This window comes from Halomonas sp. YLGW01 (assembly GCF_014840935.1).
Classification (GTDB): Bacteria; Pseudomonadota; Gammaproteobacteria; order Pseudomonadales; family Halomonadaceae; genus Onishia.
Map to the genome: position 1 here is coordinate 2,662,278 of NZ_CP062005.1, position 56,712 is coordinate 2,718,989.

51 protein-coding genes and 1 tRNA gene (2 of these 52 running past the window's edge) are annotated in these 56,712 nt (G+C 65.3%); 29 read left to right on the forward strand and 23 right to left on the reverse strand.

All coding sequences use genetic code 11. The features are described from left to right. From IEJ03_RS12215 to IEJ03_RS12240, 6 genes are all read right to left on the reverse strand, one after another. Positions 1–163: the 5' portion of a hypothetical protein gene (locus tag IEJ03_RS12215; protein WP_192035124.1), read on the reverse strand. It extends 59 nt beyond the left edge of the window; 163 of the gene's 222 nt are visible here — the first part of the coding sequence; the start codon lies at positions 161–163; the stop codon falls past the left edge of the window. Between the two features lie 140 nt (positions 164–303). Then, entirely contained in the window at positions 304–957 is a 654-nt protein-coding gene (locus IEJ03_RS12220; RefSeq protein ID WP_202884372.1) for a DUF938 domain-containing protein, read from the reverse strand. 10 nt (positions 958–967) lie between these two features. Further along, entirely contained in the window at positions 968–1,660 is a 693-nt protein-coding gene (locus IEJ03_RS12225) for an alpha/beta fold hydrolase (RefSeq protein ID WP_192035126.1), read from the reverse strand. A 136-nt stretch (positions 1,661–1,796) separates the two neighbouring features. Then, positions 1,797–3,566, reverse strand: coding sequence for an SLC13 family permease (locus IEJ03_RS12230; RefSeq protein ID WP_192035127.1), 1,770 nt, complete (start codon positions 3,564–3,566; stop codon positions 1,797–1,799). Positions 3,567–3,903: 337 nt separating this feature from the next. Then, on the reverse strand, positions 3,904–4,110 hold the full coding sequence (locus IEJ03_RS12235) for a cold-shock protein (protein WP_092527699.1): 207 nt from the start codon (positions 4,108–4,110) through the stop codon (positions 3,904–3,906). Positions 4,111–4,270: 160 nt separating this feature from the next. Further along, entirely contained in the window at positions 4,271–6,142 is a 1,872-nt protein-coding gene (locus tag IEJ03_RS12240; RefSeq protein WP_242457958.1) for a L,D-transpeptidase family protein, read from the reverse strand. A gap of 275 nt (positions 6,143–6,417) precedes the next feature. On the opposite strand from IEJ03_RS12240, the gene IEJ03_RS12245 reads away from it, so the two are divergent. After that, positions 6,418–7,191, forward strand: coding sequence for a murein L,D-transpeptidase catalytic domain family protein (locus tag IEJ03_RS12245; RefSeq protein ID WP_192035128.1), 774 nt, complete (start codon positions 6,418–6,420; stop codon positions 7,189–7,191). Further along, a complete protein-coding gene (locus tag IEJ03_RS12250; RefSeq protein ID WP_192035129.1) occupies positions 7,191–7,550 on the forward strand; it encodes a DUF6164 family protein in 360 nt (119 codons plus the stop codon). The genes IEJ03_RS12245 and IEJ03_RS12250 overlap by 1 nt, the downstream gene beginning before the upstream one ends. A 36-nt stretch (positions 7,551–7,586) precedes the next feature. Here IEJ03_RS12250 and IEJ03_RS12255 read toward each other — a convergent pair whose 3' ends face one another. Next, positions 7,587–9,263, reverse strand: a complete 1,677-nt coding sequence (locus IEJ03_RS12255; protein ID WP_192035130.1) for a GMC oxidoreductase — start codon at positions 9,261–9,263, stop codon at positions 7,587–7,589. Between the two features lie 109 nt (positions 9,264–9,372). Further along, on the reverse strand, positions 9,373–10,884 hold the full coding sequence (locus tag IEJ03_RS12260) for a CoA-acylating methylmalonate-semialdehyde dehydrogenase (RefSeq protein ID WP_192035131.1): 1,512 nt from the start codon (positions 10,882–10,884) through the stop codon (positions 9,373–9,375). Between the two features lie 184 nt (positions 10,885–11,068). On the opposite strand from IEJ03_RS12260, the gene IEJ03_RS12265 reads away from it, so the two are divergent. The 7 genes from IEJ03_RS12265 to sstT all read left to right on the forward strand — a co-directional run bounded on the left by IEJ03_RS12265 (position 11,069) and on the right by sstT (position 17,570). Continuing rightward, positions 11,069–11,974: a LysR family transcriptional regulator gene (locus IEJ03_RS12265; RefSeq protein WP_192035132.1), complete on the forward strand. Its 906-nt coding sequence runs from the start codon at positions 11,069–11,071 to the stop codon at positions 11,972–11,974. Positions 11,975–12,129: 155 nt separating this feature from the next. Further along, positions 12,130–13,800: an FMN-binding glutamate synthase family protein gene (locus tag IEJ03_RS12270; protein WP_192035133.1), complete on the forward strand. Its 1,671-nt coding sequence runs from the start codon at positions 12,130–12,132 to the stop codon at positions 13,798–13,800. An 81-nt stretch (positions 13,801–13,881) separates the two neighbouring features. Further along, positions 13,882–14,208, forward strand: a complete 327-nt coding sequence (locus IEJ03_RS12275) for a YnfA family protein (RefSeq protein WP_192035134.1) — start codon at positions 13,882–13,884, stop codon at positions 14,206–14,208. A gap of 296 nt (positions 14,209–14,504) precedes the next feature. Then, entirely contained in the window at positions 14,505–14,708 is a 204-nt protein-coding gene (locus tag IEJ03_RS12280; protein WP_092527654.1) for a cold-shock protein, read from the forward strand. A gap of 306 nt (positions 14,709–15,014) precedes the next feature. Then, positions 15,015–15,617 carry a gamma-glutamylcyclotransferase gene (locus IEJ03_RS12285; protein ID WP_192035135.1) on the forward strand — a complete coding sequence of 201 codons (603 nt, stop codon included), beginning with the start codon at positions 15,015–15,017 and terminating at the stop codon, positions 15,615–15,617. Between the two features lie 90 nt (positions 15,618–15,707). After that, complete coding sequence (locus IEJ03_RS12290) at positions 15,708–16,118, forward strand: gamma-glutamylcyclotransferase (protein ID WP_192035136.1); 411 nt, start codon at positions 15,708–15,710, stop codon at positions 16,116–16,118. Positions 16,119–16,343: 225 nt separating this feature from the next. Further along, positions 16,344–17,570 carry a serine/threonine transporter SstT gene (gene sstT / locus IEJ03_RS12295; RefSeq protein WP_192035137.1) on the forward strand — a complete coding sequence of 409 codons (1,227 nt, stop codon included), beginning with the start codon at positions 16,344–16,346 and terminating at the stop codon, positions 17,568–17,570. An 89-nt stretch (positions 17,571–17,659) separates the two neighbouring features. On the opposite strand, the gene IEJ03_RS12300 is transcribed toward sstT, so the two are convergent. Together IEJ03_RS12300 and IEJ03_RS12305 are read right to left on the reverse strand one after the other, a co-directional pair. After that, on the reverse strand, positions 17,660–18,880 hold the full coding sequence (locus tag IEJ03_RS12300) for a pyridoxal phosphate-dependent aminotransferase (protein WP_192035138.1): 1,221 nt from the start codon (positions 18,878–18,880) through the stop codon (positions 17,660–17,662). Between the two features lie 10 nt (positions 18,881–18,890). Continuing rightward, on the reverse strand, positions 18,891–19,517 hold the full coding sequence (locus IEJ03_RS12305; protein WP_242457959.1) for a TetR family transcriptional regulator C-terminal domain-containing protein: 627 nt from the start codon (positions 19,515–19,517) through the stop codon (positions 18,891–18,893). 389 nt (positions 19,518–19,906) lie between these two features. On the opposite strand from IEJ03_RS12305, the gene IEJ03_RS12310 reads away from it, so the two are divergent. The 4 genes from IEJ03_RS12310 to IEJ03_RS12325 all read left to right on the forward strand — a co-directional run bounded on the left by IEJ03_RS12310 (position 19,907) and on the right by IEJ03_RS12325 (position 23,240). Beyond that, a complete protein-coding gene (locus IEJ03_RS12310) occupies positions 19,907–20,677 on the forward strand; it encodes an ATP-binding cassette domain-containing protein (protein ID WP_192035140.1) in 771 nt (256 codons plus the stop codon). Positions 20,678–20,816: 139 nt separating this feature from the next. Next, positions 20,817–21,593: a transporter substrate-binding domain-containing protein gene (locus IEJ03_RS12315; RefSeq protein WP_192035141.1), complete on the forward strand. Its 777-nt coding sequence runs from the start codon at positions 20,817–20,819 to the stop codon at positions 21,591–21,593. 87 nt (positions 21,594–21,680) lie between these two features. Next, the gene (locus IEJ03_RS12320; protein ID WP_192035142.1) at positions 21,681–22,400 is read left to right on the forward strand and encodes an ABC transporter permease; all 720 of its coding nucleotides are present in this window, start codon (positions 21,681–21,683) and stop codon (positions 22,398–22,400) included. Positions 22,401–22,469: 69 nt separating this feature from the next. Next, positions 22,470–23,240 (forward strand): ABC transporter permease, encoded by a 771-nt coding sequence (locus IEJ03_RS12325; protein ID WP_242457960.1) that lies wholly within the window; start codon positions 22,470–22,472, stop codon positions 23,238–23,240. 189 nt (positions 23,241–23,429) lie between these two features. Here IEJ03_RS12325 and IEJ03_RS12330 read toward each other — a convergent pair whose 3' ends face one another. Next, on the reverse strand, positions 23,430–24,176 hold the full coding sequence (locus IEJ03_RS12330) for a class II aldolase/adducin family protein (protein ID WP_277950327.1): 747 nt from the start codon (positions 24,174–24,176) through the stop codon (positions 23,430–23,432). Between the two features lie 62 nt (positions 24,177–24,238). Continuing rightward, entirely contained in the window at positions 24,239–25,195 is a 957-nt protein-coding gene (locus tag IEJ03_RS12335; RefSeq protein ID WP_192035144.1) for an NAD(P)-dependent oxidoreductase, read from the reverse strand. Positions 25,196–25,877: 682 nt separating this feature from the next. On the opposite strand from IEJ03_RS12335, the gene IEJ03_RS12340 reads away from it, so the two are divergent. Together IEJ03_RS12340 and IEJ03_RS15935 are read left to right on the forward strand one after the other, a co-directional pair. Continuing rightward, positions 25,878–27,575 (forward strand): sodium:solute symporter family protein, encoded by a 1,698-nt coding sequence (locus IEJ03_RS12340; RefSeq protein WP_192035145.1) that lies wholly within the window; start codon positions 25,878–25,880, stop codon positions 27,573–27,575. Positions 27,576–27,652: 77 nt separating this feature from the next. After that, the gene (locus tag IEJ03_RS15935) at positions 27,653–27,781 is read left to right on the forward strand and encodes a putative transporter small subunit (protein WP_220086238.1); all 129 of its coding nucleotides are present in this window, start codon (positions 27,653–27,655) and stop codon (positions 27,779–27,781) included. A gap of 110 nt (positions 27,782–27,891) precedes the next feature. Here the strand turns inward: IEJ03_RS15935 and IEJ03_RS12345 are convergent, their stop codons facing one another. Beyond that, complete coding sequence (locus IEJ03_RS12345; RefSeq protein ID WP_192035146.1) at positions 27,892–28,473, reverse strand: XRE family transcriptional regulator; 582 nt, start codon at positions 28,471–28,473, stop codon at positions 27,892–27,894. A gap of 97 nt (positions 28,474–28,570) precedes the next feature. Between IEJ03_RS12345 and rhtA the strand changes: the two genes are divergently transcribed. Next, entirely contained in the window at positions 28,571–29,449 is an 879-nt protein-coding gene (rhtA, locus tag IEJ03_RS12350) for a threonine/homoserine exporter RhtA (RefSeq protein WP_192035147.1), read from the forward strand. 92 nt (positions 29,450–29,541) lie between these two features. Here the strand turns inward: rhtA and IEJ03_RS12355 are convergent, their stop codons facing one another. After that, positions 29,542–30,831, reverse strand: a complete 1,290-nt coding sequence (locus IEJ03_RS12355) for an AGE family epimerase/isomerase (RefSeq protein ID WP_347400982.1) — start codon at positions 30,829–30,831, stop codon at positions 29,542–29,544. Between the two features lie 204 nt (positions 30,832–31,035). On the opposite strand from IEJ03_RS12355, the gene IEJ03_RS12360 reads away from it, so the two are divergent. Then, positions 31,036–32,169, forward strand: a complete 1,134-nt coding sequence (locus IEJ03_RS12360; protein ID WP_192035148.1) for a glycerate kinase — start codon at positions 31,036–31,038, stop codon at positions 32,167–32,169. A gap of 138 nt (positions 32,170–32,307) precedes the next feature. Continuing rightward, entirely contained in the window at positions 32,308–32,979 is a 672-nt protein-coding gene (locus tag IEJ03_RS12365) for an SOS response-associated peptidase (RefSeq protein ID WP_192035149.1), read from the forward strand. A 107-nt stretch (positions 32,980–33,086) separates the two neighbouring features. On the opposite strand, the gene IEJ03_RS12370 is transcribed toward IEJ03_RS12365, so the two are convergent. After that, entirely contained in the window at positions 33,087–33,986 is a 900-nt protein-coding gene (locus IEJ03_RS12370; protein ID WP_192035150.1) for a LysR substrate-binding domain-containing protein, read from the reverse strand. Positions 33,987–34,102: 116 nt separating this feature from the next. Between IEJ03_RS12370 and IEJ03_RS12375 the strand changes: the two genes are divergently transcribed. Together IEJ03_RS12375 and IEJ03_RS12380 are read left to right on the forward strand one after the other, a co-directional pair. After that, positions 34,103–35,347, forward strand: a complete 1,245-nt coding sequence (locus IEJ03_RS12375; RefSeq protein WP_242457961.1) for a M20 aminoacylase family protein — start codon at positions 34,103–34,105, stop codon at positions 35,345–35,347. 53 nt (positions 35,348–35,400) lie between these two features. Next, on the forward strand, positions 35,401–36,813 hold the full coding sequence (locus tag IEJ03_RS12380) for a TIGR00366 family protein (protein WP_242457962.1): 1,413 nt from the start codon (positions 35,401–35,403) through the stop codon (positions 36,811–36,813). A gap of 617 nt (positions 36,814–37,430) precedes the next feature. On the opposite strand, the gene IEJ03_RS12385 is transcribed toward IEJ03_RS12380, so the two are convergent. Both IEJ03_RS12385 and IEJ03_RS12390 read right to left on the reverse strand, forming a co-directional pair. Next, positions 37,431–37,507 (reverse strand) — tRNA-Ile (locus IEJ03_RS12385). Positions 37,508–37,569: 62 nt separating this feature from the next. Then, a complete protein-coding gene (locus IEJ03_RS12390) occupies positions 37,570–38,607 on the reverse strand; it encodes a hypothetical protein (RefSeq protein ID WP_192035151.1) in 1,038 nt (345 codons plus the stop codon). A gap of 69 nt (positions 38,608–38,676) precedes the next feature. Between IEJ03_RS12390 and IEJ03_RS12395 the strand changes: the two genes are divergently transcribed. Then, positions 38,677–39,312 carry a hypothetical protein gene (locus IEJ03_RS12395; protein WP_242457963.1) on the forward strand — a complete coding sequence of 212 codons (636 nt, stop codon included), beginning with the start codon at positions 38,677–38,679 and terminating at the stop codon, positions 39,310–39,312. An 88-nt stretch (positions 39,313–39,400) separates the two neighbouring features. On the opposite strand, the gene IEJ03_RS12400 is transcribed toward IEJ03_RS12395, so the two are convergent. Next, complete coding sequence (locus tag IEJ03_RS12400; protein WP_192035152.1) at positions 39,401–40,048, reverse strand: hypothetical protein; 648 nt, start codon at positions 40,046–40,048, stop codon at positions 39,401–39,403. A gap of 230 nt (positions 40,049–40,278) precedes the next feature. Between IEJ03_RS12400 and fhuF the strand changes: the two genes are divergently transcribed. From fhuF to IEJ03_RS12435, 7 genes are all read left to right on the forward strand, one after another. After that, positions 40,279–41,046: a siderophore-iron reductase FhuF gene (gene fhuF / locus IEJ03_RS12405; RefSeq protein WP_192035153.1), complete on the forward strand. Its 768-nt coding sequence runs from the start codon at positions 40,279–40,281 to the stop codon at positions 41,044–41,046. Positions 41,047–41,048: 2 nt separating this feature from the next. Then, complete coding sequence (locus IEJ03_RS12410) at positions 41,049–42,062, forward strand: helix-turn-helix transcriptional regulator (RefSeq protein ID WP_192035154.1); 1,014 nt, start codon at positions 41,049–41,051, stop codon at positions 42,060–42,062. A gap of 288 nt (positions 42,063–42,350) precedes the next feature. Then, complete coding sequence (locus IEJ03_RS12415; RefSeq protein WP_192035155.1) at positions 42,351–44,462, forward strand: TonB-dependent siderophore receptor; 2,112 nt, start codon at positions 42,351–42,353, stop codon at positions 44,460–44,462. A 166-nt stretch (positions 44,463–44,628) separates the two neighbouring features. Further along, positions 44,629–45,396, forward strand: a complete 768-nt coding sequence (locus IEJ03_RS12420; RefSeq protein WP_192035156.1) for an ATP-binding cassette domain-containing protein — start codon at positions 44,629–44,631, stop codon at positions 45,394–45,396. 60 nt (positions 45,397–45,456) lie between these two features. Beyond that, positions 45,457–46,428, forward strand: coding sequence for an ABC transporter substrate-binding protein (locus tag IEJ03_RS12425; protein WP_242457964.1), 972 nt, complete (start codon positions 45,457–45,459; stop codon positions 46,426–46,428). After that, the gene (fhuB, locus tag IEJ03_RS12430; RefSeq protein ID WP_192035157.1) at positions 46,418–48,448 is read left to right on the forward strand and encodes a Fe(3+)-hydroxamate ABC transporter permease FhuB; all 2,031 of its coding nucleotides are present in this window, start codon (positions 46,418–46,420) and stop codon (positions 48,446–48,448) included. Before IEJ03_RS12425 ends, fhuB begins: the two co-directional genes overlap by 11 nt. 60 nt (positions 48,449–48,508) lie before the next feature. Further along, the gene (locus IEJ03_RS12435; RefSeq protein ID WP_242457965.1) at positions 48,509–49,156 is read left to right on the forward strand and encodes a PRC-barrel domain containing protein; all 648 of its coding nucleotides are present in this window, start codon (positions 48,509–48,511) and stop codon (positions 49,154–49,156) included. Positions 49,157–49,253: 97 nt separating this feature from the next. Here the strand turns inward: IEJ03_RS12435 and purU are convergent, their stop codons facing one another. The 5 genes from purU to IEJ03_RS12460 all read right to left on the reverse strand — a co-directional run bounded on the left by purU (position 49,254) and on the right by IEJ03_RS12460 (position 55,668). Further along, positions 49,254–50,120: a formyltetrahydrofolate deformylase gene (purU, locus tag IEJ03_RS12440; protein WP_192035158.1), complete on the reverse strand. Its 867-nt coding sequence runs from the start codon at positions 50,118–50,120 to the stop codon at positions 49,254–49,256. Continuing rightward, the gene (locus tag IEJ03_RS12445) at positions 50,117–50,782 is read right to left on the reverse strand and encodes a sarcosine oxidase subunit gamma family protein (RefSeq protein WP_192035159.1); all 666 of its coding nucleotides are present in this window, start codon (positions 50,780–50,782) and stop codon (positions 50,117–50,119) included. Before IEJ03_RS12445 ends, purU begins: the two co-directional genes overlap by 4 nt. Beyond that, positions 50,775–53,891, reverse strand: a complete 3,117-nt coding sequence (locus IEJ03_RS12450; protein WP_192035160.1) for a sarcosine oxidase subunit alpha family protein — start codon at positions 53,889–53,891, stop codon at positions 50,775–50,777. Before IEJ03_RS12450 ends, IEJ03_RS12445 begins: the two co-directional genes overlap by 8 nt. Next, positions 53,888–54,250: a sarcosine oxidase subunit delta gene (locus tag IEJ03_RS12455; protein WP_192035161.1), complete on the reverse strand. Its 363-nt coding sequence runs from the start codon at positions 54,248–54,250 to the stop codon at positions 53,888–53,890. The genes IEJ03_RS12450 and IEJ03_RS12455 overlap by 4 nt, the downstream gene beginning before the upstream one ends. Positions 54,251–54,417: 167 nt before the next feature. Continuing rightward, positions 54,418–55,668: a sarcosine oxidase subunit beta family protein gene (locus tag IEJ03_RS12460; protein ID WP_192035162.1), complete on the reverse strand. Its 1,251-nt coding sequence runs from the start codon at positions 55,666–55,668 to the stop codon at positions 54,418–54,420. A 300-nt stretch (positions 55,669–55,968) separates the two neighbouring features. Between IEJ03_RS12460 and IEJ03_RS12465 the strand changes: the two genes are divergently transcribed. Continuing rightward, positions 55,969–56,712 carry the 5' portion of an FCD domain-containing protein gene (locus IEJ03_RS12465; RefSeq protein WP_242457966.1) on the forward strand. It continues 60 nt past the right edge of the window, so the window shows 744 of its 804 coding nt (coding positions 1–744); its start codon is at positions 55,969–55,971; the stop codon falls past the right edge of the window.

The following is a 56,712-nucleotide window of genomic DNA, read 5'->3' on the forward strand; positions in this document are numbered from 1 at the left end:
GACGAATGATCTCCTCTGCCTCGTGATAGAGGCACACCGCCGTGTTGCAGGAGGCACAGAACACCTTGTCATCGGGGTTGTGCACCTGGGATACCCGCATGCGGTGGCTAGCGCAGTTGGGGCAGCCTACCGGCAGGCGAAAGTCTTCGGATAGATCGGTCATGCGCGTCTCCTGTGCAGAACTCGGGTCGTCCTCCACCGATAGTCTGGGCAATCCGCCGAGAGTTCAAGCCGGCCGAGGCTTGTATCAGAGCCGATACAAGCCTCGGCAAGAGAACGAGCAACAGGAGTGTGTGAACTTCGCTAGGGCTTTCGCAGAACCACGCTCAGGTTGTTGGCCGGCATCTCGACGACCCTCACCGGTGACAGCCCCCGAGCCTCGGCGCAGGCCATCACCGCCTCCAGGTCGCGGATGCCCCAGCGCGGATCACGCGACCTGAGCGAGGCATCGAAGGCCGCATTGCTGGGCGCCGTGTGCTCGCCACCGCGCCGGAAGGGACCGTAGAGAAACAGCACACCCCCCACCGGTAGCCGCGCTGCCGCCTCCACCATCAGCGCCTCGGTCACCGCCCAGGGGGAGATGTGCAGAAGATTGATGGCCACCAGGGCACCGATGTCACCCACCGGCCAAGGGCTTCGCGTCACATCCAGCGCCACCGGCTCGGCCAGGTTCGCTGGGCCCTCGACGGCCCGCCAGGCACGGATCGAAGCCAGTGCGTCCACGCTCGGGTCGCTCGGCTGCCAATCAAGCCAGGGCAGCGCCCGAGAGAAGTACAGCGCATGCTCGCCGCTTCCGCTGGCCAGCTCCAGCACCCGCAGGCGAGCATCGCTGCTCACGCTCAGAGCCTCGCTCAGGGCCTCGCTCAGGGCCTCGCGCAGCGCCGGCTCGAGCACCTCGAGGAGCGGGGCACGGTTGCGTGCCACCGCCGGGCTCGACAGACGAGGATCAACGCTCATGTCGCTTCCCTCAGGCCTTGCCCGCTGTGTCCGCATCCTCGCCCAGACGCTCACCCAGCCAGGTGCCGATCCGGGCGATCTGCTGCGGGCAGATTGCATGCTGCATCGGATAGCTGCGATAGGTCAGCGGGTGGCCCATGGCCTCGGCGCGTTCGGCGCCTTCCCGGCCCAGGGCCTCCGGCACCACCGGATCGAAGGTGCCGTGATGGACCTCGATAGGTAGATCCCGGTTGGCGTCGCCGGGCACGATCGAGTCCGCGGTGGCAAAGTAGGTCGACAGGGCCAGCAGGCCTCCGAGTGGCTTCGGGTAGGTCAATGCCGCTTCATAGGCCACGGCGCCACCCTGGGAGAAGCCGGCGAGGATGATGCGGCGGCTGTCGATGCCGCGGGCGATCTCGGCATCGATCAATTCATGCACGCGCTTCGCGGAAGCACGCAGCTGCGTCTCGTCGACCCGGCGGCCGAGGTTCATCTCGAGGATGTCGTACCAGGCCGGCATCTGCATGCCACCGTTGATGGTGACCGGCAGACGGGGGGCATGGGGCAGCACCGTGCGCAGGGCGACGCTGTCGGGCAGGACAAAGGCCGGCACCAGGGGCGCCAGGTCATGACCGTCGGCGCCCAGGCCATGCAGGAGGATGAGGCTGGCATTGGCCGGGCGACCGCCGGCGGGATCGATCACGTGCTCGGAGGGGGTACTCATCGGGGCGGGTCCTTGCAGGGAAAAACGTTGCCGCTACCCTACCGCAGCCGCCCCGCCACGGCGAGCGCAGACACTTGTCAGACAGGGCTTAGAAATACCAGGGCCTAGAAGGACCAGCACTTTTAAGGACCAGCGCCTAGAAGGACCAGATTTGCGGAATCAGCCCCAGCGCCACCGCGGCGGTAATCAGGTTGAGTGGCCCGCCGACCCGCAGGTAATCCCGAAAGGAGTAGCCGCCGGGCCCATAGACCATCAGATTGGTCTGATAGCCGATCGGCGTGATGAAGCTCGCCGAAGCAGCGAACATCACCGCGATCACGTAGGGCATGGGGCTCACCCCCAGGTTCTCGGCCGCCGCGGTAACAATGGGAAAGGTGATCACCGCCGCGGCATTGTTGGTGACCAGTGCGGTGAGCAGGGCCACCAGTCCATAGACACCGACCAGCAGCAGCCAGGGACTGGCATCCGCCAGCCCCAGGGCGGCGCCGGCCAGCGCCGTGGCGGCCCCCGAGCTCTCCAGGGCCGCGCCGAGGCCGAAGGAGGCCGCAATGGTCAGCAGTACCTGGGTATCCATGCCCCGCTTGGCGGCGCCCACCGAGCAGCAGCCGGTGATCACGGCCAGCGCAGCCCCCAGCATGGCGGCGTTGAGCATGCTCAGCACGCCGAAGGTCGCCAGTGCCACCACGCCCCCGAGAATGCTCCAGGCGAGCCAGGCCTTCTCGTGCACCGGCCGTGCCTGACCGTTGACCTGGCTGATCAGCAGGAAGTCCCGCGACTGGCGGTGGCGCTCGATGAACGGCGGGCGGGCCTCGAGCAGCAGCACATCGGCAGGCTGCAGGCGGATCTGACCGAGGTTGCCGGCAACCCGCTCCCCGCGCCGGCAGACCGCCAGCACGGCCGCCCCATAGAGGGTGCGAAAGTGCCCCTCGCGGATCCGCTGGCCGACGAACTGACACTGGTCGGAAACCACCACCTCGACCAGCCGGCGCTCCTTGTAGTCCTTCTCGAGGCTCAGCTCGCCCTGACGGGATGGCATCAGGCCACGGATCTGCTGCAGTTCCACCGCGCCCGCCGAGGTGCCGGCGAACACCAGGCGGTCGCTGCCCTTGAGGATCTCCCCCGGCCCCACCACGCTGACCACGTTGCCACCGCGTTCGATCTCGACCAGGAACAGGTCCTCGAGATGACGCAGGCCGGCCTGCTCGACGCTCATGTCGACCAGCGGCCCTGCGGGATCGACTTCCATCTCGATGGTGAACTCCCGCGGGTTCTCGAAGGCCTGGGCGGTGCCGCTGCCCCGCGGCAGCAGATGACGTCCCACCAGTACCAGATAGACCACCCCGACCACTGCCATCGGCACCCCGACCCAGGCGATGTCGAAGAGCCCCAGGGTCAGCTCGGGGTAACGCTCACCGAGCAGGCCGTTGACCACCAGGTTGGTGCTGGTGCCGAGCAGCGACACGGTGCCGCCGAGGATCGAGGCGAAGCTCAGCGGCATCAGGAAGCGCGAAGCCGGCAGGCGGATGCGTCGGCTCCAGCCCAGCACGGCGGGGATGTAGGTCGCGACCACCGGGGTGTTGTTGAGGAAGCCGCTCATCGCCGCCACCGGCACCAGCAACCGCCACTGAGCGGCGCCTTCGCTTGCCGGCCGACCCAGGCCATGGCGGATGATCAGGTCGATGCCACCGGTCTCGCGGATGCTGGCCACCAGCACGTACATGAAAGCCACCGTGAACAGGCCACTGCTGGAGAAGCCCGCCAGCGCCTGCTCGGGGCCGATGACCCCAAAGGTCATCAGCACCACCACCGCACCCATAAGAATCATGTCGGTGCCGATCCGGGTCAGCGCCATCAGCGGAAAGACGGCAACCACCACGGCCACGGCAAGCCAGGCATCCAGAGACATCGACCACCCACCAGGAAAACCGAAAAAGTGGTCTATTGTGACGTCTCACGAATATAGCGAAAAGTTATTTGTAGAAATTTCGTTATTCCCATATGAACCATCGGCATCAGGGATGCCTGGGGCGATAAGACGAGATGAGCGGAAGGCCGAAGCATAGGGAGTAGACATGGGGGAGGAGACAGGAAACGGCGATGCCCGAGAGTCGGCAGGGAGGCCCTGGAGGGGCGCGGGACGAGCGGCGACACCGGGGCTCAGAAACGCACAAGGCCCGCCGGGGGCGGGCCTTGTGGTGACTACACGACTAGCAGGCTAGCGGTAGCGCATCAGGGTCGACGGTTCAGTCGATGACCTTGATGTTGGAAGCCTGGAGGCCTTTCTTGCCCTGGGTGACGTCGAAGGAAACCTTCTGGCCGTCCTGCAGGGTCTTGAAGCCGTCAGCCTGAATCTCGGAGAAGTGCGCGAACAGGTCGTCGCCGTTGTCTTCCGGAGAGATGAAGCCGTAGCCCTTGGTGTCGTTGAACCACTTAACTGTGCCAGTTGCCATTGTCGAAGTCCTCGAATAGCTGATGATGAACCGGGAGTTACCCGAAGCGAGTGGGCAAAACAAGTACGAATCACCAGACTACCGAAGCACTTGCAAAGGTTTCGGGTGCTACTGACCAACTGCATCTTGCCAACCACTAATTTGAACTATGCATGCGCCGCTAGGGCGCGTCAAACAAATTATCGGCCCCTTTTTTCTCCAGCGCGGCGCGCACCATGGCGTCCCGCCGATAGACGTCGGGACGGAAGGAAAGGCCCCCGCCGGCGGCGGGATGAACCGTCGAATAAAACAGGAACACGGGCACCGGAGTTCTAAGGCTTACGTTGTGAGTGCCCGCTCTCGCGAGGGCATATTGCAGTCGTTCGGCGCCGAACGGCTCACCCTCGGTGACGCGATCGTCCTCGAACAAAAGTCGTACCAGCTCCCGCACCCCCTCGACGCGAATGCAGCCCGAACTGAAGGAGCGCTGAGCACGCGCGAATAGCGAACGCGACGGCGTGTCATGCAGATAGACCAGGTGGCGGTTGGGAAAGCGGATCACCACCTCGCCGAGAGGGTTCGACGGTCCGGCACGCTGCTGAATCATGATCGGCCCCGGCCGCCACCAGTCCACCTGCCAGGGGGCGAGAGAACGGCCCTGGCGGTCCAGCACACGCATGTCGTGGCGGACCAGATAGAAGGGATCACGCCGGATGGCGGGCAGCACATCCTCGCGCAGGATGGTCGGCGGCACCGTCCAGGTGGGATGAAAGGTCATATGGGTAATCGCCGAACGCAGGGTCGGGGTGCTGCGGTAGGGCCTTCCGACCACCACCCGGGAGATCCAGGCCGGTCGATCGGGCCGCACGTAGCGCACCTCATAGCCGGCGATATCCACCAGCACATAGCGCTCGGGGAGGGCATGGGACAGCCAGCGCAGCCGCTCGAGGTTGAGGCGAATCTGCGCGATGCGCTCGCTCACGCCGACACTCAACGCCGCCCGGGTCAGGGGGCCCACCACGCCGTCCACCTCCAGCAGGTGCCGGCGCTGGAAGCGCTTCACGGCCGCCACCAGCCGCTCGTCATAGACCTGGTCGGCGCGCGGTTCTTCGCCCTGCCCTGCCCCCTTAACCACGTCCTGCCACCGGACGCCCGACGCCTGGGTAAGATCCGGCGTCCCGGCCGTGGCAACGGACGCCTGCATCAGCAATTCCAGCTCGCCGAGCGCCGCCAGGCGACGGCGCAATGCGACCACCTCCGGCCCGCGATCCCCCGGGCGCAGCACTCCCGAGTCCGCCACCAGCGGCGCCCAGCCACCGGCCGTCTGCAGCATCCGATAGCGCGCCAGGCCCTCGCGGAGCTGCCGGTAGGCCAGCTGGTCCGGGCGCACGCGCTCGAGCGCCGCGGCGGGATCCCCAGCCGCCACGGCGCTGGCGATCGCCGCCCAGTCCGGTTGGAAGCCCGGACGCGGAATCTCCCAGTCCGCATCGATGCGAGCGGGGTCGACCTTGCCGTGGTACAGGTGTCGGAGCGCCAACAGCAGTCGCTGGGTGGCGGCGAGCTCGACCTGCCAGTGTGACGCCGGGGTGGTGGCCTCCTCATGGGCCTCGCGGTACTCGGACAACAGGGCCACCGGCCGGTAGTCGTCGGCGACCAGGCCATCGGCCTCGAGCCCCTCAAGGGCCGATGCCAGCGCCTCGACCCGCGCCGCCTCCGACCAGGCCTCGCGAAAACCGAAGGCCACATAGAAGCGCAACAGGTCGGCGCCGAGAGGCAGCGTCTCGCTGGCGGCTCGCACGTAAGCCTCGAAAGGCGACAGGGACGGTGCCGCCGGCAGCGAGGGATCGACCGCCGCGGTGGACGATACTGTGCCCCCGGCCGCAAGGGACTCGGCGTTAGCGGCCTCGGCCTCGGCCTGTGCCCAGGAGCCCGAGGCGGCGCAGAGTAGCCAGAGCCCCAGCACTAGCCACACCCCCCGCATGCTCCATCCCCCCGGCAGGGCGCGGGAAAACCGGCGAGCCTGTCGGCCGGGCCTGTCGATGACATCTCGCATGAACCGCCCTCCCCTTCTATCGGTGCATTCGCCGCTGCCATGGTGACGGTGGCCCCGTCCGCGGCGATCCCCCTGATGGGGCGTCGCCCCTTCTCGTGCATGAACGAGACGACAAGGGCGCCGAACCGCCACCGCTTGTTCAGCGTTTGGCGATCACGTTTCCTCTCGTCATAATAGCCGCTGTCTTCGTGGAGGCCGCATCACAGGGCCTTTTCCGCTAATTTAAGGATTCATCACCCACCGGCGCTATCGCCTGTGGAAGGAGCCTTTTTGCCATGCCGACGAGCCCGTCTCGCCAGTCTCATGGACGTCATCCGTTTTTCCCCGCTTCACCGCTCTCTGTTGCCCTTGGCCTCGCCACCCTGACGCTGGCGACACCTGCCCTGGCAGCGCCACTCCCCGAAACCCTAGAACAGCTGGCCCCCGAGGCCTCGCCCAAGGTACTGGAACTGGCGGCTCAGGCGCTGGCCTGTGCCGATCCCGACGCCGAGCGCCTGGCGGTCATCGACTTCTCGCGTTCCGCCAACGAGAAACGCCTATGGGTCTTCGATCTGGAGGCCGAGCGACTGCTGTTCGAGGAGCTGGTCTCCCATGGCCAGGGCACCGGCGAGGAATATGCCCGCAGCTTCTCCAACACCCCGGACAGCCACCAGTCGAGCCTGGGGCTCTTTCGCACCAAGAACAGTTACCACGGCAGCAACGGCTATTCGCTGCGCCTGGAGGGACTGGAGCCCGGCATCAACGACCTGGCCTATGAGCGTGCCATCGTCATGCACGGGGCCGACTACGTGAGTGAGGACTTCATCGAGGCCAATGGCCGCCTGGGCCGCAGCTGGGGCTGCCCGGCCGTGCCTGCCGACGTGGCCAAGCCGCTGATCGACAGCCTGGAAGACGAGCAGTACCTGTTCGCCTACTACCCGGATCAGGAATGGCTCGAGAGCTCCAACTACCTGGCCTGCCAGGCCGCCCAGGCCATTCGCGAGGCGAGCGACAGCGACGAGCGGGCGGTGGCCATGCAGAGTGATGGCGGGCACGAGGGCGACAGCTGATGGCCGCCCTGCTCTTCCACCTGCGTGACGTGCCCGACGAGGAAGCCGAGGCTGTGCGTGAACTGCTCGCCGAGCACGACCTGGAGGTCTACGAGACCGAGGCGGGCCGCTGGAGACTCGCCGTGCCGGCGCTGTGGCTGGTCGACGAGTCACGCTTCAAGGAGGCCCGCTCACTGATCGACACCTACCAGCAAGAGCTTCACGCGCGCATGCATCGGGAACATGCCGAGGCCCGCGCCCGGGGCGAGGCCCCGGGCCTGTGGGATCAGCTGCGCCAGCACCCCATGGCGGTGCTGGTCACCCTGATCGCGCTTGGCCTGATGCTAGGCCTCAGCCTGCTGCCCTTCCTGACTCTCTAGGCGGGCGCAAGGCCCCTTCCTCTAACGCCGAGACACTCAGGGCCGCGGATGGTGTTCGGTGAGGATCCAGCCCGCTGCCTTCTCGGCGATCATCAGGGTCGGCGAGTTGGTATTGCCGCTGGTGATGGTCGGCATGATGCTGGCATCGACGACGCGCAGGCCCTGGACGCCTCTCACACGAAGATGCGAGTCCACCACCGCCATGGGATCATCGTCGCGCCCCATCTTGGCGGTGCCCACCGGATGGAAGATGGTGGTGCCGATATCGCCGGCCAGCCGTGCCAGATCGTCATCGCTCTGGTACTGCGCCCCCGGCTTGACTTCCTCCGGGGCGTACTTGGCGAAAGCCGGCTGAGCGGCGATGTGTCGCGTGACCCGCAGTGAATCCGCAGCGACCTGGCGATCCTCCGGCGTGCTCAGGTAATTGGGGGAGATGGCCGGCGCCTTCCTGGGGTCGCGACTCTTGATGCGCACCGTGCCCCGGCTGGTCGGGTTGAGGTTGCACACGCTCGCCGTGATCGCCGGAAAGTCATGCAGCGGCTGGCCGAAGGCCTCGAGGCTCAGCGGCTGAACGTGATACTCGAGATTGGGATGCTCGTAGTCTCTCGAGCTGCGCGTGAAGACACACAGCTGGGACGGCGCCATGCTCATGGGTCCGGTCCGCTTCAGGGCATATTCCAGGCCGATCTTGGCCTTGCCCACCAGAGAGTTGGCCATGGTGTTGAGGGTCTTGGCGCCCTTGACCCTGTAGACCGAACGAATCTGCAGGTGATCCTGCAGGTTCTCGCCCACGCCGGGCAGATCGGCCACCACGGGGATCTCGTGCTCGGAAAGCAGCGCCGCCGGGCCCACGCCCGAGACCTGCAGCAGCTGCGGCGAGCCGATGGCGCCGGCGGAGAGCACCACCTCGCGGCGGGCCGTCGCCACGACCTCCTCTCCCGCGCGCTCGGCCTTCACCCCACAACAGCGGGGCTCACCACCCTCGTCTGTCGAGAAGTCGAGTCCCAGCACCTGGGTGGAATGCCAGACCGTCAGGTTGCCGCGCTGCTCGACGCCCCGCAGGAAGGCCTTGGAGGTGTTCCAGCGCCAGCCCGAGCGCTGGTTGACCTCGAAATAGTCCACCCCCTCGTTGTCGCCGCGGTTGAAGTCGCGGGTCCGGGGGATGCCGGCCTCCACGGCCGCGGTGGCGAAATCATCCAGCACCTGCCACTTCAGGCGCTGCTTCTCGATGCGCCACTCGCCGCCATGGCCGTGGAAGTCCCGGTGAGCGGCATCGGCATCGCCCCCTTCATCCAGGCGATGATGATCCTCATGCTTCATGAAGTCGGGCAGGCAGTTCTCCCAGCGCCAGGCATCGTCACCGGTCAACTCGGCCCAGCCGTCGTAATCGCGGGACTGGCCACGCAGATAGAGCATGCCGTTGATGCTGGAGCAGCCGCCGAGGGTCTTGCCCCGCGGATAGATCAGCGAGCGACCGTTCAAGCCGGGATCGGGCTCGGTACGGAAACGCCAGTCGGTGCGCGGATTGTTGATGCAGTAGAGGTAGCCCACCGGAATGTGGATCCAGTGATAGTTATCACGACCACCGGCCTCGATCAGCAGCACCCGGTTGGCCGGGTCCGCACTGAGGCGGTTGGCGAGCAGGCAACCGGCGGTGCCGGCGCCCACCACGATATAGTCGAAGGCATGGGTGTTGTTGGTATGATCAGCCATGGCGTGCTCTCGCTGGGCATGCCGGCTCGCCCGCCAGCCAGCGGGCGGTCTTCGATCGGGGGAGTTCCCCCGATCGGCCGGCATACCGGTCGGTCAGTGGAGGGAGGGGTTATTTGGCCGTCGGCATGGCGAACTCGGCGCCCGCGTCGATGGAATCCGACCAGCGCTGCATGATCGACTTCTGCTTGGTGTAGAAGCGCACCCCCTCCTCGCCATAGGCGTGGGTGTCGCCGAACATCGAACGCTTCCAGCCGCCGAAGCCGTGCCAGGCCATGGGCACCGGGATCGGCACGTTGATGCCCACCATTCCGACCTGAATGCGCCGACCGAACTCGCGGGCCACGCTGCCGCTCTCGGTGAAGCAGCTGACGCCGTTGCCGAACTCGTGATCGTTGATCAGCTGGATGGCGGTGGCGACGTCCGGCACTCGCACACAGGCCAGTACCGGCCCGAAGATCTCCTCGCGGTAGATGGTCATCTCCGGCGTGACGTGGTCGAACAGGGTGCCGCCCATCCAGAAGCCGTCGGCGCAGCCCTCGCCGGTGGTAGCCGGGTCGAAGTCACGACCATCGACCACCATCTCGGCGCCCTCGGCCACGCCCTTCTCGATGTAGCCATTGATCCGCTGATGCGCCTGAGCGGTGACGATGGGCCCCATCTCGGCATCGAGCTCCAGGCCATTCTTGATCTTCAGCTCGCGGGCCCGCTCGGCCAGGCGCGGCACGATCTCGTCGGCCACATCTCCGACCAGCACCGCCACGCTGATCGCCATGCAGCGCTCGCCGGCGGAGCCATAGGCCGCGCCGATCAGGGCGTCGACGGCCTTGTCCAGGTTGGCATCGGGCATCACCACCATGTGGTTCTTGGCGCCACCCAGCGCCTGGATGCGCTTGCCGTTTCGCGCCCCCCGCTCGTAGATCAGGTTGGCGATCGGGGTGGAGCCGACGAAGGACAGCGCCTTGACGTCGGGGTGGTCGATCAGCGCCTCCACCGAGTCCTTGTCGCCCTGCACCACGTTGAAGACGCCATCCGGCAGCCCGGCCTGCTTGAGCAGGTCGGCGATCATCAGCGAGGCGCTGGGATCCAGCGGGCTGGGCTTGAGCACGAAGCTGTTCCCGGCAGCGATCGCCAGCGGGAACATCCACATCGGCACCATCACCGGGAAGTTGAACGGGGTGATGCCGGCGACCACACCCAGCGGCTGACGGGTCGTCCAGTTGTCGATACCGGTGCTGACCTGCTCGGTGTAGTCGCCCTTGAGCAGTTGCGGAATGCCGCAGGCAAACTCGACGATATCGATGCCGCGCGCCACCTCGCCCTGAGCATCGGTGAACACCTTGCCGTGCTCCCGAGTGATGGCTTCGGCCAGCTCGTCCTTGTGAACATTCAGCAGCTCGAGGAACTTGAACATCACCCGCGCACGGCGAATCGCCGGCGTATCGGCCCAGGCGGGGAAGGCGGCCTGAGCGGCGGCCACGGCGCTGTCCACGTCCGCCTGGGAGGCCAACGCGACCCGGGCGGTCACCTGGCCGGTGGCCGGGTTGGTGACGTCCTGGTGGCGATCGGCTCCGCCATTCGTCTTATGGCCATTGATATAATGCTCGATGCGCTGAATGGTCATGTCTGCCTCTCGTCTCATGTTGCACTGCACACTGGAGAGCCCATGCTGCTGGGCCAAGTGGCTTCCAAACTAGCGCACGGCAGCGGGGAATCAATTGAGAAAGCCAAAAGCGAGGTATAAGATTTTCATATATCTCGTCGCTCACTTCAGCGCCCATCGCGGCGACCATTCGAGGGGAGGCCTCATGCATGACCTCAAGGCGTTGCGTGCCTTCGTGGCCGTGGCCCATCAGGGCAGCGTGTCACGCGCCGCCGAGGCGCTGCACCTGACCCAGCCCGCCGTCAGTCTCAAGCTCAAGCAGCTGCAGGAGACCCTCGGCCTCACGCTGTTCCAGCGCCATGCTCAGGGACTCGCGCTGACCGCCGATGGCCACGCCCTGTTGCCGGCCGCCGAGTCGGCGCTGGCCGCGCTGCAGGCCTTCGATGTCAGCGCCCAGTCGATGCATGACACCCTGCGCGGACGCCTGCGCATCGGCACCATCGTCGACCCGGAATTCATCCGTCTCGGCGCCGTCCTGCATCAGCTGGTGCAGCGGGTGCCCCAGGTCGAGACCGAGCTGCATCACGGCACCAGCGGATTCGTGCTCGATTCTTTGCTGCGCCGCGAGCTGGATGTCGGTTTCTACCTCGAGTCACCCGGCCAGCCGCCGCCCCTCGATGACGGAGCGCCGGCGGTGGAGCTGCTCGAGCTGACGCACTTCCACTATCACGTCATCGCCCCGGCGGGCTGGTCCTCGCGACTGAACCGCACCGACTGGCCGAGCCTCGCCACCCTGCCCTGGATCGTCACCCCGCCGCGCTCCGTCCATCACCGTCTGCTGGCCCAGCAGCTCGCACCCCGTGGTCTCACGCCGCACCGCGTCGCCCAGGTCGATCAGGAGGCCTGCATGCTCGACCTGGTGCGAGCAGGCGTCGGCTTGGCGCTGGCTCGCGACACCACCGCCCTCCAGGAGCGCCAGGAGCGCGGCCTGGTGATCGCCGACGGCATCCGCCTGCCCTGCGCACTGAGCATCATCTGGCTCGAGGAGCGGCGCGACGAGCCGGTAATCGCCGCCGTGCGCGCCGTGATCGACGATATCTGGGCGCCCTAGCCCAAAACCCGAAGCCCGAAGCCGGGCCGCCCGGGCGGCCGCTATCACGGCACCGGAAAAGGGGCATAGGGCGCGGGGCGACATTGACAGCGCGAAGGCCGCCGCGTGCAATGCCACACGCCCGTTCTTCGCACCACCGCTCAGGAGCCTCGCCCATGCCCGCCCTCTCGACCCGCCTGACCGCCTGGCGCCGCGGCCTGCGCAGCGTGTCCCGCTACACCGCCTACGGTGTGAGCCTCGCCGGCCTGATCGCAAGCCTCATCCTGATGACCGTCAGCCCTGCCTGGGGCTGGGCAGCGCTGGGCTTCGCCGCCCTGGTGGCGCTGGGTACCCATGACCTTCGCCAGCGCCGGCGCACGGTGAGCCGCAACTACCCGATCCTCGCCCACCTGCGCTACGGCCTGGAGGCGATCGGCCCGGAGATCCGCCAGTACTTCATCCAGGCGGATACCGAGCCGCGGCCCTTTTCCCGGGAGCAGCGCGAGGCGGTCTACCAGCGCGCCAAGAACGTCTCCGACAAGAAACCCTTCGGTACGCTGCACGATGTCTATGCACCGGGCTATGAATGGGTCAATCCGTCGCTGGCCCCCGCGCCACTGGCCGGCCACGACTTTCGGGTGACCATCGGCGCCGGACGCGCCAAGCCCTATGCCGCCAGCGTGTTCAACATCTCGGCGATGAGCTTCGGCTCGCTGTCGGGCCATGCCATCGAGGCCCTGAACCGCGGCGCGGCCCGCGGCGGCTTCTATCACGACACCGGCGAGGGGGCGATCTCGCCCTACCACCGACACGGCGGCGATCTGGTATGGGAGATCGGTTCGGGCTACTTCGGCTGTCGCACCCCCGAGGGGCAGTTCAGCGAGGAGCGCTTCATCGAGGGTGCCACCCTCGAACAGGTCAAGATGATCGAGATCAAGCTCAGCCAGGGCGCCAAGCCCGGCCATGGCGGTATCCTGCCCGGCGCCAAGGTCACCGCCGAGATCGCCTCGACCCGCGGCGTGCCGGCGGGCGAGGACGTAATCTCCCCCGCCGCCCACTCCGCCTTCACCACGCCCCGCGAGCTGATCGCCTTCATCGTGCGCCTGCGCGAGCTGTCCGGCGGCAAGCCGGTCGGCATCAAGCTCGCCATCGGCCACCCCTGGGAATGGTTCGGCCTGGTCAAGGCGATGCTCGCCACCGGCGAGCACCCGGACTTCATCGTCGTCGACGGCGGCGAGGGCGGCACCGGGGCGGCACCGCTCGAGTTCATCAACCGCCTGGGCATGCCGCTCACCGAGGCGCTGCTGCTGGTCCACAACACCCTGGTCGGTGTGAACCTGCGCGAGTCGATCAAACTCGGCGCCGCCGGCAAGTTGATTTCAGCCTTCGATATCGCCCGCACCATCGCGCTGGGCGCCGACTGGTGCAACGCCGCCCGCGGCTACATGTTCGCGCTGGGCTGCATCCAGGCCCGCACCTGTCACACCGACCGCTGCCCCAGTGGCGTGGCCACCCAGGATCCGCGGCGCAGCGCCCACCTGGACGTGGCCGACAAGAGCACGCGGGTCTATCACTTCCACGACAACACCCTGAAGGCGCTCGCCGAGATGCTCGCCGCGTCCGGCCTCCACGACCCCACTGAACTCGGCCCCGAGCACATCCTGCACCGCTGCTCGGCCCACGAGATCCGCGCCTTCGACCGCCTCCATCACTACCTGGCGCCGGGTGCCCTGCTCGACGGCCCACCCGAGCACGAGGTGTTCGCACACTACTGGGCACAGGCCAGCGCCGACGCCTTCCAGCCCCCGGCCGCCGAAGCCGCCAGGCGCACTACCAAGCTGCGCTAACGACGGCGCCCGCACCACCGCCTAATCGTTCACCGGCGCTGACGGCATCACGACTGACCTCATCCGCACAGGAGCCCTTGCATGCCGACCCCGCTGCTCTACGTGGCCGCCGCCCTGGCCGAGATCGCCGGCTGCTTCGCCTTCTGGGCATGGTGGCGTCTGGACAAGCCGCTCGGCTGGCTGCTGCCGGGCATCTTGAGCCTGGCGCTGTTCGCTTGGCTGCTGAGCCTCACCGACGCCGACTACGCCGGGCGTGCCTACGCCGCCTATGGGGGCGTCTATATCGCCACCTCGCTGGCCTGGCTGTGGCTGGTCGAGCAACGCGCCCCGGACCGCTGGGACCTGATCGGCGCCAGCCTGTGCCTCATCGGCGCGGGAGTAATCCTGCTGGGGCCCAGAGGCACCTGACCCAGAGGCAAATGATCACGCCATACCAGCGCGTGCCTCCTGATGGCCGTCACAAGCGGCCCTGGCGCCGGTTCCAGAGGATCCGAGCCCCCTCGAACGAAATGACATGCGAAAATAGTGTTGACCCGAAGGCCGCAACATGGAAAGATGCATCTCAGTTGGTTAGCAAGTTGAATATAGTCAGTTGTAATCGAAGTCCTTCGGTAGCCCTGGTGTATATCTCCTTTGTTTTACCCACTATTCATCGGGTATCACCCGGCAATCGCAAGAGCGCTTTTAGCGCAAGGATATTGAAAATGGCAACTGGCACAGTTAAGTGGTTCAACGACACTAAAGGTTTCGGCTTCATTTCTCCGGCAGACGGTGGCGACGACCTGTTCGCACACTTCTCCGAGATCCAGGCAGAAGGCTTCAAGTCTCTGCAGGACGGCCAGGAAGTTTCCTTTGACGTCACCCAGGGCAAGAAAGGCCTGCAGGCGTCAAACATCAAGGCCATCTAATCTCCGACTAACCGTCGAGATTTGAAAGCCTCTCGAACCGCAAGGTTTGAGACTCAAGGCCCGCTTCGGCGGGCCTTGTTGCGTTTGGGCATTATGCCCAGCCGCTCCCCCCCGGCCGGTGACACCTGGCTCTTCTTGAGCCCCCTCGTTACAGCTCTTCAATACAGCAGTCCTTCCTCGTTGCAACCTCTCGCCTTCCCCCCTGGCGAAGTTCCCTAGCGTTGAGTCCGACCTGCGCATCGCGTTCAGCCACCACCAGAGCGAATGCTAGAATCGAGTCCTCGGCGTGACGACACCAGGATGCCCATGACGATCGATACCACCCACCTCAACCAGCAGATGACCCACTTCGACGATCACCAGGAGATCTGGCTGTTCGGCTATGGCTCACTGATCTGGAAGGCCGACTTTCCCTACCTGGAGCGTCGCCCGGCGCATATCCGCGGCTGGGTACGCCGCTTCTGGCAGGGCTCACACGACCACCGCGGCACCCCCGAGGCCCCCGGCCGCGTGGCCACCCTGGTGCGCGAGCCAGGCGCCGTCTGCCACGGCATGGCCTACCGCATCACCCCGGAGACGCTGGGCCCGCTGGATGTGCGCGAGAAGAATGGCTACCTGCGCGTGGTCACCGAGCTGCACTTCGATGATGGCCCTGACGATGCAGATTCCCGTGACGGTACAGCCAGTGCGTCCGCCGAGGGCCTGGTGTATCTCGCCACCGAGGATAACGCCGCCTTCCTGGGCGATGCGCCCCATGACGCCATCGCCCAGCAGATCGCCAAGGCCCACGGTGAAAGTGGCCCCAACCGGGACTATCTGCTCAACCTCGCCACAGCGCTCGAACGCCTCGGCCACCACGACGAGCATGTGATCTCGCTGGCCAGCCACTTAAGCGGCGAGGCCTCCTAAGCGCTGACTGGAACTTAGCGCCGTCCTGCCGAGTGAGACCGCCTCGCAGTGACGCGTGCGCTCCATGCAAACCCGACCCTCAGGTGAGCCATGCATGCTCCTGCTCTCGCGATCCAATACACGCCGCTGGTCGCCGTCTATGGCACCCTGAAACGTGGCCTGCGCAATCATCACTGGCTGCACGGTGCCGAGTTCGTCGGCGAAGACACCCTCACTACCGCCACCCTCTACGACCTGGGCCCCTATCCCGGCGCCCGGCTCGAGCCCTCCCGGGGAATCACGATCGAGGTCTTCCGGGTCGATAGCCGCTGCCTGGCCGGACTCGACCGGCTGGAGGATTATCGCGTGTGCGCACCGAGCACCGGCACCTACGACCGGACCATGCACGACACCGCCTTCGGGCCGGCCTGGCTCTATCTCTACAACCTGGACGTTGCCGGCTACCCCGTCATCCGCAAAGGCGGCTGGCCGGCTGAGCGGAAAGGCGAGCCCCGCGACTGATTCCCGCGACTGATTCCCGCGACTGATTCCCGCGACTGATTCCCGCGACGGACTCACGACGCCCTCCCTCGCAGACCGGCGGACGAGCGCCGACGCGGCGGCGGCGAGGATGATAGAATACCGCGCCCGTTTGGCCCGGCGCGGCTGGCAGGTGGATACAATCGCGCCGCGCACTCCTGGCTTCAGCGTGCATCCCACGATCCCGAACTACCCAAGAGACGCGTCATGATCGCAACCGTTAACACCCTCTTCCGCCCCCTGCAGCGGATAGGGCTGATCGCCCAGATCGCCATCGGCATCGTCTGCGGCGCCCTGCTGGCTTCCTACTCGCCCGACCTCGCCCAATCGGCCTCGCTGTTAGGACAAGTCTTCATCTCCGCCCTCAAGGCCGTGGCGCCGATACTGGTCTTCGTGCTGGTCACGGCCGCCATCGCCAGCCACCGGCGCGGCCAGCCCACGCACATCCGCGGCGTGCTGGTGCTCTACCTGATCGGCACCCTGATCGCCGCCCTGGTGGCCGTCGCCGCGAGCTTCGCCTTCCCGACCAGCCTGGCGCTGAATGCGCCCCAGGCCAGCGGCAACCCGCCCGGCGGCGTCGATGAGATCCTCAAGAACCTGGTGCTGAGTGCCGTCGCCAACCCGGTCAGCGCGCTGATGGAGGCCAACTTCATCGCCATCCTGGTCTGGGCGGCCGGCCTCGGCCTGACCCTGCGCCAGGCAAGCGAAAGCACCCGCACCCTGCTCGCCGATCTTGCCGAAGCCGTCTCGCAGATCATCCGCCTGGTGATCCGCCTCGCCCCGCTCGGTATCTTCGGCCTGGTGGCCGGCACCCTGGCCACCGCAGGCCTCGGTGCGCTGCTCGACTACGGCCACCTGCTGCTGGTGATCGTCGGCTGCATGCTGTTCGTGGCGCTGGTCACCAACCCGCTGATCGTGTTCGCCAAGACCCGCCGCAACCCCTACCCGCTGGTCTTTGCCTGCCTGCGCGGCAGTGCCATCACCGCCTTCTTCACCCGCAGCTCGGCGGCCAACATCCCGGTCAACCTGGAGCTGTGCAAGCGCCTCAAGCTGCACGCTGACACCTACTCGATCTCGATCCCGCTGGGCGCCACCATCAACATGTCCGGTGCGGCGATCACCATCACCGTGATCACCCTGTCCGCCGCTCATACCCTGGGCATCAGCGTCGACTTCGCCACCGCCCTGCTGCTGTGCATCGTCTCGGCACTGGCCGCCTGCGGCGTCTCCGGCGTGGCCGGCGGCTCGCTGCTGATCATTCCCATGGCCGCCAACCTGTTCGGCATCTCCACCGACGTGGCGATGCAGGTGGTGGCGATCGGCTTCGTGATCAGCGTGGTACAGGATTCCACCGAAACGGCACTCAACTCCTCCACCGACGTGCTGTTCACCGCCGCCGCCTGCCAGGCCGACGGCAGCACCGAGCGCGACTGACCCCTCCCCCGCGTCCAGCGCCCGTTCTGGAACGAAAAAGCCCGCCATGGCAGACGCCATGGCGGGCTAACAAGTGAAGCAAGCCGCCATCAGGCGAGACTGTCGGCCTCGGTTTGCTTAGTCTTACCTTCCAAGCCTTGACCTTCCAGGCTCTGACACAGCGCCGCCATCCTCTCGACCGCTTGCATCAGCACCTCATCCGGCACCGTCAGCGCCACCCGAATCAGGGTCGTGGCGCTATCACCGAAGGAGGCGCCCGGCATCACCGCCACCCCTTGTTCCTCCAGCAGACGCCAGGCGAAGGCCTCGCCGTCCAGGCCGGTCTTCGAGACATCGATCATCAGGAACATGCCGCCCTGAGGCAGGCTCGAGGACAGCGCCGGCAGCCGCTCGACGGCTTCATGCAAAAGCGCGGCGCGACGCCCCAAGGCCTCTCGCAGGCGCTCGGCGGTATCGAAGTGCTGACGCAGGGCTGCCTCGGTCATGTCGGCGATGAACGGCTGATTGCCAAACAGCATCGTTTCCGAGATCGGCAGCAGCCGACGCGAGAACTCCACCGGGCCGATCGACCAGCCACTGCGGAAACCGGTAGCGGCATGGCTCTTGGAGATCGAGGACACCACCACGGTACGCTCACGCAGAGCCTCGATTTCCAGCGGCGAGACGAAGTCACCGTCAAAGATCAGCGCCTCGTAGACCTCGTCGCAGAGAATCCACAGATCGTGCTGGATACACAGCTCGCCCAGCTGTTCCAGGGTCTGGCGATCCAACACCGCGCCGGTGGGATTGTGGGGTGTATTGAGCATGAGCACCCGGCTTTGCGGGGTGATGGCAGCGGCCAGGTCGTCGGGCTGCATGATGAAGTCATGCGCCATGCGCAGCGGTACCGGCTGCAGGTGCGCCCCTGCCGCGCGAATCACCCCTTCATAGGTGGCGTAGTAGGGATCGCCGGTCAGCACGCCGTCGCCTTCACCGGCCAGCGCCAGGATCACCGCGAAGAGCGCGGTCTGGGTGCCGGGAAAGCACAGCACGTTTTCCTCGTCGATGCCGGGAAAGCGAGGCGCATAGGTGTCGATCAGTGCATCCACCAGGCCCGGCTCGCCACGCCCGTTGGAATAGCGCGTGCGGCCGGCCCGCAGGGCGTCGATACAGTGCTCGACCAGGGCCGGGTCAGTGGTGATATCCGGCTCGCCGATGCTCAGCTCGATGAGTGCTTCGCCCTTGGCCTGACGCTCCCTGGCGGCATTGTGCACCGCCCATTTGTCGCCGCCGAGATCATACAGACGATCGGTGATCGATGCATAGCGCATGAGACTTGTCCTATTGGTTGTCGGGAGGAGGTGACTGGTCACCGTTGGCGAGATGCTGGGCGAGAGTATTGTCGGGCAACCCGAGGATGCCCTCCGCCGCACTCAGCGCGATCCCCGGCAGCCGGCGCGCATCATAAAGCCCGTGCCCCAGCCCCCCTTCCAGCCACAGGCCATCAATCAGCGCGTTCAGCGCGATGGCGTAGTGCTGGCAAGTGACGGGGTCCGCCGGTCGCGCAGACGCCATAAGCAGCGGGTGAATCAGCGTTTCCAGCAGGGTCAGGAATTCGCGATAACTTTCACGGTGAATGTCGGCGTATTCCGGCTCGGTTCGCACGCGACCGATGAAGGTGGCCCACAGCGCCACCTTGCGGGGCGACAGGTTGGGCGCCGTCACGTTGGCGACGATGAAGCGGGCCAAACGCTGCTCGGGGGCCCCGCCGCCCTTCTCGGCGGATTCCGCGGCTTCACCGGTCAGCTGCCCGATCAGGTAACCATAGGCGGCACTCACCATCGCATCCTTGGAGCCGAAGTAATGACGGATCAGCCCCGCCGTAACTCCCGCTCTCTCGGCCACACGACGCGCACTAGCGCCGTTCATGCCGTGCTCGGCCACACAGTCCAGAGTGGCTTCGAGCAAACTGCGTCGCCGTGCATCCATGGACCACCGCTGAAATGATTTCCTGCTCATAGTCCCCATCGTTTCCGGTCAGAAGAATCCGCCTCGGCGCAGTCACTTTGCCAAGGCCACCTCGCTAAGGCCACTGCGAACAGACCACCTCTCATGGATATCGCCTCATGAGTTAAGAACCTGAAAAGTCTTGTGATTTCGATACAAAACCTGCCCCTGAGGCCGCCGAATCAACAGCATCAAATTAGCCTTTCGCTGAATATTGACGCTTTGAATCTCGCCGGACTTGGCTTACAGTTATACTGTCGTATAACAAGGAACTAATTGCAAGCGCCTGCTAGATGACGACGTTTCCCCTCCAGGAGGCAGATGGGCGCCCCCCAGAGACGAGATAATCAATGGCAAACGAACCTGCAATAGAGATCAGCGACCTACGCAAGCGATTCGGCTCCCTCGAGGTCCTGAAGGGCATTTCCCTGACCGCCAGCCAGGGCGATGTCGTCGCCATCATTGGCGGCTCGGGCTCGGGTAAATCGACGCTGCTCAGGTGCATCAACCTGCTGGAACGCCCGACCTCTGGCGAGGTGGCGATTCAGGGCGAAACCTATCACATGCGTACCGCCCGCCATGGCGATCAGGAAATCGTCGACCGCCGCCAGGTCCAGCGCATCCGCGCCCACCTCGGCATGGTCTTTCAGAACTTCAACCTCTGGCCGCACCGCACGGTGCTGGAAAACGTCATCGAGGTGCCCATTCATGTACTAGGCATGAAGCGCGACGAGGCCGTTCACCGCGCCGAGCTGCTGCTCGATCGAGTCGGGCTTGGCAGCAAGAAGTCGATGTATCCGGGTTTCATGTCCGGCGGTCAGCAGCAACGCGCTGCCATTGCCCGGGTGCTGGCCGTCGACCCGCTGGCCATGCTGTTCGATGAACCTACCTCGGCGCTCGACCCGGAGCTGGTCGGCGAGGTGCTGTCCGTGATCCGTGATCTGGCCGCCGAGCAGCGCACCATGATGCTGGTGACCCACGAGATGGCCTTCGCGCGTGACGTGGCCACCCACGTGGTGTTCCTCCGAGAAGGCGTCATCGAAGAACAGGGCCCTCCCGGCCAGATCTTTGGCAATCCCCAGTCGCCGCACTTGAAACAGTTCATCAGCTCGGTGGCCTGACCGCCTACGTGGCTTCATCAACACGGCTTATCAGCGACAGCTTTATCAACGACGGCTTCATCGACGGCACGCTTAACCACCCTTAACGGCAGGGTTAACCAGTCTGCCAAGAACGCCTAAAACAAGAGAGGTAATCCCCATGTTCAAGACACTCACCACCACCGCCAGCCTGATCGGCCTCAGCGTCTTCGCAGCCCCGGCCCTGGCCGACACCTACAAGATAGGCCTGTCCGCCGAGCCCTACCCCCCCTTCTACTCGCCGGACGCCGCCGGTGACTGGTCGGGCTGGGAAATCGACTTCATCGATGAGCTCTGTGGTCGCCTGGACGCCGAGTGCGAGCTTGCGCCGGTCGCGTGGGAGGGCATCATCCCGGCTCTGAAAACCGGAAAGATCGACATGATCATCGGCTCGATGTCGATCACCCCGGAGCGCGCCGAGCAGATCGCCTTCTCCGACAAGTATTACGCCAGCCCCACCGGCATCGTGGCGCTCAAATCAAGCGACGTGGAGCCCACCGCCGAGGGCGTCGACGGCGCCTATCTGGGCATTCAGTCGGGCACCAACCAGGAGCAGTATGCGCGCAAGCATTTCGCCGATACTGCCAACCTCAAGGTCTATCAAACCCTCAACGAAGAGCTCCAGGACCTGGTCGCCGGCCGTCTGGACGCGGTGGTCGCCGATACTCTGGCCGTGCAGACCTTCCTCGACTCCGAGACCGGCCAGTCGTGCTGTGAATACCGCGGTTCCGTGGCAAGCGACGCTGAGCTGATGAGCGAAGGCATCGGAGTGGGGCTGCGTCAGGGCGATACCGCGCTCAAGGAGCGCGTCAACGCGGCCATCGACGCGATGCGCGCCGACGGCAGCTATGAGGATATCACCGCGCCCTACTTCGACTTCGACATCTACGGCGGCTGATGCCTGCCCACAAAGGCCGCCCCCGGGCGGCCTTTGCATTTCCGCCTTTCCTAGGACATCCGCCAATCACAAGGACAACCGCCACCCATGACGACTGTCTTCGATTTTAGCCTGCTGGCCTATGAGGCCCCCGGTTGGGGCAAGGTGCTACTGGTCGGGTTCCTGCGCTCGATCGAGCTGGCGGCAGGTGGCTATCTGCTGGGCATCCTGATCGGCATCGTCGGCGCTACCGGCAAGCTGTACGGCAACAAGGTCGTCCGCGACCTGCTCGAAATCTACACCATGGTGATCCGCGCCGTGCCCGAACTGGTGCTGATGCTGCTGTTCTACTACGTCGGCACCGACCTTTTGAGCCGCGCCTCGACCGCCATGGGCTTCGGCAATGTCGATATCGATGGCCTGACCGCCGGGATCCTGGTCATCGGGCTGGTGCAGGGCGGCTATGCGACCGAGGTCATCCGCGGCGCCATCCAGGCCATTCCCCGCGGTCAGATCGAGGCGGCTCACGCCTTCGGCATGTCGCCCTCCAAGGTGCTGCGCCGCGTCACTCTGCCGGCCATGACGCCGCATGCCCTGCCCGGCATGGCCAACCTGTGGATGATCGCCACCAAGGACACCGCCCTGCTGGCCGTGATCGGCTTCAGCGAGCTGACCCTGGTCACCCGCCAGGCCGCCGGCGCCACCCAGTCCTACATCATGTTCTTCCTGGCCGCAGGCGTGCTGTACCTGGCGCTGACGCTGATGTCGAACCTTGCCCTGCGCCGCTTCGAGCGCCACGCACGGCGTGGTCTTGTCTCCGCACGCTGACTTCAAGGAATGCCTGTGTCTGAATCCCACCCTCTCGCCTTGCTCGTTCGCCCCTCGCGAACGGGCACGTTGGCCAAGCTGTCGGGGCTGCTCGAGCCCCATCGCCTCATCCTGCTGGCCCTGTTCGTCGCCGGCATTGCGGCCGCGATCCTGCTGATGGACTGGAGCTGGCTGCCCCGCTACCTGCCCAAGCTCTGGGAAGGCCTGCAGATGACCCTGATCATGCTGGTGTCCAGCGTGGTCGTGGGCTTCCTGTTCGCCCTGCCGCTAGGGCTTGCACAGGTCAGCGGCGTCTGGCCGCTGCGCTGGCTGGCTACCGGCTTCTGCACCGTGATTCGCGGCACCCCGCTGCTCTTGCAGCTGTGGCTGTTCTATTTCGGCCTCGGTGCGCTGTTCGGCCAGTTCCCGGAGATCCGTGACTCCTGGGCCTGGGACTACCTGCGACAGGCCTGGCCCTATGGCTTCATCGCCCTGACCGTGTCGTTCGCCGCCTATCAGGGCGAGATCATGCGCGGCGCCTTTGCCGGCGTGCCCCATGGCGAGCTGGAAGCCGCCGAGGCCTTCGGCATGTCCCGGCTCAAGGTCTTCACCCGCGTCTGGTTCCCGCGTGCCCTGCACCGCGCCCTGCCGACGCTGACCGGCGAGATCATCCTGCAGCTGAAGTCCACGCCGCTGGTCGCCACCATCACGGTGATGGATCTCTATGCGGTGATTACTCAAGTGCGCCAGACCACCTACCTGACCTACGAACCGCTGCTGTTCCTGGTCGCCGTCTATCTGTGCCTGAGCGGCATCCTGATCGTCGGCCTGCGCTGGTTCGAGAACCGCGTGCCGCACTGACGGCCGCCTGCCCGGCCTTGCCGACAAGGCCGGGGTTCACTGGCAGCAAGAGACGATGCACCACAAAAAAAGGGGGCGGCCCATTGGCCGCCCCCTTTTCTCGTCCTGCTGGCGTCTCGCCAGACGCCCGGTCTCTCTGTCGACCTGTCTCTCTGTTAATGAGTCTCTCGGTCCCCCTGTCTATGCCGCTCAGTCCCGATAGCTCGGATCCAGCGCCTCGAGGGTGCGCAGGTGCGCGGCCCACTCGAGCTCGAGATCGCCATCCTCATGGATGGTCTGGTCGTACTGCCGGGCCACATGGCGGGCGGTCTCCTCGGGCACCAGCCGCAGGGGCTGGCCGGTGGACTGCGCCGCCACCTGCAGCTCACAGGCGCGCTCGAGATAGAACATGTTGTTGAACATCTCGGCGGCCGAGGCCCCGGTGGTCAGCAGGCCGTGGTTGCGCAGCACCAGTGCCGGATTGTCGCCAAGGCTTGCCACCAGACGTTCGCGCTCGGCCAGGTCCAGGGCGATGCCTTCGTAGTCATGGTAGGAGACCCGCTCGTGGAACTGCAGCGCGATCTGGTTGAGTCGTGTCTCGAGGCCCTGTTCCATCGACGATACCGCTATCCCGGCGCGGGAATGGGTGTGCATCACCCAGGCCGCCGCATGGCTGGCACCGTGGATCGCCGAATGGATGGTGAAGCCAGCAGGGTTCACGGGCTCAGGGCTTGAGCAGACCTTGTTGCCATCCACATCGATCTTGACCAGCGAGGAGGCCGTGATTTCCTCCCAGCGCCAGCCATAAGGGTTGATCAGGAAATGCCCTTCCTCGCCCGGCACCCGAGCGGTGATGTGGGTGTAGATCAGATCCGTCATCTTGTAGTGAGCCGCCAGGCGATAGCAGGCCGCCAGGTCGATTCTGGCCTGGCGTTCGGCATCACTCATCTGCAGCAACTGGTTCTCCTCATGGCGCATTGGGCGTCCTCTGGAATCGGTCGATGTGGGGGTGGTCGGGGTCAGTAGCCGCGGCGCCGGTCTACGCCCATTGCCAGCGGCTCACCATCACGCAAGGCACGAGCAGTCTCGATCACCTGCCCCGCGACGACGTCGGGCAGGGAGTCGCTGGCAATATGTGGCGTGATCCGCAGCGCCGGCTCCGCCCAGAAGGGATGGTCGGCCGGCAGGGGTTCTTCACGGAACACATCCAGCGTGGCGCCGCCTAGAGTGCCATCGCGAAGTGCCGCTGTCAGGTCTGCCTCGACCAGGTGCTCCCCGCGACCGATCTGCACCAGCCAGGCGCCCTTGGCAAGCTTCGCGAACAGGGCCCGGTTCAGCACGTTTTCCGTGGCCGCGGTCAGCGGCAGCACATTGATCAGATAATCGGCGCCATCCGCCGCCTCCATCACGGCGCGCTCGCCCGTCAGGTAGGTCACGCCCTCAACCGGCGCCTCCGGCGTGCTGCGACAGGCCACGCGCACGGAAAAACCGAGCGCCGCCACGGCCTGCACCACGGCGCGCCCCATGGTGCCATGGCCGAGCACCGCGACCGTCGCAGAGGCCGGCGCGCGCATGGGCAGCGGCTCCCAATGCGCCTTGGCGGCATTACGCTCCAGGGTGGCAAACTCACGTTCCTGATGGAGCACTTCATGCGCCGCAAAGCCTGCCATCAGGTCGGCCTGATGCGGGTCGCGTACCCGGGCGATCTGTACCTCCTCGCTCAGGCCGGGATGCGCCAGCAGGGCATCGACACCGGCGCCGATCGACATCGCAAGCGTCAGGTTGGGATAGGCCTCGAAGGCCTTCTCGTTAGGCAGCCAGCAGATCGCAAAACGCACGTCTTCAGGGTTGTCGATTTCGTACGGGTGGCGCAGAACGACGTCACCGGCCGCGCTGCACAGAGCATCGCCATAGATGGCATCCAGGTCGAGGGAATCACTCAGATAGACGCCCAGGATCGGGTTCGCGCGAGTCATGTTGTTTCCTTCGGGTCATAGTCGAGATAAGCCGTGGCCGCGACGCAGCCTGTTGTTACCCAAATGTATAATAAAACGCGTGTTGGCGCCATGGGGCAGCCCGACAAACACTGCCTGCGCACCGCGTGAGAGGCCATCAAGGAGTTCCGATCGCCAGCCCTTATCAGCATGATCCAACACGTTCCCAGACGCTCCCGACCATTCACCTCATGCTGGCAGCTGATTGGACATGGTCAGTCCAATTCATTAAGGTATGCCCCTTCATCGGGTCGTCGCCCTCGCGTGGCTACCCGGTCGGGCCACCGGGCCCATCGCATCAATCTCGCTTCATCGGTGACGCACTCGGCCGCCGCCTCCTGGACCGCCGAGGTCAACGAACAAGAGGGAAACCATGTCGACCACCGGATTTTCTCAAGGGCACTGTATGCCACGTCGCCCGCCACCGTCCTGCCTGCCGGGAAGCGCCTGATCGGCGACTCCTGATCGGCTCCCTCTGGGCCGACCCCCCCGGGGCATCATGCGCCTGCGTCATCTCGCTGACGCCGCATCGCCGCCGCCCCTTCGCGATCCTGAAACGATCCAACAACGCAGCCTCTGCGGGCCGCCGTTCGTCTCTGCTTTGCGCAGAAGGCAGGACGACCGGCTGACGAGTGCCTGCGTTCCCATCAACCGAGGAATTCTCTTGAACAGCCTGTCTCTCCACCAGTTCTCGACCAGCACCGTGCTGCTGCTGATGTTCGCCTTCTATGGCGGCACCTACCTCCTGACGCTCGGCATCCGCAAGAAGAAGGAAGACGCCGACGCCTTCATGGTCTCCAACCACCGGGTCGGCTTCGGCATCGGCGCGGCCAGCATGACCGCCACCTGGATCTGGGCCGCCTCCTTCTATGCCGCGGCCACCTCCGGCTACACCTACGGCGTCTCCGGCCCCATCCACTATGGCCTGTGGGGCGCGCTGATGATCCTGTTCATCTACCCGTTCGGGCGGCGCTTTCGCAAGCTGGCCCCCAACGCCCATACCCTCGGCGAGCTGATCCACGCCCGCCATGGCTCCTCGAGCCAGCTGATCCTGGCCTTCTCCAACGTGCTGGGCAGCATCATCAGCCTGATGGTGAACTTCACCGCCGCCGGGGCCCTGGTCTCGGTGCTCTCGCCGCTTTCCTTCCAGGCCGGGGTGATCATCGCCGGTATCGGCGTGCTGGTGTATACCCTGTGGTCCGGCTTCCGCGCCTCGGTGCTGACCGACTTCGCCCAGCTGGTGGCGCTGATGGCCATCGCGGTGGTGATCATTCCCGCCGTTTTCTTTGCCATGGGCGGGCCCAGCGAGCTGGTGGCTGGCCTCGACAACCTGACGCCTGAGCAGGCCGACTTCTTTTCCGTCGATGCGATTCTCAATCAGGGCGCGCCCTTCTTCGTCGCCGTGCTGGCCTACGCCATCGGCAACCAGACCATTTCCCAGCGCCTGTTCGCGGTCAACGAAGAGCACATCAAGCCGACCTTCATCACCGCCACGGTGGGCTACGGCGCCATCGTCATCGGCCTGGGCATGATCGGCCTGATGGCCCTGACGCTTGGCATCCAGCCGCTCGACGGCGACATGAACAACCTGATTCCGCAGATGGTCTCCGGCTACCTGCCGCCGGTCTTCATCGCGCTGTTCTTCGTGCTGGTGATCGGCTCGCTGTCCTCCACCGCCGATTCCGACCTCTCGGCGCTGTCCGCGATCATGATGGCCGACGTCTACGGCAAGAACATCGCACGCGGCAAGGCCGATCCCAAGCGCATGCTGCTGGTCGGTCGCCTGACCATGATCATCGCCACCGCGGTGGGCATCGTCTTCGCCAGCTTCTCGCTGGATATCCTGGTGATGCTGGTCTTCGTCGGCGCGCTCTGGGGGGCGATCGTCTTCCCGGTGATCGCCAGCTGCTTCTGGAACCGCGTCACCAACGCCGCCTTCACTACCTCGGTGCTGGTGGCCATGGTCACCTTCTGCATCGCACGCTTCGAGCTGCTGCCCATGAGCGGGCTGACCGCCCTGGCCTTCGAGGGCCTGGCCAGCATCGGGGGCGGCATCATCATCGCCCTGATGGTGTTCGGCTTCCTGGGCCGCGCCGCCGGGCTGATCGCCGGGGTGCTGGCCATACTGGCCATGCTGGTGTTCGCCACCGACTTCCTGCGTGACTACACCGTGCTGCTGGCCTCGCTGACCGCCTACGGCACCAGCACCCTGGTGTGCGTGGTGATGAGCCTGATGAGCAGCCAGCGCTTCGACTTCGACACCATCGCCCAGCGCGTGGGCGACTATGACGACGCCGCGAGCGCAGCCGGTGCCGATACCGAAAAGACCGCCGGGGATCGCCTGGCGAGCGCCTCACGCTGAGTCGGTCAGCTGATCAACCGCTTATCCCATCATCAGGGGGGCTGGCCCGCCGGCCCCCCACCAACAGGAGTCTTTCGATGACCGCACTGTTTGCCTTCTACGTGCTGATCTGGCCCGCCCTGACCCTCGGCGTGCTGGTGCTGATCTGCCGCGCCGTGCTGCGCGACCGTCGCGATGCCCGCCGGGAATCCCGCGAGCTGGTGTGATGCCAGTATGATGCTTGAGGGCGTGATGCTGCCGGCATCACGCCCACGAGCCGCCGCGCCCGCGGCGGCTCCCTTCCCTCCAGCGCCGTCGGCACCCCTCCTGCCTGCCGTCAGTGCAACACGTTGCGAATGAAGCCCACCGGTACCTCACCCTCGTTGCAGTAGGCGTAGGCCTGATCGCTGGGGTAGACGTGAAACTCTCCCTCCGCGAGGGTCAGCACCTGCTCACCGATGCGCAGCGTCAGGGTGCCCTCGACCACCACGATCATCTCGTGCCAGCCAGCCGGGTCGGCCTCGGAGTCGTAGCGCTCGCCGGGCGCCAGCTGCCAGCGCCACAGTTCCACCTCGCGGGCGGCCTTGCTGGCCAGCAGTCGACCATGGCTCTGCGGCGAGTGCCCGGCCCAGGCGATCTCGTCGATATGGGCGGAATCCTCGGTCTCCGGTGGCTGCACCAGCACGTGGAAGATCACCCCCAGCGCCTCGGCCAGCCGGTCAAGGGTCGCCAGGCTGACATTGACGTCGCCGCGCTCGACGCTCACCAGCATGCGTCGACTCACCCCCGCCGCCTCGGCCAGCGCCTGCTGGCTGAGGCCGGCCGCCTGGCGCAGACGACGGACATTGGCCGCCACATGCACCAGCACGTCCGGACGCGAATTTTCTTCGCCCGCCCCATTGTGCAATATACTGCTCATCACTACACTTCCCGGCACTGATCCATGAATGGTGGCACCCGCGGGCGCCCGATACCGATCGCTGATATCCGATACCTGAATGAAGAGGGAGCGTAGCATGAGTGCATCTATGCAGGCCCGGCTGTGGCCGGTGGCGATCCTGATCGTGGCCATGACCTCGATCCAGAGCGGTGCCTCGCTTGCCACTTCGCTGTTTCCGGCGATCGGCCCCACCGGCACCACCGCCCTGCGCCTGCTGATCGCCTCCCTCATCCTGCTGGCCGTGCTGCGCCCCTGGCGGCGGCCGGTGGGAGCCAAGGGCTGGCGTACCATCGCCGTGTACGGCGCGGCTCTGGGGCTGATGAACCTGCTCTTCTATCAGGCGCTGGATCGCATTCCGCTGGGGATCGCCGTGGCACTGGAGTTCACCGGCCCGCTGGCGGTGGCCATGCTCAATTCCCGGCGCTGGCTGGATTTGTGCTGGGTGGCGTTGGCCATCGGCGGGCTGATTCTGCTGCTGCTGCTCGGCGGCGAGAGTGGCTGGGACGTGGACCCGGTGGGTGCCGCCTATGCCCTGGGCGCCGGGGTCTGCTGGGCGCTGTATATCCTCTTCGGCCAGAAGGCCGGCGCCGACCACGGCACCCAGACCGCCGCGCTGGGCATCACCATCGCCGCACTGATCTTCTTCCCGATCGGGCTCGCCGAGGTGGGCACGGCACTGTTCACCCCGGCGCTGTTGCCACTGGCATTGGGCGTGGCGGTGCTATCCACCGCCCTGCCCTATACCCTCGAGATGATCGCCCTGCCGAAGCTTCCGACCCACACCTTCGGCACCCTGATGAGCCTCGAGCCCGCCGTCGCCGCACTGTCCGGACTCTTCTTCCTCGGCCAGGCACTGAGCCTGACCCAGTGGCTGGCGATCGGCCTCGTCATCACCGCCTCCATCGGCACCACCCTCTGCGGACAGAAGCCAGCCCCGGCCGTGGCCGCCGGCTGAGCGGTGGCTGAGGCTGAGCGCTGGCTGAGCGGTGGCGGAGAAAGCAAAGTGCTGCCGATGAGGCATCGCAGATGGCCTGGGTGCGCTTCTGGCTAACCGGCCGGCGCCAGGTCGCGACATCTCAGCACCTCATAGCAGGCACCCATGGTGTGGTAGTCACACTTGCCGCCCGGCGGGCTCTTGCGATCGTCATAGCGCCGATTGTCGGCATCGAGGAGGCGGAACCAGCCGCCATGGCGATGATCGACCAGGTGCTCCCAGGCATAGGCCCAGAGCCGCTCGTACCACTGCCAGTAGGCGGCGTCGCCGGTGCGCTCGGCCAGCAGGGCGGCGGCGGCCAGGGACTCGGCCTGCACCCAGAAGTACTTGTCGTCGTCGCAGATTCGGCCATCCGGCGCGAAGCCGTAGTAGAGGCCCCCGCGCGCCTCGTCCCAGGCCGTGTCGAGGGCCGTGTCGAATAGCCGGCGGGCGGTCGGCAGCAGCCAGTCGTCGTCGCGATAGCGCTCGAGCATCAGCAGCAGCTTCGCCCACTCGGTGAGATGGCCGGGCTGGAAGCCCCAGGGGCGATAGAGGTGGCGCGGATCGTCCCGATTGTAGTCCCAGTCGACCCGCCAGGCCGCATCGTAATGCTCCCAGATCAGGCCATCGGCCATGGCGGCCTGCCGCACGCAGATGTTGTAGGCCAGCGTCATGGCCCGCTCCAGGTAGCGCTCGTCCCGGGTGGCCTCGAAGGCCGCGATCATGGCCTCGCAGCTGTGCATGTTGGCGTTCTGGCCCCGATACGGTGACACCTCGCGCCAGTCGGCGCTGATCTCGTCCCGATAGAGCCCGTCCTCCGGGGACCAGAAGTGCGTCTCCATCAGGGCATAGGCCTCGTCCAGCCAGTCGGCGGCCTCCTCGATGCCGGCCTTGAGGGCGGTGGCATAGGCCAGCACGACGAAGGCCAGCCCGTAGCAATGGTTGGTGTCATCGACCACCCGATCTCCCTCGAGAATCCAGCGATAGCCGCCGGTCTCGGCGTCTCGATGCTGCTCGCGCAGGAAGCGCAGGCCATGGCGGGTGGCCTCGAGATACTCGGGGTTCCCGAACTCGATGCTGGCCATCGCATAGTTGAAGACCATGCGGGTGCTGCTGACCAGATGACGGGTCTGCGTATCGTAAATGCCGCCATCATCGCGAAAGGCCTGGAAGTAACCGCCGCCTTCATGATCGATGGCTCGGGGATGATAGAACGCCAAGAGCTCCCGGGCATGGGTCTTCAGGAAGTCTCGGTCGCGAAACCCCCGCGAGGCGGGGGCGGTGTATGGATCGATGTTGCGGACATGGGTCTCTCTTGTTCGGGTGAGGGTCGGCGCGGGGCCGGAAGGGAGCGCTCGCGGCACTCACGTATTAAGATCAACGAATACGTTACCCCGGATACCGGCAGGAATGCAGCCAGACGCCCATCACCGAAACCTGAGTCGAAGCCGACCCTGATCACGCGATCCTGCCTTGGATAGTGCGGTATCAACGGCCAAGAGTTGCCGGCGAGCAGGGAGCACAGGCGTCATGACCCAGAACCCTTCCGAACAAGAGACCACCACAAGATGAAGATTCTGATTGCGCCGGACAGCTACAAGGATGCCCTCTCCGCCCAGGAAGCCGCCCGTGCCATCGCCGACGGCATTCGACGCGCCGACCCCGAGGCCGAGACGCTGCTGTGCCCGATGGGCGATGGGGGCGAAGGCACCCTCGATGCGCTGCTGGCCGCGACCGGCGCCGAGCGTCGCCTCGTCGAGGTGCAGGATGCCCTGGGCCGGCCCCGCCGGGCCGCCTGGGGCTGGCAGGCGGATACTCGCCAGGCCTTCGTCGAGCTAGCCGAAGCCAGCGGCCTGCAGCATCTCGCCGCCGAAGAACGCGATGCCCTGCACAGCACCACCCACGGGCTCGGCGAGCTGATGCGCGCGGCGCTGGATGCCGGCGCCGAGCGCCTGCTGCTGACCCTCGGCGGTAGCGCCACCAACGATGGCGGCGCCGGCATGCTCAGCGCGCTGGGGGCCCGCTTCCTGGATGACGGCGGCCGGGAGCTGCCGCCGGGAGGCGCGGCGCTGGCCGAGCTCGCGCAAATCGACCTCTCGGGGCTCGACCCTCGCCTGTCGCGCCTCAAGGTGGAGGCCGCGGTGGACGTCGATAACCCGCTGCTCGGCGCCAAGGGCGCCAGCGCCGTGTTCGGGCCCCAGAAGGGCGCCAGCCCCGCCGAGGTCGAGCGCCTGGATGCGGCCCTTGGCCGCCTCGCCGCGGTGGCCGCCGACTGCCTGAGCCACGATCATCGTGACCGGCCGGGCGCCGGTGCCGCCGGGGGCATGGGCTTCGCCGCCAGCGCCTTCCTCGAGGCCGAGCTGCGCCCCGGCATCGAGCTGGTGATGGATGCCGTCGGCTTCGATGCCCTGCTTGAGCGGGCCGACTGGGTGATCACCGGCGAGGGCCAGCTCGACGGCCAGAGCCTGTCGGGCAAGACCCCCGTGGGCATCGCCCGCCGTGCCCGCGCCAAGGGCGTGCCGACCCTCGCCCTGGCCGGTCGGCTGGGCGACGGCTGGCAGGCCGCCCATGATGAGGGCATCGTCGCCGCCTTCGCCCTGGCCGATGGCCCCATGGCCCTCGACGAAGCCCTGGCCCGCACCCCGGAACTGCTGGCCGACCGCGCCGAGAGCCTGATGCGCCTCGTCGCCGCCGCAGGCTGACTCAAGGCGCGCTGAGGCGATCTCTCGCCAAGCGAGCCAGGCTCACCCTGCACCTCTCCTGCACCTCGCCCGGCAATCCCCCGTGACCGCGTAAGCCCGTGACCGCTTAAGCCCCCCATCGGGGGCTATGCTGGTGATATGTGCGGACGCTACTCACTTTACGATTACCCACGTCTCTCCCAGGCCATCCGGCTGATCCCAGGGCTGGCTGGCCCCGAGCCCCACGCCCCGCGCTACAACGTGGCCCCGGGCACCTGGATACTGGGCATCCGGCGACCGGAGCCCGACGGCGCCCCCATGATCGACGACCTGTGGTGGGGCTATCGCCCCGCCTGGGCCGGCCCCGATGCCCCGCAGCCGATCAACGCCCGGGTCGAAACCCTCGCCACCAGCCGCTATTTCAAGGGCGCCTTTCGCCACCACCGCTGCCTGATCCCGGCGGATGGCTGGTACGAATGGCTCCCCCAAGCGGGCGGCAAGCAGCCGTACTATCTATGCAGGGAGGATCGCGCCACCCTCTTCCTGGCCGGCATCTGGGGGGCCTTCGCCGACGGCACCGCGGGCTGTGCCATCGTTACCGAACCCGCACGGGGCAACGCCCGGGAGATTCATGACCGTATGCCGCTGCTGCTTAACGACGACAGCCTGAGGACTTGGCTGGATAGCACACTCCAGGAGCGCGACGCCATCAGATCGGCCGTTCATCACCTGGACGCGGACACGCTCACGCACTGGCCAGTCAGCACCCGCATCAACCGGCCTACCCACGACGACCCGAGACTCATCGAGCCCGAGAGTGATAAACACTGAGTCTAGGAGTGGTCACTTGGTGTAGGGTCCCGGATGATCGGATCGCCTCGCTTCCGAACAAGCTCAAGACAAGCTGCCTAATCATGAATATTTGGGGCTGAGAACAGTTACAGCGACAAACCGCTGACCTCGCGGCGAAACAGGGTTGCCAACCGCTCTGCACCGGGGTGAAGCGGTACCCCCCTGAGCTTGAGCAGTCCCACTGTAAACCGCGGAAAATCACTCAGCATATCGAAACAAGCTAACCCTTGGCCCGAGAGTGGATTATCCGCAAAGAAGCGTGGGGCTAAGCCTATCAGGTCGGTCTGACGCATTAGCTCGACCATCAACGTCGATGAGTCACAGCTTACTACCCGTTCCGACATCTCTATGCCACGCGCGTTTAGCCAGCTCGTCAAATAGTGTGCAGAACTGCCGGCCGCGAGGTTGAGGACCCAACGGGCCTGGGACAACCCTGTCCAGTCGGTGGCTCCCAGCAGAGGATGACCTACCCGCCCTACAGGCGCGGAGAGAAGTTCTGCTAACGGCTCGAGAGTAATCTCGTAAGGCAACTGAGAGACCTCAGCCACGGCAACGGCAAAGTCGATTCTCCCTTCCATCAGCCCCGGCAAAAGGGTGCTCAGCATGCCTTCCGCTAGGACAACACGCGCATCTGGCTGCTCTTGCTCGAAGGTCTTCAAAACACTCGGTAGTGCGGTTGCTGCGATAGCAGTAGTGACCGCTACCGAGACTTGAGTACCGGCGCCGCCACGCAGCCAGCGGATTTCATCGCGTGCCTTATCAAGGGTAGCCATGGCCAGCCGCGTCCGCATAAGTAGTGCTTTTCCGGCGGGAGTGAACTCAACCCCACGGTAGCTGCGAATCAGTAGCTCAGCTCCCACGTTGGCCTCCAGCTCACGCATAGCCCGAGTCAGGGCGCTCTGGCTGAGATGCAGGGAGCGAGCCGCACCACGAATCGAACCCTCATCGGCGATGCGCAGAAAAGCTTTCAGCTGGTGCTCTTTCATAGTAAGTGATGCTTTTTGGTTGTCATCAGGCTGGAATAGTCGTCTTTACAGTATCACATGGCGCTGACAGCATCAGAACGAGCTGAAAAAAAACCAAGACCAAAAGGTGGGAAATCATGAACCAGGCCGAGACGATATCGCCTCATTTAGACGAGATGCAGACTTGGCGGCGTCATCTTCATCAACACCCAGAACTCGGCTTTGAAGAGTTCGACACCAGCCAGCTGGTTGCAGAGCGGTTGAAGGAATGGGGGTATGAAGTACACACCGGCATCGCCGTGACCGGCTTGGTCGGCGTTCTGAGCTGGGGTGACGGCTCGGGTCCTAAACTTGGGCTACGTGCGGATATGGATGCTCTACCAATCCATGAAGCTACCGGTCTGCCTTGGGCCAGCCAAGTAGCTGGCAGGATGCATGCGTGCGGCCATGACGGCCACACTGCCATCCTGCTGGGCGTGGCCGAAGCCGTCGCCCGCCAACACCGAGAGCAGGGACTGCCTGGAAGCGGCACCTTGCACCTGATTTTCCAGCCCGCCGAGGAGCTGGGCGGCGGCGGTGGTGCACAGCGTATGCTCGATGAGGGGCTGTTCGAGCGCTTTCCCTGTGACGCCCTCTTCGCCTTGCACAACATGCCGGGCTTTCCCACTGGGCAACTGCGCTTCCGGGAAGGGGAGTTCATGGCATCGTCGGATACTGTCACCCTGACCTTTACTGGCAAGGGTGGGCACTGTGCTGTGCCTCATCTTGCAACCGACCCAACCTTGCCTGCGGCCGCTACCGTGCTAGCCCTGCAAAGTATCGTAGGCCGCAACGTTGACCCTAACCTTACTTCGGTAATCAGTGTGGGCCGCATGCAGTCGGGCAGCGCCTCCAACGTGATCCCCGACAGTGCTGAGCTGGCACTCAGCGTGCGCACCCTAGACTCTGATGTCCGCGACATCTTGGAGCGCCGTATTCGCGACCTGGCTTCCTCTCAGGCAGCTGCCTTCGATTGCCGGTGCGACATTGACTACGTCCGCGGCTATCCAGTGTTGGTCAACTCCCCTGAAGAGACCCAGTTAGCAATCGAGACCGCTCGAGAGATGTTCGGTGAGGCACAGGTGGAAGCGAGTACCGCGCCGCTGACCGGTAGCGAGGACTGCGCTTATTTCTTGAATCAGGTGCCGGGCTGCTACTTCCTTGTCGGCAATGGCGACAACGGCCATGACGGCGGGGCCGCCATCGGGCCATGCAGCGTCCACAACCCCCACTATGACTTTAATGATGATTGCATGGGGCCGGCCGCGACCTTCCTGGTCGGCTTAATCTCACGTTACTTCTCACCAGATAGCGCTGTACCAAGTACTTCCCGCTGTGAGTAATCGTGGCAAGTGACAATATAAACAAGATCGCCAAATTATTCTGAGGTAATCACATGAAACAGCACGATGACGCCGGTACTCTCTCCACGCCGCATGGAAAGCGCAAGAGGATGCGCGAATTCCCTGATCCCATGGTGTTGATCTTCCTGGTACTCATAGTCGTCTATCTGCTCTCTTTCATCGTGCCGGCGGGAGAGTTCGCCAGGGAGTTAGTAGAAGGTCGCAACCGGGTAATCCCAGGCTCCTTCGAATATATCCCTGACGTTGCTCTCATTCATCCATTCCGGCTCTTCGTGGCGATTCCCGAAGGCATGATCAATGCTGCCCAGTTTCTCTTCATAGTCTTCATCGCGGGCGGACTGTTCCATGTACTCAAGGGCACCGGCGCCCTAGAGAATGCCATCGGAGTGGCAGCCTACCGCATGGGGGCGGGACGGAGCGTGAAGAGCCGCAACGTGATCCTCACTGCAGGCACCTTCATCTACGGCTTCTTTGGTATGACTGTGGGCAGCGAAAACAACATGGCTCTGGTGCCACTAGGCGTGTTGATCGCTTCCGCAATCGGCTGCTCACGGCTGGTAGGAGTGACGATGGCAGTCGGGGGCATCGGGGTGGGTTTCGCACTCTCGCCCATCAACCCCTATACGGTGGGGGTAGCCCAGAGTATTGGCGAGCTACCGCTCTTCTCCGGCTGGGAACTACGTACCCTGATGATGCTGCTCTGTCTATCAACCCTTGCAGCCTACATCTGCCTGCGCGTGGTGAACCTGGAGTTTCGCGATGATCAACCGGCGGAGATGAGTCGTGAGCTTAAGGACTACACCCTCGCTCGCAACGATCTGGTCGTATTAGGCCTTTTCCTCACCGGCCTGACCGTCATGTTGTTCGGGATTTTCACGCGTGGCTGGTATATCAAGGAGATATCCGGAATATTCCTGCTGATGGCAATGCTGATCGGTTTCGCCAGTGGGCTCAGCCCCAACCGTCTGGTTAAGCAGATGATGGAGGGAGCCTCATCGGTCACCTCTAGCGCTCTGATCATCGGCCTAGCCGCCTCTATTCAAGTGATTCTCAAAGACGCCCGCATCCTCGACACTATCATCCACTCGCTCAGCCAAGTAGCCGTCGATATGCCAATCGCTCCGGCCGCAGTGATCACTAGCGTGATCCAAGGGCTGATTAACCTGTTTATCCCCAGTGGTTCTGCCCAGGCGCTAGTCACCATGCCGATCCTGATCCCCCTGGCCGATTTGATCGGAATGAGCCGTCAGCTGATGGTTAGCGCTTTCCAGGTGGGGGATGGCCTATCCAACATGTTTATCCCTACTGCCGGAAGCGTTCTAGCCATGCTAGCCCTGGGGCGGGTGTCCTATGCGCAGTGGCTACCAGTGATTCTGCCGGTGATGCTGCCACTTTTTGGGATGTGCTGGATCGCCTTGGTTGTGGCCCATTACATCGGCTATTGACGCCATGAAGCAGCTTGGGATCCCGTAGCCCCTCGGCGAGTCGGTTGCCGCCCATCGTATAAGTTGATTAACTCGCCCAGCAATAAGAAAGCCCCGCCAAGGATTTGGCGGGGCTTAGACATCAATGGAGTAAGGAAGTGCTTGCATTGAAAGTTTAACGACCTCGCGCCAAGACTTCTATCTTGGGTATGTTGATTTCCCCCTGATTTAGGTCCATCCACAATGTGATAAACCGCTCCTTAATGCACGCCACAGGTTGAAGCCGCACAATGCGATATAAGCATACAGTCAAACTTATGGAATCAATCGACATATTAAAATCATATAATAAAAGCAAGGGACAGCCGCCTCCTTTCAAGCTTCGATTATTCATAAGGTGATAATTGGGATGACGCGATCATGGCGATGCTTGTGAACTTCGAGGAGCAAATGGATAAACGGCTAGAGTTACTGGAATCTTCAGGCTGAGTGAACTGAAGACGCCATAAACATCAAGATGGAGTACAACAGCATTAAATTTATCCACATGGCATCGAATAAGACGCCGGATGAACACCGTGTGGATAAGTGCAGCAAGGAACAATGGGGAGGGGAAACAAACGTTACGGCTTGGCGTTTGGTGGGCCCAGCTGGACTCGAACCAGCGACCAAGGGATTATGAGTCCCCTGCTCTAACCAACTGAGCTATAGGCCCTTATCAGCGCGGGCGTATGATAGCGAATCCCGCCGGGCGAGACCAGCGGGATTCGCCCTACATTAGGTCATCGAGAGGATGGTGTAAGGCGCTTCGCAGGCATGGCGCTCGTCGCGCTCGTCCACGCTGCCAAGGGCGAGGTTGCGGTCGTTGTCGTAGGCGACGAACAGGCGGTCGTGATCCAGCACGGCCAGGCCTTCGGCCTTATGCTCGAACTCCAGCGGCTGGCCTTCCAGGTTAGTCACCAGCTCGGGCTCGCGGCGGGCACGGAAGTCCTCGAGGCTCATCTGCCACAGGTAGCCGCCGATGTGCTCTTCGCCGGCCTCTTCGGTCTCGAAGCTGGTCAGCAGGTAGAGCCTGGCGTGGTAGGGGTCATACTCGAGGCTCGAGAGGCCACACACGAACCGCACGCCGTCGAACCGGCTGGGGTCGAAGGCATAGCACTCGCGCATCTCATCGAGGAACTCGAGGTTGCCGTTCTCGGTGATCTTGTAGTGGGCGCCGACCACGCGGCTGACGTACTCGAAGTCGTCGTGGGCCTGGCCCTGCTCGCGCACGCCGAACAGCAGCAGGCCATCGCCGCGCTCGCCGGGAATCGCCGCCAGCCCCTCGATCTTGTAGTACGGAAAGCCAATCACGGCGTTGAGCTTGCCGCGCAGCTCCAGCGAGCCTTCCACGCCATCGCGGGGGTCGGGGTCGACCACCTGCACCTGGTCGGGCTTGCCGAGCGGCCAGATCAGCAGGTGGTTGTAGTCGTTGAGGGCGTGGCTGTCGGCATCCAGGCGATCGAAGCCGGTGGTGGCCAGCACATGGCGGCCATCGGCGGTCAGGGCGAAGTCCTCGTACTTCACGGCCTGCTTGATCAGCGGCTGGGTGTAGTAGGCAAGGGCGGTGTCGTCGGGCCCGGCATCACGCATCGGCAGGGCGAAGCAGGCCGAGCGCTCCTCACCAGGAATCGGCTTGTCGCTCGCCATCAGCAGCCGCTCGCCGTCGAAGGCCACCGCCGAGACCTCGGCGTTGACCAGCTCGCCCTTGGCATCGCGCAGGCCGGCGGGGAAGCAATGAATGGTGCCTTGTTGCAGGATACTGGCGCGGGTCATCGCGATGTCCTTTGCAGTGGATTACTCTCAATGCCACCACGCTAACATGCCTGCCGGGAGACACCGCCAGTGTTCACACACGCTTCACATTCCCACCGCCGGGGGCTATCGGCGGCCGCCACCGTGCTTTCCCTGTTTGCCATGCTCGTCCTCTGCGCGATGATCAGCCTGCCCGCCCAGGCGGCCTGGCAGCTGGATCCCTCCCACTCGGCGCTCGAGGCCACGGTGATCGAGTTAACGCCGCAAGGCCCAGTGCCGCACCAGCACCGAGTGCGGGAGCTCTCGGGCAGCATCGGTGAGGATGGCACCCTGCGCCTGCCGCTTCGCTTGAGCCAGACCGACGTGCTGGAGCGCCTGGGCGGCCTGCCGGTGTGGCTCAAGGGCATGACCGAGCTGCCACTGGCCACCCTGGTCACCCAACTGCCGCCGGAGCGGCTCAACAACCTGGCGGTGGGCGATTCACTCACCGAGACGCTGAGCTTCCGGGTCGATGCCGAGGGCGTGAACCGGCAGGAGCCCCTGGCGCTGCGCTTCACCCGCGAGAGTGCATCACGCATCCGGATCAGCACCGCCGAGCGGGTCGCGGTGGATGGCCGCGAGCTGATGGCCAACCCCACCCTGCGCACCGTGATATTGCTACTCGGCTACGAGCAGATCGGCGACGAGGTGCCGGTCACCTTGGATGCCACCCTGATCGAGCGCTGAGGCTCTTCTCAAGTCTCCCCCGAGCCGCAATCGCCGGGCCGAGCCTCCGCCGGCTGGAAGCCGAATCACCTCGGCCGCGCAATCAGGGTTACAGCTCTTCTACCGCATCCGAGAAAAAGTCGTTCAGGGTCAGAATCAGGTGTTTCTTGAGCAGCTGGCCCGCCGGATCATTTACGGAGTTATAACTTTCGAAATCACCACGTTCGTGGTCGACATCATCCTTCACCGTGTAGTCTTCGGCGTAGATCAGCATGTCTTTCGCATGTAACTCGTACCGAGCATCGAAATCGGCAATGATCTGGTATTCACTCGGTGCCAACCCCAGCGTCAGAAGCCCCTTACCAAAGCTTTCGGCGAGCTGGAAGTCAGCAAAGACCGGGCCTTTCTTGTCATGGGCGGTCAGCTCTACATGGACACGATAATCGCTGTTGCCCAGCTCCCCACGAGACACGGAGGAAGGCAGCTGCTCGTAGATGTAATCCGGCAGATTCTTGAGCGTGGCCGCCGAAGCAACCGACAGCTCGACTTCTGCAAGCGGAGTTAAAGCCTGCTGCTTGCCTTCATTGAAAATCCCGGGGGTCGGCTGGCTGTAATAGATGTCATACGCCAGCGTTTTACCCTCCAACACTGGCGTATGGACCTGAGAGACGACCGGCATATCAATCTGCGCGTGCGAGGCGCAACCGCTGAGGACCGCAAGGCCAGTGATCGCGATGGAGGACTTAATCAACTTCATCGTGGTAGCTCCGATAACCTGCAAGGTGATTCAAATAAAAATTGAGTAGATAAAGCTAATATAATATCGATTAAATTTCACTGGTCCGAATCACTTCCTGCATTTGTCGCACCACCTGCCCTCGCACCACCTGCCCTCGCACCACCTGCCCTCGCACCACCTGTTATTGATAATGATTAGCATTTAATTTAGCATCGCTAAACCTGATGCCCGCTGCTGAGACGACCTTCATGCCCTCGTTGCTCGATGCGCTCTATTCCGGCCCGCTGGATGGCCTGACGCCCCCGCGGCTCGGCCCGCTCACGGCCCCGGCCGTGGCAATGCGCGACCTGCTGGCTCCCGGCCGGCTCGAGGCCGAGCTCGAGCGCTTCGGCGCCGGCTACGGCGATGCTGATTGCAAAGGCCAGGGCGATCGTCGGGCGGTCGCCTCGCTGTGGTCGAAGTGGCATGCCGGCGCCCTACTGGCCCCCTACCTGGCCGCCAACCTGCTGCTCGAGCGGGACCTGCCGGTGAGCCTGGATGAGGTCGGGGTCCACCTCACCCCCGAGGGACGCACCGAGTGCCTGCAGCTGGCCCATGCCGGTCGTCCGCTCGGCTCGTTGGACGGCTTCACACGTTTCTCGACCCTGCTCGATGATCACCTGACGCCGCTGATCGCGCGGCTGTCGGCCTTGTCCGGGGCCTCGGCGAAGGTCTTCTGGAGCAATGTCGGCAACAGCTTCGAGCACTTCCTGACGGCCCTCGAGGGTCACCCCATGGCGCACCCGGGTGTCGCCGCGGAAGGTAAGCGCCTGCTGGAGAGCCGCACCCTGCCAGACGGGCGGCGCAACCCGCTCTATCAGCCGGTGCGCTATGTCCAGCCGACCAGTGAGGGCGCCTCGGCTCCCGAGCCCACCAGGCGGGTGAGGCGGGTGAGGCGCCTGTGCTGCCTGCGCTACTTGTTGCCCGATCTCGGCTACTGCGGCAACTGCCCTCTACCGGGCAAGGCCAGCGGCTAGCCATGCAGCCTTCCCGCCAGCTCGCCTCTGAAGGCGCGGCCCACCGGACGCCGCAGCAACACTCGGCCGCGGATCTCGAACGCTTCGGCGCCCGCCACGGCATCGCCTATCGCTTCCCCGCCCTGGCCGATGGCCCCCTGGCCGACAATGCGGAAGCCGCCCGAACGCCGATCCTGCGGGGGCAGGTGGATGAGCTCGAGCTGCGCCCGGGCATCTTCCTGACCCGCTCGGACCTCACCGTGCTCGAGCCCTACGCCTCCACCTCGCTGGCCGCCGCGCCGCTGTTCATCACCGTGATTCTGGAGGGGCGCGTGCGGCTGCGCCTGGGCGATAAGATCCAGTGGCTGTCGCCCGGCCAGGCGCTGTGCTCCCGCTTCGACGAGCGCCAGGCGCTAGAGGCCTGGCAGCCTGCCGGCCAGCACCTGCGCACCCTCAACCTGGCCTTTCAGGCCGAGGCCCTCGCCGCCCTGAGCCGGCAGCACCCCAGCCTGGAGGCACTGCGCGAAGGGCCGCCCGCCCTGCGTCGGCAGCCTCTGCCGAACCACCTGATCGCCGCCCTGGAGGAGGCACTGGCCGGCGATACCAGCGGCGACCCCCGGCTACTGCTCGAGGCCCTGATGCTGCAACTGCTGGCCCGGGTGCTGCCCCGCGAGACAAACGCCGCGCCACCCCGCGTGCCGGCGGCGTCGGCCCTGTCGAACGGCGAGCAGGAGCGCCTGGCACGGGTGCGCCGGGTGATCGACGAGCGGCCCGAAGCCGATCATCGGCTGGCGGACCTCGCCCGTCTGGCGGCCATGAGTCCCAGCAGCCTGCGCGCCAAGTTCGCCGCCGCCCAGGGCCAGTCGGTGTTTGCCTACCTACGCGAATGCCGCCTGACCAAGGCGGCCCGGCTGCTCGAGCAGGGCCTGGACGTGCAGCAGAGCGCCCATGCCGTGGGCTATGGCCATGCGAGCAACTTCACCACCGCCTTTCGCCGCCGCTTCGGTGTGAGCCCTAGCGACTACCGCCGTCGCTGAGCCAAGGCATCGAGGGGGCCCTCGCCCCCTCGATGCCTTTTCCCGCCTCGTTTAATGCCTCTACTCTGCCCGCTCTCGCCGTTGTGGGCGGCGGCTGACCGACGCTCCCTGACCATCACTGGCGCCGCGAGTTCATCGCCTCAGCGTTCTGCACAGGCGCTCTGGCATCTCGCATAGCCATGCTGGCACACCGCATAAGTCACCGGGACGAATTACTGGAATAATTCTCATTACCAAAATGAGTTGACTTACAAAGCGCCGAGCTCCCGTCCCGAGGAACACCAGCCCATGACCGCCAAGCATCCCCTTACGCTCGCCATCGCGCTTGCCAGCGCCGCCACTCTTGCACCGGCCTGGGCGCAGGAAGAAGCTTCGAGCGACGAGACCCAGACCCTCGACACCCTGACCGTCACCAGCGCAGCCACCAAGACCGAGACGCCATTCAACGAGACGCCACAGTCCGTCTCTGTTATCACCAAGGACGAGATCCGCGAGCAGGGTTCGGAATCCGTTCAAGAGGCCACCCGCTATACTGCCGGTGTCTTTACTGGCCAGTACGGGGCCACGGCTGGCCGATACGATGCCATCAAGCTGCGTGGCCTTGGCAGCGACAGCATAGATAACCAATATCTGAATGGCCTCAAGCTGATGAATGACAAAGGCACCTATAGCATCCTCCAGATCGACCCGTATTTCCTGGAGAGCATCGAGGTCGTCAAGGGGCCTTCCTCGGTGCTCTATGGACGCGCCGCTCCCGGTGGGTTGGTCTCTTTGACGAGCAAGCAGCCCACGTTCACCACGCATAGTGATTTGCAGGCCAGCGTAGGGACACAAGGGCATCTCAGTACCGGCTTCGATCTTGGCGATCAATTAGGAGACTCTGGCCGTGCCGCCTATCGCGTGGTCGGGCTGGTCAAGGATGCGGACAGTCAGTGGGACAAAGTCGAGAACGAACGCTATGCCATTGCCCCATCGCTGGCGCTCGACGTCAATGACGCAACCTCGCTGACGCTGATGGCCTATCTTCAGAAAGAGCCGGAGGGAGGCTACTACGGCGGGTTACCGGCCGAGGGTACACTTTATAGTCATAATGGGAAGACCATTTCCAACAGCTTTTATGACGGCGAAGAAGACTATGAAGAGTTCGATCGCGAACAGGCCATGGTCGGCTATCGGCTTGAGCATCGATTTAACAATACCTGGTCCGCCCAACAAAACCTGCGCTACGTTCATAGCGAGGTCGATTATGGACAAGTGTACAACGGAGGAACGTGGAACGGGAATGAACTCTCGAGGCGCTACTTCGGTGCCGATGAGGAACTCGATGCACTGGCCGTCGACAATCAGCTAATTGCCGATTTCAACCTCGGCGGCACACGCCATAATGTGCTGGCCGGGCTGGATTACCAACATCGCGACACAGATGCATACTGGACTTATGGTTACGGGTTCTCCGACATCAACCCTTTCAACCCAACCTATGGTAGCGACGGCACTATTGCTCCTTATCAGGACGTTGATCGGGAGTTAGATCAGACCGGCCTCTATCTACAAGACCAGATCGCCATTGATCAATGGCGACTCACCTTGGGGGGGCGTTACGACTGGGTCGATGTACAGAGTGAGATAGAAGACTTTTCTGTTGGATCAACAAGCGAACAGCAGTTAAATGATGAATACTTTAGTGGTCGCGGGGCACTTCTGTACCAGTTCGAAAACGGTCTCTCGCCATACATCAGCTATTCTGAATCCTTCAGCCCGAGCAGCAACGTTGACGAGAACAATGAGCTGATCGATCCCACGGTAGCTGAACAATACGAACTGGGCCTCAAATATCAACCCAACGACACCCGCGATCAATACAGCATTGCTGTGTTCCAGATCGACCAAGACAACGCGTCCAACTATATCCAAGACATCAACGCGTACCGGTCGGTCGATCAGTTACGGTCTCGAGGCCTGGAAATGGAGGCCGACAAGCACATCACCGACAACTTGGCCGTTCGGGCGAGTTACACCTACACAGATGTCGAGATCATAGAATCCGGTGATGGCTACGAAGGCAAGACACCGGTCGCAACGCCTGAACATATGGCATCCCTTTGGGGATCATATCGCTTCCAGCAAGGAACATTCTCTGGCCTGACGACAGGCCTCGGGGTGCGCTATATCGGTGAGACTTGGGCAAATGAGTCCAACACGCTCGAGGTTCCGGATTACACCTTGGTGGACGCTTCCATCAACTATGACCTGTCCAATATCGGCTGGAACGGTGTGACGACCCAACTGAACGTCAATAACCTGCTGGACAAGGAGTATGTCGCTTCATGCTATAGCGAGTCCGTCTGCTACTTCGGTGCCGAGCGCAGCGTGAAGGCCACCGTCAACTACGCCTTCTGATCGGGGCCGGTCCGGCGGCCTATCCTCGGACCGATCACAGCCTTCGCCTGCCGCCTCCCGCATGAGAGGCGGCAGGCGTCATTGTGAGCACCACTATTACGAACAAGAATGATTTGATTTATCATCCACTGCTCGTTCATTCATCCCCGTCCTACCGAGACCCGCCATGATCGATGTCCGCGCCGCTAGCTTCGAGGTCGATGGCACCCGCCTGCTGCACCCCACCGACCTCTCCCTGGCTCCCGGCCAGGTGGTGGGGCTGATCGGCCACAACGGCTCCGGCAAGTCGACCCTGCTCAAGCTGCTGGCACGTCAGCAGCCGCCGAGCCAGGGCGCAGTTCACCTCGACGGCACCCCGCTCGATGAATGGGATAACCGCGCCTTCGCCCGCCGCGTGGCCTACCTGCCCCAGCAGCTGCCGCCCGCCGAGGACCTCACCTGTCGCGAGCTGGTGGGCTTCGGTCGCTACCCCTGGCAGGGGCTGCTCGGCCGGCCCGGCCGTGAGGACCGCGCCCAGATCGAGCGGGCCCTGACCCTGACCGGCACCCAGGCCTTCGCCGGCCGCCGGGTCGACAGCCTGTCCGGGGGCGAGCGCCAGCGGGTGTGGCTGGCCATGCTGCTGGCCCAGGGCAGCCAGTACCTGATGCTCGACGAGCCCCTGGCGGCGCTGGACATCGCCCATCAGGTCGAGGTGCTCGAGCTGATTCGCCGGCTGTGCCATGAGCTAGGGCTCGGCGTGATCATCGTGCTCCACGACATCAACATGGCGGCGCGCTACTGCGATCGCCTGATCGCCCTGCATGGCGGCCGAGTGCAGGCCAAGGGCAGCCCCGAGCAGCTGATGCACGACGCCACCCTGGAGGCCATCTATGGCCTGCCGATGCGGGTCATGCCCCACCCCGGCGGCGTACAGCGCATCGCCGTGGTGCACTGATGCCGCGCCACGTCTTTCTCACCGCTTCTTGCCCCCCTTGGTTCCTCGATGATTTGTCCTGTGCGTCACAATCCGCAACGCCCGTCGATCCGGCAACGGCTGACCGGGCTGCTCCTTGCCCTGCTGTTGATGCCCGGGACGCTGGCTCACGCGGCTGACTCTGGCTCGGCTGACTTGGGCTCGGCTGGCGATGGCGATGCCCTCTCAAGCGATCATGCCCCGCGGCTGGCGATCCTGGACTGGACCCTCGCCGAGACCCTGGTGGCCCTCGGCGCCGCCCCCACCGCCGTGGCTCAGGTCGATGCCTACCACGCCTGGGTCGGCGAGCCCGCGCTGCCGCCCTCGGTGGTCAATCTTGGCCTGCGCGCCCAGCCCAACCTGGAGCGCCTGGCCCGCCTCGCCCCGGACCGCATCCTGATCTCGCCGATGTTTGCCAACCTGACCCCGCGCCTCGAGCGCATCGCCCCCGTCTCGCGGTTTTCCTTCCATTCTCCGCAGGAGCCCATCTGGCCGCAGCTGCTGGCCATGACACGCCGCCTGGCCACGCTGAGCGGCCGGAACGCCGCCGGCGAGGCACTGATCGACACGACCCGAAACAGGCTTGCCCGCCTGCGAGAGACCCTGGCCGAGCACCCCGAGACCGCCGAGGAACCGCTATTGATTGTCCAGTTCATGGATGCCCGCCATGTGCGGGTATTCGGCGACCACGGCCTCTACCAGGCGGTGCTCAAGCGGCTTGGCCTCACCAACGCCTGGCAAGGAGCCACCAATGCCTGGGGCTTCTCGGTGGTCGGGCTCGAGGCACTCGCCGCCATCCAGGCGCGTCTGGTAGTGGTCGAACCGCTACCGGTGGGCGTCGCCGCGGCGCTCGACGACAGTAGCCTGTGGCAGGCGCTGCCCAGCGTGCGCGAGCATCGCGTCATCAGCCTGCCCCCGGTGTGGAGCGCCGGCGCCTTGCCCTCGGCCCGGCGCTTCGCCGAAACGCTCACCCAAGGCCTGCTGCAAGACGAGAGGCACGCCCATGCCCACTAACACACCCGGCTCCGAACCCCTGACTCCCCCCTTAGCCTCGCACCGTCCTGGCGGCCTGCCGCGAGGCTTCCTGGCCCTGCTGACGCTGATGGCCCTGGCCGCCGTGGCGCTGGCCGCTCAATCCCTGAGCGCAAGCCTGGGGCTGGCGGATGGCCTCGCTGCCCTGATCGCCCCGCCCAGCGCTACCGGCGAGGCCCTGGCCCTGCACTTCGCCTGGTGGCCACGGCTCGTCATGGCCCTGCTCGCCGGCGGTGCCCTGGCGCTGGCCGGGGTGCTGATGCAGCAGGTGCTGAGAAACCCCCTGGCCGCGCCGACCACCCTCGGGGTCGCCAGCGGCGCCAATCTGGCCCTGATGACGGCGACCCTGATGGCACCTGGTCTGCTGACGCTGGGTCGTGAGTGGGTGGCACTGGCTGGCGGAGGGCTCGCCATGGGGCTGGTCGTCGCCCTGGCCTGGCGCCGCGGCCTGGCGCCGATGGTGGTGGTGCTGGCCGGCCTGGTGGTCAACCTGTATCTGGGCGCGCTCGGCATGGTGGTGCTGCTGTTCCACCAGGAGGCGCTCAAGGGGCTGATGATCTGGGGCGCCGGCTCGCTGGCTCAGAACGGCTGGGGGGATGTCGCCCGTCTCGCCCCTCGCCTGCTGCTGGGGGCACTGGCGGCCGGGCTGCTGCTGCGCCCGCTGCGGCTGTTGAGCCTGGATGCAGCCAGCGCCAGGAGCCTCGGGGTCTCGCTGACCGCCCTGCGCCTGGCCGGGCTCACGGTGGCGATCTTCCTCACCGGCTGCGTGGTCAGCCTGGTCGGAGTGATCGGCTTCATCGGCCTGGCGGCGCCCAACATCGTGCGCCTGGCCGGCATCCGCACGCTCGGCGGCCGGCTCGTCGCCGCGACGCTGCTCGGCGCCCTGCTGCTGGCGGTATCGGATCTGGCCATGCAGGCGCTATCCGGGCGTCTGCCGACGCTGATCCCCACCGGGGCGGCCACCGCGGCGCTGGGGGCCCCGCTGCTGCTGTGGCTGATCCCGCGGCTGCGCCTGACCGGTGGCCAGCCGCCCAGCGCCGACGCCATGCCGGCGGGGCATCGCCACCCGGCTCCCGGCCGCCTGGCCGTCCTGCTGCTGCTAGCCCTGGCTGGACTGAGCGCGCTGGCGATCATCCTTGGTCAGGACGGCGAACGCTGGGCCCTGTCGCTCGACGGGGCGGTGCTCGAATGGCGCCTGCCGCGGGTGCTGGCTGCCGCCGGAAGCGGCGTGATGCTGGCCCTCGCCGGCACCCTGATCCAGCGCCTGACGGCCAATCCCATGGCGAGCCCCGAGGTGCTGGGCATCAGTGGCGGCAGCGCCATCGCCCTGATCGGCGCGATCTTCCTCTTGCCGGCACCGAGCAACCTGATGCTCATCGGCGCCGGCACCCTGGGGGCGCTGGCGAGTCTCGCCGTGCTGGTGATGCTCAACCGCAACAGCGGCTTTCGCCCCGAGCGGCTGCTGCTCACCGGGGTGGCGATCGGCGCGCTCTTCGAGGCGGTGCGCGCCCTGGTGCTGGCCGGCGGCGACCCCCGCGGCCAGCTGGTGCTGGCCTGGCTGTCCGGGTCGACCTACTACGTCGACCTGGGCAGTGCCGTCGTGGTCATCGTGCTGGCCGCCGGCATGGCGCTGGCGGTGCGCCCCTTCGCCCGCTGGCTCGACCTGCTGCCGCTGGGCACGCCCACCGCCGCGTCCCTGGGCCTGCCGGTGGCCCGGGCGCGGCTCGTCCTGCTGGCACTGGTGGCCCTGCTCACCGCCTGCGCCACCCTGGTGGTGGGGCCGCTGTCTTTCGTCGGCCTGCTGGCGCCACACCTGGCCAGGCTGCTGGGCTTCTCCCGGGCCCGCCATCACCTCGCCGGAGCGGCGCTGATCGGCGCCCTGCTGATGGTGCTGGCCGACTGGCTGGGCCGCCAGTGGCTTTACCCCAACGAGATCCCGGCGGGTCTGGTGGCCTCCTTGCTGGGCGGCGGCTACTTCATGTGGCAGCTGCGGCGGCTGTGAGACGCGATCGGGTCAATCCGCCCCCTTGAAATTCTCCCCACGCCCTCAAGGTAATCGGGTATGGCGCAGCATCCGGCCATGAGAGAAGGATTCTCAAACCAGGAGGACGGATTCATGACAGCACGGAAATCGCTCGGCACTAATCTGAAAGGCGTCCTGCAAGGCAACCTGAAAAGCGCCCTGTTCGGCGCCCTCCTCGTCGGTGGCATGAGCGTCACAGGATCAGCCCTCGCCGCTCCCCAGGGACTCTATTCCGCCGATGAGCTCGGCGACGCCGACGTCGTCCTGAAGGCGACGCCCAGCCAACACGTCGGCGAAGTGGACGATATCCTGCTCGATGACGACATGCGGGTGCGCGCCCTGGTCATCGAGACCGACGACCAGTTTGGCCTGGCTGAAAAGTCCTACGTGATCGACACCGGTCACTTCACCGTGGAGACGCTCAACGGCGATCGTCTCGATCGGGTCACCTATGTCGTGCATATCGACATGACGAGTGACGAGATCAGCCAGCAGCCCGAATACACCAGCACCTGGTGGGCAGAGACCAAGCAGGCGACTCGGCAAGCCTGGGCCAACACCAAGGAGGGCGCCAGCAGCGCCTGGGAAACCACCAAGGCCGCGACCGCCGATGCGCTGACCCGCGCCGGCAACGCCCTGGAATCGGCCGGCGAGAAGGCCCAGCAGTCCGTCGACCAGAACCAGTAAGCCTGTCCTGAACCGGCTCGACGCCGGCGCTACGACATCGCCCTGAATCAGCACGGCCCGGTCATCGACCGGGCCGTGGCGTTTCTGCCGCAAGAAATTAACGGTCGAACACCACCGTGCGCCGGGCATGCAGGAAGACCCGCCGCTCGACGTGATAGCCCACCGCCCGGGCCAGCGTCAGGCACTCGATGTCGCGCCCCTTGGCCACCAGGTCCTCGGGATAGTCGACATGACTCACCGGCTCCACGCCCTGGGTGATGATCGGCCCCTCGTCGAGGTCGTCGTTGATGTAGTGGGCGGTGGCGCCGACCAGCTTGACGCCCTTTTCATAGGCCTGATGGTACGGCTTGGCACCCTTGAAGCCGGGCAGCAGCGAGTGATGGATGTTGATCGCCCGCCCCGAGAGCTTCTCGCACATGTCGCTCGAGAGCACCTGCATGTAGCGGGCGAGGATCACCAGCTCCGCCCCGGTCTCCTGCACCACCTGCCATACCTTCGCCTCCTGCTCGGCCTTGGTCGCTGGCGTGATCGGGAAGTGGTAATACGGCAGGTCGTGCCAGGCGGCCAGCGGCTCGAGATCCGGGTGATTCGAGACCACGGCGCGAATATCGATGGGCAACTGGCCGATACGGTAGCGATACAGCAGGTCGTTGAGGCAGTGATCGGCCTTGGAGACCATGATCACCACCGGCAAGCGAGTGCCGGGGGGCGTCAGCTCGAAGCTCATCTCGAACTCGGCGGCGCGCTGCGCGAAGGCCTGGCGGAAGGAATCGCCGTCGAGGCCAGGGTCTTCCGGGCGGAACTCGGCGCGAATGAAGAAGCGCTCGCCGAGGCGATCATCGAAGGAGCTCAGGTCGGTGATGTAGCCCCGTTGTTCCCTGAGAAAGCGGGTGACCACATCCACGGTGCCCAGGCGGCTCGGGCACTGGGCGGCCAGGATCCAGGTATCGGCGGGTTGACTCATGCGCCCTCCTCGACGGCAATGCCGTACTCCTCGCCGGCATCCAGCAGCCATCGATAGATGTAGTCGGCAAAGCTTCGGCGCACCACCAGCTCCCAGCGTGTATCGGAGGGCCGGCGCAGGATCACCGAGGCCTTGGCGAACACCGTGGTCACGCCCTTGCCGACCGGGAAGTGGCGCGGATAGACATCATAGGCTACCGACTTCTTAAGCACTTCCCGGGCCTTGTCGCCTTCAAGCTCCAGCAGCGTCTGGCCTCCACTGACGTTGACGATACTGATGTGGGCATCGCCCAGTGCCTCGCGCAGTCGGCGCTCGACGTCGAACTCCTCGCCGCCGGGCACGATCAAGAGCCACTCGTCCGGCGACAACCACTGGAGCGAGCACTCACCCACCGGCCCGCCGGACAATGACTGCACCAACCCCAGCGGCTCGCCGGGAAGCGAGAGGCCCACCACCTCGCGCAGGGCCTCATCGAGCACGATGGCCCCGCCACGCAGCATCAGATGCCCGAGGAAGGGGCGCTCGCGAAGGATCACCTGGCTGTCGCCCTTGGCCTGTGGCGCCCCCGAGTGGTGGAGACTGCAGGAAAGCGGCGACTCGACGGCGATCTCCCATTCATTTTCAACGACGGGGCGCGTATCGAACTGTTGGACGTTAGACATGCTGACGCTCTCCCTTGGGATCGACGAAGACGGGACTGACGATCTCGACCTCGTGGACCTGGCCGTCGACCATGGGCAGATAGACCGTCTCGCCGAGCTTCTGGTGGCCGCCCTTGACCACCGCCAGGGCGAAGCCTGATTCCAGGGTCGGGCTGTAGTAGCTCGAGGTCACGTGACCTTCCATCGGCATGGGCATCGCGTGCTTTTTATCAGGGCTGGGGTCGAGCACGATCTGCGCGCCCTCTTCCAGCACCACCTCGGGATCCCTGGGCTTGAGGCCCACCAGCTGCTTGCGGTTCTCGCGCCGGGTGTCCGGTCGCGTCAGGGCCCGCTTGCCGATCCAGGAGAACGGCTTGTCGTAGCCGACCGCCCACTGCATGCCCAGATCCTCCGGGGTCACCGAACCGTCGGTGTCCTGCCCCGCGATGATGAAGCCCTTCTCGGCGCGCAGCACGTGCATGGTCTCGGTACCATAGGGCGTCAGGCCGTAGCTGTCGCCATGGGCGAACAGCGTCTTCCAGACGTGCATGGCGTAGTTGGCCTGGACGTTGATCTCGTAGGCCAGCTCCCCGGTGAAGGAGATGCGGAAGACCCGCGCCGGCACGCCGGCTACCGTGCCCTCGCGCCAGTCCATGAAGGTGAAGGCCTCGCGGTCGAGATCGATGTCGGTGACTTCGGCAAGCAGCTGGCGCGCCTGCGGCCCGGTGACGGTCATGGTCGCCCAGTGATCGGTCACCGAGGTGAAATAGACATCGAGTTCCGGCCACTCGGTCTGGTGCCATATCTCGAGCCACTCGAGCACGGTGGCCGCACCGCCGGTGCTGGTGGTCATCAGGAAGTGATTCTCGCCCAGGCAACTCGTCGTGCCGTCGTCCATCACCATGCCGTCGTCCTTGCACATCAGGCCGTAGCGGACGCGTCCCGGGGCCAGCTTCGCCCACTTGTTGGTGTAGACCCGACCCAGGAATTCCCGGGCATCCGGGCCCTGGATGTCGATCTTGCCGAGGGTCGAGGCATCGAGAATGCCGACGCCCTCGCGCACCGCCAGGCACTCCCGGGCCACCGCCTCATGCATGGTCTCAAGCCTGCCGCCGTCCGCAGCGGGGCCCTGTTGTGATGAAACTGGTTGTGGAAAGTACCAGGGCCGCTTCCACTGGCCGACGTCCTCAAACTCCGCGCCGTTCTCCACGTGCCACTGGTGCAGGGCGGTGTAGCGCTTCGGGTCGAACAGCTCGCCACAGTGACGGCCGACGATGGCGCCGAAGGTCACCGGGGTGTAGTTGGGCCTGAACACCGTGGTGCCGACCTCGGGGATCGAACGCCCCAGGCAGCGGGCGGCGATGGCCATGCCATTGATGTTGCCAAGCTTGCCCTGATCGGTGCCGAAACCAAGCGCCGTGTAGCGCTTGACGTGCTCGATGGACTCGAAGCCCTCGCGGGTGGCGAGCTCGATCGCCGCCGCGGTGACATCGTTCTGCAGGTCGACGAACTGCTTGGGCGCGCGCAGGGTCGGCTTCTGGTGCGGCACCTGAAAGAGGGCCACCGCGGCGCCGTCCCGCCGCGACGCGACGCCGGGCAGGGCTAAGTCAACCGGCGCGAAACCGCAGGCCTCGGCGGCGACGCGACCGGCCTCGCGGCCCTCGGAGAGCACCTCGCCGAGGGCATAGACCCCTCGGGCGCCACCGGCGGGCGTCAGGCCCTTCACCGGCGAGGGCACGAAGCCTAGGATCTCGTCGTTCCAGGTCGGCCGGCTGCCGGTGTGGGAGGCCAGGTGCACCACCGGGCTGTAGCCGCCGGAGCTCGCCACGGTATCGCAGGCGAGCTCCTCGATGGGGCCTGCAACCGCGAAGCCGGCGATATCGATCGGGGCCACCCTGGCGGCCGCGACGCGCTTGTCGTGCTTTCCTCGCCCTGACTTGGCCTCGATCACCGCGGCGCCGGGGATCACGCGGATGCCCTTGGCGCGGGCCTCGTCCACCATCTCACCCTCGGGATTGGCGCGAGCGTCGGCGATGGCGACCACCTCGCGGCCGGACGCCGCCCCCAGGTCGTGCCAGTCCAGCGCCGCCCGGTAGCCGTGGTCGTTGCTGGTGGAGAGCACCAGCCGATGGCCCGGCACCACGCCATAGCGGCGGATATAGGTGGACACGGCCCCCGCCAGCAGGTTGCCCGGCACGTCGTTGCCGGCATACACCAGCGGCCGCTCGTGGGCGCCGCTGGCCAGTACCACCCGGCCGGCACGTACCCGATGCAGGCGGGCACGCACCTGACGGCGGCCCTGCACCGCCGGCGCGGTGTCGGCCAGGTGCTCGGTGCGCCGCTCGTGCAGGGTCACGAAGTTGTGATCGTGATAGCCGTTGGCGGTGGTGCGGGGCAGCAGGGTCACGTGCTCGAGCCCGGCAAGCTCCGTGAGCGCCTGCTCGACCCAGGCCACGGCCGGGGCGTCGTCGAGGGTCTCGCGGGAATCGAGCAGCGAGCCGCCCAGCTCCTCCTGCTCGTCGCAGAGGATCACCCGTGCGCCGGTGCGCCCGGCGGCCAGCGCCGCGGAAAGGCCCGCGGGGCCGGCACCGACCACCAGCACGTCACAGTGCTGGTGCATATGGTCGTAGATGTCCGGGTCGGCCTCGGTGGGACTTACCCCCAGGCCCGCGGCCTTGCGGATGTATTTCTCATAAGTCAGCCACATCGAGGCCGGGGCCATGAAGGTCTTGTAGTAGAAACCCGGCGGCATGAACTGGCCACCGAGCTTGCCCACCAGCCCCATCAGGTCGCGCTGGACGCTGGGCCAGCCGTTGGTGCTGCGGGCGGACAGGCCCTCATAGAGCGCCTGCTGGGTGGCACGCACGTTGGGCACCTGGCCAGCGTCGCTACTGCCCAGCTGGACGATGGCATTGGGCTCCTCGGCGCCGGCGGCGACGATGCCGCGGGGGCGCGAGTACTTGAAGCTGCGGTTGACGATATCGACGCCATTGGCGAGCAGCGCCGAGGCCAGGGTATCCCCGGGATGCCCCTGATACGCCTGGCCGTTGAAGGTGAAACTCAGCTTGCGAGTGCGGTCGATGCGACCGCCGGCCTCGAGACGGTTCGGCTGCTGCGGCGACTGGCTCATGCGCGGACTCCTTCTCGACGCTCGGCCCGGGGGGCATCGCGTTCGGCGGCGCTCGCCGCGGCCTTGTCGGCGTGGCTCTCGGCGGTGATCGACGGCTGCTCCCCCATCTTGTAGACCTCGAGGATCTCGTAGCTCACGGTGTGGCGGGTGATGTTGAAGAACTTGCGACAGCCCACCGCGTGGACCCACAGCTCATGGTGAACGCCCCGCGGGTTGTCACGGAAGAACAGGTAGTCGCCCCATTCCTCGTCCGAGCAGGCCTGCGGGTCCGCGGGGCGAGCGATATGCGCCTGACCCTTGGGGTGGAATTCCTCTTCCTCGCGGTGCTCGCCGCAGTAGGGACAGTAGATATTGAACATGGTCCTGGCTCCTCCATCACTCGGACGAAAGCGAATCGTTTTTCTGCGCCAGCGAGCCGTGATGAGGGCAAGGCGTTCGACGAAGCGGAACCGGAGTGTACGAGCTTGTACATGAGGATTCCGATGAGTCGAACAACGCAGCCATCGCCCGGCGCAGCTCGCAGAAATCAGTGGGCGACGCCGGCCGCGCCATGCTCGTCGATCAGCGCACCGGTATGGAAACGGTCGATGGAGAACGGCCTGGCGATCGGGTGCATCTCGCCCTTGGCGAGGCTTGACGCAAACACATGCCCGGAGCCCGGCGTGGCCTTGAAGCCCCCGGTGCCCCAGCCACAGTTGAAGTAAAGGCCCTTGACCCGGGTCCTGGAGAGGATCGGGCAGGCATCCGGGCAGGTGTCGACGATGCCGCCCCACTGGCGGTTCATGCGCACCCGCGAGAAGATCGGGAACATCTCGACGATCGCCTGCAGGGTGTGCTCCACGGTCGAGTAGCTGCCGCGCTGGCCATAACCGTTGTAGCCGTCGATGCCGGCGCCGATCACCAGGTCGCCCTTGTCGGACTGGCTGACATAACCGTGCACATGGTTGGACATCACCACGGTGTCGAGGATCGGCTTGATCGGCTCCGAGACCAGCGCCTGCAACGGGTGGGATTCCAGCGGCAGCCTGATGCCGGCCATCTTCGCCATCACCCCGGAATTGCCGGCGGTCACGCAGCCCACGGTCCTGGCTTCGATGTCGCCGCGGTTGGTGTGCACCCCCAGGATCTGGCCGTCGCGGATCTTGAAGCCAGTTACCTCGGTGTTTTGCAGCAGATCCACCCCCAGGGCGTCGGCGGCCCGGGCATAGCCCCAGGCCACGGCGTCGTGGCGGGCCACGCCGGCCCGCGGCTGCCAGGAGGCGCCCATCACCGGATAGCGGGCCCGCGATGAGCAATCAAGGATCGGCACCAGCGCCTGCACGCCCTGAGCATCGAGCACCTCGCCGTCGATACCGTTCAGGCGGTTGGCGTTGACCCGGCGTTTTATGTCGCGCATGTCCTGCAGGGTGTGCCCGAGGTTGAGCACGCCGCGCTGGGAGAACATCACGTTGTAGTTGATGTCCTGGGACAGCCCTTCCCAGAGTTTCATCGAGTGCTCGTAGAGCGCCGCGGCCTCGTCCCACAGGTAGTTGGAGCGCACGATGGTGGTGTTGCGGGCGGTGTTTCCGCCGCCCAGCCAGCCCTTCTCGAGCACCGCCACCTTGGTGATGCCGAACTCCTTGGCGAGATAATAGGCGGTCGCCAGCCCATGGCCGCCACCGCCGACGATGATCACGTCGTAGGCCTTCCCGGGCGTGGGGTTGCGCCACTGGCGCTGCCAGTTCTCGTGGTGACTCAGCGCGTGCTTGACCAGCCCGAAGCCTGAATAGCGTTGCATAGGTGTCTCCTGACTCATTCGGGGCGTGGCCCGACCGACGAGTGGCGTCAACGGCGCCATCTTGAGGCGATGGTAGCCCCGGCCCCGCCCCCCAAGATGCTTGGCGACGTCACGACAGGACGGATTTGCGACATGGATGTCGCATCCCGACATTATGGCCGCCCGTCGCTGACCCGGCGTCATCGCCGGAGCGCCGCTCACCCGGCGGGCTCGACCAATGTCTAAGCGTCAACCGGCAAAAAGCCGTTGCACGAAATGTCCGACATTAATATATTTACATCAGATATTTTGGAGAACACCGTGACTCAAGCCTCACCGCTCACTCAACTCTCTCGGCTTCCGCAGCCCGACGAGGCCGGGGGCGCCAACGCGCTGGCCACCGTACTCGCCCACGCCATCCTGTCCGGGCAGTGGGCCAGCGGGGAGACCTTTCCCCGCGAGCTGGACCTTTGCCAGCACTTCGCGGCCAGCCGCAACCGGGTCCGCAATGCCCTGGCCGCCCTGAGCGGCTGCGGGTTAATCGAGCGTACCGCCGGTCGTGGCACCGTGGTGCGCGACATCGTCGACTGGCACCTGCTCGACCCGCAGATGAGCGAGTGGATGGCGGGGCTCGAGTCGCCGCATCCGCAGCTGGTGCGCGAGGTCTTCGCCTTTCGCCTCTCGGCCGAGCCCTTCGTCAGCGAACTCGCCGCCCTGGCCGCCACAGCCCAGGACCTGGCTCGCATCGAGACGGCCTTCGACGGCATGTGCGAAAGCGCCGACGACCCCGCGCGCCGCGAGGAGCACGCGGACTACGATGTGGCCTTCCACGACGCCATCTACCGCGCCAGCCACAACCTGGTGTGGCGCCAGATGGGACTGCTGCTGCGACCCTCGATCGTCGCGCTGATCCAGCACTCCCACCATCAGGCGGACTCGCTTGACGACAGCCTGGCGCGCCATCGCCGGGTGCTCGAGGCCATCCGCCTGCGCCAGCCGGACGCCGCTCGCGAGGCCACCGAACGCGTGCTGGCGCGCACCGCCGCCGATCTCGGCGTCGACAAC

What these genes read in the sequence shown, in the direction of transcription:
- IEJ03_RS12400 (WP_192035152.1), bottom strand. Translation starts at nt 40,048, where the DNA reads ATGAAGTTGATTAAGTCCTCCATCGCGATCACTGGCCTTGCGGTCCTC.
- IEJ03_RS12450 (WP_192035160.1), bottom strand. Translation starts at nt 53,891, where the DNA reads ATGAGCCAGTCGCCGCAGCAGCCGAACCGTCTCGAGGCCGGCGGTCGC.
- IEJ03_RS12220 (WP_202884372.1), bottom strand. Translation starts at nt 957, where the DNA reads ATGAGCGTTGATCCTCGTCTGTCGAGCCCGGCGGTGGCACGCAACCGT.
- IEJ03_RS12300 (WP_192035138.1), bottom strand. Translation starts at nt 18,880, where the DNA reads ATGCGCTATGCATCGATCACCGATCGTCTGTATGATCTCGGCGGCGAC.
- IEJ03_RS15935 (WP_220086238.1), top strand. Translation starts at nt 27,653, where the DNA reads ATGACCGCACTGTTTGCCTTCTACGTGCTGATCTGGCCCGCCCTGACC.
- IEJ03_RS12380 (WP_242457962.1), top strand. Translation starts at nt 35,401, where the DNA reads ATGAAACAGCACGATGACGCCGGTACTCTCTCCACGCCGCATGGAAAG.
- IEJ03_RS12315 (WP_192035141.1), top strand. Translation starts at nt 20,817, where the DNA reads ATGTTCAAGACACTCACCACCACCGCCAGCCTGATCGGCCTCAGCGTC.
- IEJ03_RS12285 (WP_192035135.1), top strand. Translation starts at nt 15,015, where the DNA reads ATGACGATCGATACCACCCACCTCAACCAGCAGATGACCCACTTCGAC.
- IEJ03_RS12455 (WP_192035161.1), bottom strand. Translation starts at nt 54,250, where the DNA reads ATGTTCAATATCTACTGTCCCTACTGCGGCGAGCACCGCGAGGAAGAG.
- IEJ03_RS12260 (WP_192035131.1), bottom strand. Translation starts at nt 10,884, where the DNA reads ATGACCATTCAGCGCATCGAGCATTATATCAATGGCCATAAGACGAAT.
- IEJ03_RS12375 (WP_242457961.1), top strand. Translation starts at nt 34,103, where the DNA reads ATGAACCAGGCCGAGACGATATCGCCTCATTTAGACGAGATGCAGACT.
- IEJ03_RS12370 (WP_192035150.1), bottom strand. Translation starts at nt 33,986, where the DNA reads ATGAAAGAGCACCAGCTGAAAGCTTTTCTGCGCATCGCCGATGAGGGT.
- IEJ03_RS12280 (WP_092527654.1), top strand. Translation starts at nt 14,505, where the DNA reads ATGGCAACTGGCACAGTTAAGTGGTTCAACGACACTAAAGGTTTCGGC.
- IEJ03_RS12270 (WP_192035133.1), top strand. Translation starts at nt 12,130, where the DNA reads ATGCCCGCCCTCTCGACCCGCCTGACCGCCTGGCGCCGCGGCCTGCGC.
- IEJ03_RS12290 (WP_192035136.1), top strand. Translation starts at nt 15,708, where the DNA reads ATGCATGCTCCTGCTCTCGCGATCCAATACACGCCGCTGGTCGCCGTC.
- IEJ03_RS12435 (WP_242457965.1), top strand. Translation starts at nt 48,509, where the DNA reads ATGGCGCAGCATCCGGCCATGAGAGAAGGATTCTCAAACCAGGAGGAC.
- IEJ03_RS12245 (WP_192035128.1), top strand. Translation starts at nt 6,418, where the DNA reads ATGCCGACGAGCCCGTCTCGCCAGTCTCATGGACGTCATCCGTTTTTC.
- IEJ03_RS12420 (WP_192035156.1), top strand. Translation starts at nt 44,629, where the DNA reads ATGATCGATGTCCGCGCCGCTAGCTTCGAGGTCGATGGCACCCGCCTG.
- fhuB (WP_192035157.1), top strand. Translation starts at nt 46,418, where the DNA reads ATGCCCACTAACACACCCGGCTCCGAACCCCTGACTCCCCCCTTAGCC.
- IEJ03_RS12230 (WP_192035127.1), bottom strand. Translation starts at nt 3,566, where the DNA reads ATGTCTCTGGATGCCTGGCTTGCCGTGGCCGTGGTGGTTGCCGTCTTT.
- IEJ03_RS12235 (WP_092527699.1), bottom strand. Translation starts at nt 4,110, where the DNA reads ATGGCAACTGGCACAGTTAAGTGGTTCAACGACACCAAGGGCTACGGC.
- rhtA (WP_192035147.1), top strand. Translation starts at nt 28,571, where the DNA reads ATGAGTGCATCTATGCAGGCCCGGCTGTGGCCGGTGGCGATCCTGATC.
- IEJ03_RS12410 (WP_192035154.1), top strand. Translation starts at nt 41,049, where the DNA reads ATGCAGCCTTCCCGCCAGCTCGCCTCTGAAGGCGCGGCCCACCGGACG.
- fhuF (WP_192035153.1), top strand. Translation starts at nt 40,279, where the DNA reads ATGCCCTCGTTGCTCGATGCGCTCTATTCCGGCCCGCTGGATGGCCTG.
- sstT (WP_192035137.1), top strand. Translation starts at nt 16,344, where the DNA reads ATGATCGCAACCGTTAACACCCTCTTCCGCCCCCTGCAGCGGATAGGG.
- IEJ03_RS12225 (WP_192035126.1), bottom strand. Translation starts at nt 1,660, where the DNA reads ATGAGTACCCCCTCCGAGCACGTGATCGATCCCGCCGGCGGTCGCCCG.
- IEJ03_RS12415 (WP_192035155.1), top strand. Translation starts at nt 42,351, where the DNA reads ATGACCGCCAAGCATCCCCTTACGCTCGCCATCGCGCTTGCCAGCGCC.
- IEJ03_RS12310 (WP_192035140.1), top strand. Translation starts at nt 19,907, where the DNA reads ATGGCAAACGAACCTGCAATAGAGATCAGCGACCTACGCAAGCGATTC.
- IEJ03_RS12345 (WP_192035146.1), bottom strand. Translation starts at nt 28,473, where the DNA reads ATGAGCAGTATATTGCACAATGGGGCGGGCGAAGAAAATTCGCGTCCG.
- IEJ03_RS12265 (WP_192035132.1), top strand. Translation starts at nt 11,069, where the DNA reads ATGCATGACCTCAAGGCGTTGCGTGCCTTCGTGGCCGTGGCCCATCAG.
- IEJ03_RS12360 (WP_192035148.1), top strand. Translation starts at nt 31,036, where the DNA reads ATGAAGATTCTGATTGCGCCGGACAGCTACAAGGATGCCCTCTCCGCC.
- IEJ03_RS12275 (WP_192035134.1), top strand. Translation starts at nt 13,882, where the DNA reads ATGCCGACCCCGCTGCTCTACGTGGCCGCCGCCCTGGCCGAGATCGCC.
- IEJ03_RS12255 (WP_192035130.1), bottom strand. Translation starts at nt 9,263, where the DNA reads ATGGCTGATCATACCAACAACACCCATGCCTTCGACTATATCGTGGTG.
- IEJ03_RS12320 (WP_192035142.1), top strand. Translation starts at nt 21,681, where the DNA reads ATGACGACTGTCTTCGATTTTAGCCTGCTGGCCTATGAGGCCCCCGGT.
- IEJ03_RS12460 (WP_192035162.1), bottom strand. Translation starts at nt 55,668, where the DNA reads ATGCAACGCTATTCAGGCTTCGGGCTGGTCAAGCACGCGCTGAGTCAC.
- IEJ03_RS12365 (WP_192035149.1), top strand. Translation starts at nt 32,308, where the DNA reads ATGTGCGGACGCTACTCACTTTACGATTACCCACGTCTCTCCCAGGCC.
- IEJ03_RS12335 (WP_192035144.1), bottom strand. Translation starts at nt 25,195, where the DNA reads ATGACTCGCGCGAACCCGATCCTGGGCGTCTATCTGAGTGATTCCCTC.
- purU (WP_192035158.1), bottom strand. Translation starts at nt 50,120, where the DNA reads ATGAGTCAACCCGCCGATACCTGGATCCTGGCCGCCCAGTGCCCGAGC.
- IEJ03_RS12250 (WP_192035129.1), top strand. Translation starts at nt 7,191, where the DNA reads ATGGCCGCCCTGCTCTTCCACCTGCGTGACGTGCCCGACGAGGAAGCC.
- IEJ03_RS12445 (WP_192035159.1), bottom strand. Translation starts at nt 50,782, where the DNA reads ATGTCTAACGTCCAACAGTTCGATACGCGCCCCGTCGTTGAAAATGAA.
- IEJ03_RS12240 (WP_242457958.1), bottom strand. Translation starts at nt 6,142, where the DNA reads ATGCGAGATGTCATCGACAGGCCCGGCCGACAGGCTCGCCGGTTTTCC.
- IEJ03_RS12390 (WP_192035151.1), bottom strand. Translation starts at nt 38,607, where the DNA reads ATGACCCGCGCCAGTATCCTGCAACAAGGCACCATTCATTGCTTCCCC.